The 57,671-nt window shown below is 55.3% G+C and carries 49 protein-coding genes (1 of these 49 running past the window's edge); 39 read left to right on the plus strand and 10 right to left on the minus strand.

Features of this window, described 5'->3' with window-relative positions; translation table 11 throughout:
- Window positions 1-109: 109 nt before the first annotated feature.
- The 4 genes from H7U36_RS07335 to H7U36_RS07350 all read right to left on the minus strand — a co-directional run bounded on the left by H7U36_RS07335 (window position 110) and on the right by H7U36_RS07350 (window position 2,927).
- Window positions 110-874 (minus strand): hypothetical protein, encoded by a 765-nt coding sequence (locus tag H7U36_RS07335; protein ID WP_191493901.1) that lies wholly within the window; start codon window positions 872-874, stop codon window positions 110-112.
- 211 nt (window positions 875-1,085) lie between these two features.
- The gene (locus H7U36_RS07340; protein WP_191428540.1) at window positions 1,086-2,123 is read right to left on the minus strand and encodes an ABC transporter substrate-binding protein; all 1,038 of its coding nucleotides are present in this window, start codon (window positions 2,121-2,123) and stop codon (window positions 1,086-1,088) included.
- A 54-nt stretch (window positions 2,124-2,177) separates the two neighbouring features.
- The gene (locus H7U36_RS07345; RefSeq protein WP_191428541.1) at window positions 2,178-2,654 is read right to left on the minus strand and encodes a hypothetical protein; all 477 of its coding nucleotides are present in this window, start codon (window positions 2,652-2,654) and stop codon (window positions 2,178-2,180) included.
- A 54-nt stretch (window positions 2,655-2,708) separates the two neighbouring features.
- Window positions 2,709-2,927, minus strand: a complete 219-nt coding sequence (locus H7U36_RS07350; protein ID WP_191493902.1) for a hypothetical protein — start codon at window positions 2,925-2,927, stop codon at window positions 2,709-2,711.
- A gap of 131 nt (window positions 2,928-3,058) precedes the next feature.
- On the opposite strand from H7U36_RS07350, the gene H7U36_RS07355 reads away from it, so the two are divergent.
- Window positions 3,059-3,784 (plus strand): phosphatase, encoded by a 726-nt coding sequence (locus tag H7U36_RS07355; RefSeq protein WP_191428543.1) that lies wholly within the window; start codon window positions 3,059-3,061, stop codon window positions 3,782-3,784.
- Window positions 3,785-3,904: 120 nt separating this feature from the next.
- Window positions 3,905-4,201, plus strand: coding sequence for a YerC/YecD family TrpR-related protein (locus H7U36_RS07360; protein ID WP_033126950.1), 297 nt, complete (start codon window positions 3,905-3,907; stop codon window positions 4,199-4,201).
- Between the two features lie 57 nt (window positions 4,202-4,258).
- On the opposite strand, the gene H7U36_RS07365 is transcribed toward H7U36_RS07360, so the two are convergent.
- The gene (locus tag H7U36_RS07365) at window positions 4,259-4,861 is read right to left on the minus strand and encodes a DUF1836 domain-containing protein (RefSeq protein WP_033126951.1); all 603 of its coding nucleotides are present in this window, start codon (window positions 4,859-4,861) and stop codon (window positions 4,259-4,261) included.
- Window positions 4,862-5,041: 180 nt separating this feature from the next.
- Between H7U36_RS07365 and H7U36_RS07370 the strand changes: the two genes are divergently transcribed.
- Both H7U36_RS07370 and H7U36_RS07375 read left to right on the plus strand, forming a co-directional pair.
- Complete coding sequence (locus H7U36_RS07370; protein ID WP_191493903.1) at window positions 5,042-5,962, plus strand: NYN domain-containing protein; 921 nt, start codon at window positions 5,042-5,044, stop codon at window positions 5,960-5,962.
- Window positions 5,959-6,879 carry an AEC family transporter gene (locus tag H7U36_RS07375; protein ID WP_191493904.1) on the plus strand — a complete coding sequence of 307 codons (921 nt, stop codon included), beginning with the start codon at window positions 5,959-5,961 and terminating at the stop codon, window positions 6,877-6,879. The genes H7U36_RS07370 and H7U36_RS07375 overlap by 4 nt, the downstream gene beginning before the upstream one ends.
- Window positions 6,880-6,934: 55 nt before the next feature.
- Here H7U36_RS07375 and H7U36_RS07380 read toward each other — a convergent pair whose 3' ends face one another.
- The gene (locus H7U36_RS07380; protein WP_191493905.1) at window positions 6,935-7,570 is read right to left on the minus strand and encodes an HAD family hydrolase; all 636 of its coding nucleotides are present in this window, start codon (window positions 7,568-7,570) and stop codon (window positions 6,935-6,937) included.
- 266 nt (window positions 7,571-7,836) lie between these two features.
- Between H7U36_RS07380 and H7U36_RS07385 the strand changes: the two genes are divergently transcribed.
- The 5 genes from H7U36_RS07385 (at window position 7,837) to H7U36_RS07405 (ending at window position 11,536) form a co-directional block, all read left to right on the plus strand.
- Window positions 7,837-8,469 (plus strand): cell wall hydrolase, encoded by a 633-nt coding sequence (locus tag H7U36_RS07385; RefSeq protein ID WP_033126954.1) that lies wholly within the window; start codon window positions 7,837-7,839, stop codon window positions 8,467-8,469.
- A 189-nt stretch (window positions 8,470-8,658) separates the two neighbouring features.
- Complete coding sequence (eno, locus tag H7U36_RS07390) at window positions 8,659-9,954, plus strand: phosphopyruvate hydratase (protein ID WP_191428545.1); 1,296 nt, start codon at window positions 8,659-8,661, stop codon at window positions 9,952-9,954.
- 207 nt (window positions 9,955-10,161) lie between these two features.
- The gene (locus H7U36_RS07395) at window positions 10,162-10,665 is read left to right on the plus strand and encodes a DUF2975 domain-containing protein (RefSeq protein WP_205155936.1); all 504 of its coding nucleotides are present in this window, start codon (window positions 10,162-10,164) and stop codon (window positions 10,663-10,665) included.
- An 18-nt stretch (window positions 10,666-10,683) separates the two neighbouring features.
- Window positions 10,684-11,304: a DUF2975 domain-containing protein gene (locus H7U36_RS07400; RefSeq protein ID WP_205155937.1), complete on the plus strand. Its 621-nt coding sequence runs from the start codon at window positions 10,684-10,686 to the stop codon at window positions 11,302-11,304.
- A 10-nt stretch (window positions 11,305-11,314) separates the two neighbouring features.
- A complete protein-coding gene (locus tag H7U36_RS07405; protein ID WP_033126958.1) occupies window positions 11,315-11,536 on the plus strand; it encodes a helix-turn-helix domain-containing protein in 222 nt (73 codons plus the stop codon).
- 51 nt (window positions 11,537-11,587) lie between these two features.
- Here H7U36_RS07405 and H7U36_RS15405 read toward each other — a convergent pair whose 3' ends face one another.
- Window positions 11,588-12,949, minus strand: a complete 1,362-nt coding sequence (locus tag H7U36_RS15405) for a phosphorylase family protein (protein WP_330637058.1) — start codon at window positions 12,947-12,949, stop codon at window positions 11,588-11,590.
- 136 nt (window positions 12,950-13,085) lie between these two features.
- Window positions 13,086-13,469 (minus strand): hypothetical protein, encoded by a 384-nt coding sequence (locus H7U36_RS07415; protein ID WP_191428548.1) that lies wholly within the window; start codon window positions 13,467-13,469, stop codon window positions 13,086-13,088.
- Window positions 13,470-13,730: 261 nt separating this feature from the next.
- On the opposite strand from H7U36_RS07415, the gene H7U36_RS07420 reads away from it, so the two are divergent.
- From H7U36_RS07420 to H7U36_RS07480, 13 genes are all read left to right on the plus strand, one after another.
- Entirely contained in the window at window positions 13,731-14,876 is a 1,146-nt protein-coding gene (locus H7U36_RS07420; protein WP_205155938.1) for a glycosyltransferase family 4 protein, read from the plus strand.
- Entirely contained in the window at window positions 14,873-15,718 is an 846-nt protein-coding gene (locus H7U36_RS07425) for a glycosyltransferase family 2 protein (RefSeq protein ID WP_205155939.1), read from the plus strand. Before H7U36_RS07420 ends, H7U36_RS07425 begins: the two co-directional genes overlap by 4 nt.
- Before the next feature lie 25 nt (window positions 15,719-15,743).
- Window positions 15,744-17,066 (plus strand): hypothetical protein, encoded by a 1,323-nt coding sequence (locus tag H7U36_RS07430; RefSeq protein ID WP_205155940.1) that lies wholly within the window; start codon window positions 15,744-15,746, stop codon window positions 17,064-17,066.
- A complete protein-coding gene (locus H7U36_RS07435; RefSeq protein WP_205155941.1) occupies window positions 17,063-17,821 on the plus strand; it encodes an ABC transporter permease in 759 nt (252 codons plus the stop codon). The genes H7U36_RS07430 and H7U36_RS07435 overlap by 4 nt, the downstream gene beginning before the upstream one ends.
- Before the next feature lie 15 nt (window positions 17,822-17,836).
- Window positions 17,837-18,613, plus strand: a complete 777-nt coding sequence (locus H7U36_RS07440; RefSeq protein ID WP_243426725.1) for an ABC transporter ATP-binding protein — start codon at window positions 17,837-17,839, stop codon at window positions 18,611-18,613.
- A gap of 5 nt (window positions 18,614-18,618) precedes the next feature.
- Window positions 18,619-20,679 (plus strand): HAD family hydrolase, encoded by a 2,061-nt coding sequence (locus H7U36_RS07445; RefSeq protein ID WP_205155942.1) that lies wholly within the window; start codon window positions 18,619-18,621, stop codon window positions 20,677-20,679.
- Between the two features lie 15 nt (window positions 20,680-20,694).
- Window positions 20,695-22,077 (plus strand): exopolysaccharide biosynthesis polyprenyl glycosylphosphotransferase, encoded by a 1,383-nt coding sequence (locus tag H7U36_RS07450; RefSeq protein WP_171031558.1) that lies wholly within the window; start codon window positions 20,695-20,697, stop codon window positions 22,075-22,077.
- On the plus strand, window positions 22,055-23,632 hold the full coding sequence (locus tag H7U36_RS07455) for an aldolase catalytic domain-containing protein (RefSeq protein WP_033126964.1): 1,578 nt from the start codon (window positions 22,055-22,057) through the stop codon (window positions 23,630-23,632). The genes H7U36_RS07450 and H7U36_RS07455 overlap by 23 nt, the downstream gene beginning before the upstream one ends.
- Window positions 23,633-24,148: a KdsC family phosphatase gene (locus tag H7U36_RS07460; RefSeq protein ID WP_242842878.1), complete on the plus strand. Its 516-nt coding sequence runs from the start codon at window positions 23,633-23,635 to the stop codon at window positions 24,146-24,148.
- Complete coding sequence (locus tag H7U36_RS07465) at window positions 24,129-26,843, plus strand: HAD family hydrolase (protein WP_205155943.1); 2,715 nt, start codon at window positions 24,129-24,131, stop codon at window positions 26,841-26,843. The genes H7U36_RS07460 and H7U36_RS07465 overlap by 20 nt, the downstream gene beginning before the upstream one ends.
- Window positions 26,825-28,408, plus strand: coding sequence for a polysialyltransferase family glycosyltransferase (locus tag H7U36_RS15190; RefSeq protein ID WP_205155944.1), 1,584 nt, complete (start codon window positions 26,825-26,827; stop codon window positions 28,406-28,408). Before H7U36_RS07465 ends, H7U36_RS15190 begins: the two co-directional genes overlap by 19 nt.
- Window positions 28,405-29,139: a 3-deoxy-manno-octulosonate cytidylyltransferase gene (locus H7U36_RS07475; protein WP_205155945.1), complete on the plus strand. Its 735-nt coding sequence runs from the start codon at window positions 28,405-28,407 to the stop codon at window positions 29,137-29,139. Before H7U36_RS15190 ends, H7U36_RS07475 begins: the two co-directional genes overlap by 4 nt.
- 137 nt (window positions 29,140-29,276) lie before the next feature.
- Window positions 29,277-32,825 (plus strand): ABC transporter ATP-binding protein/permease, encoded by a 3,549-nt coding sequence (locus tag H7U36_RS07480; RefSeq protein WP_205155946.1) that lies wholly within the window; start codon window positions 29,277-29,279, stop codon window positions 32,823-32,825.
- A gap of 100 nt (window positions 32,826-32,925) precedes the next feature.
- On the opposite strand, the gene H7U36_RS07485 is transcribed toward H7U36_RS07480, so the two are convergent.
- Complete coding sequence (locus tag H7U36_RS07485) at window positions 32,926-33,285, minus strand: metal-dependent transcriptional regulator (protein ID WP_138304487.1); 360 nt, start codon at window positions 33,283-33,285, stop codon at window positions 32,926-32,928.
- A gap of 278 nt (window positions 33,286-33,563) precedes the next feature.
- On the opposite strand from H7U36_RS07485, the gene H7U36_RS07490 reads away from it, so the two are divergent.
- The 9 genes from H7U36_RS07490 to rlmD all read left to right on the plus strand — a co-directional run bounded on the left by H7U36_RS07490 (window position 33,564) and on the right by rlmD (window position 43,522).
- Window positions 33,564-33,776 (plus strand): FeoA family protein, encoded by a 213-nt coding sequence (locus H7U36_RS07490; protein ID WP_033126801.1) that lies wholly within the window; start codon window positions 33,564-33,566, stop codon window positions 33,774-33,776.
- Window positions 33,777-33,858: 82 nt separating this feature from the next.
- A complete protein-coding gene (feoB, locus tag H7U36_RS07495) occupies window positions 33,859-35,859 on the plus strand; it encodes a ferrous iron transport protein B (RefSeq protein ID WP_033126802.1) in 2,001 nt (666 codons plus the stop codon).
- 78 nt (window positions 35,860-35,937) lie between these two features.
- Entirely contained in the window at window positions 35,938-36,312 is a 375-nt protein-coding gene (locus H7U36_RS07500; protein ID WP_033126803.1) for a FeoB-associated Cys-rich membrane protein, read from the plus strand.
- Window positions 36,313-36,386: 74 nt separating this feature from the next.
- The gene (locus H7U36_RS07505) at window positions 36,387-36,638 is read left to right on the plus strand and encodes a transcriptional repressor (protein ID WP_033126825.1); all 252 of its coding nucleotides are present in this window, start codon (window positions 36,387-36,389) and stop codon (window positions 36,636-36,638) included.
- 198 nt (window positions 36,639-36,836) lie between these two features.
- On the plus strand, window positions 36,837-37,133 hold the full coding sequence (locus H7U36_RS07510) for a DUF6110 family protein (protein ID WP_033126804.1): 297 nt from the start codon (window positions 36,837-36,839) through the stop codon (window positions 37,131-37,133).
- A 95-nt stretch (window positions 37,134-37,228) separates the two neighbouring features.
- The gene (locus H7U36_RS07515) at window positions 37,229-39,301 is read left to right on the plus strand and encodes a heavy metal translocating P-type ATPase (protein ID WP_205148211.1); all 2,073 of its coding nucleotides are present in this window, start codon (window positions 37,229-37,231) and stop codon (window positions 39,299-39,301) included.
- 89 nt (window positions 39,302-39,390) lie between these two features.
- Window positions 39,391-41,628 (plus strand): DNA helicase PcrA, encoded by a 2,238-nt coding sequence (gene pcrA, locus H7U36_RS07520; RefSeq protein WP_191493881.1) that lies wholly within the window; start codon window positions 39,391-39,393, stop codon window positions 41,626-41,628.
- Between the two features lie 135 nt (window positions 41,629-41,763).
- Window positions 41,764-42,009, plus strand: a complete 246-nt coding sequence (locus H7U36_RS07525; protein ID WP_033126807.1) for a hypothetical protein — start codon at window positions 41,764-41,766, stop codon at window positions 42,007-42,009.
- 130 nt (window positions 42,010-42,139) lie between these two features.
- Window positions 42,140-43,522 (plus strand): 23S rRNA (uracil(1939)-C(5))-methyltransferase RlmD, encoded by a 1,383-nt coding sequence (rlmD, locus tag H7U36_RS07530; protein ID WP_205155947.1) that lies wholly within the window; start codon window positions 42,140-42,142, stop codon window positions 43,520-43,522.
- Window positions 43,523-43,558: 36 nt separating this feature from the next.
- Here rlmD and H7U36_RS07535 read toward each other — a convergent pair whose 3' ends face one another.
- Window positions 43,559-44,233, minus strand: coding sequence for an alpha/beta hydrolase (locus tag H7U36_RS07535; RefSeq protein WP_205155948.1), 675 nt, complete (start codon window positions 44,231-44,233; stop codon window positions 43,559-43,561).
- A 593-nt stretch (window positions 44,234-44,826) separates the two neighbouring features.
- Here H7U36_RS07535 and H7U36_RS07540 point away from each other — a divergent pair.
- The 8 genes from H7U36_RS07540 to recD2 form a co-directional block, all read left to right on the plus strand.
- Window positions 44,827-46,515, plus strand: a complete 1,689-nt coding sequence (locus H7U36_RS07540) for a carbon starvation CstA family protein (RefSeq protein WP_191493879.1) — start codon at window positions 44,827-44,829, stop codon at window positions 46,513-46,515.
- Window positions 46,516-46,677: 162 nt separating this feature from the next.
- Entirely contained in the window at window positions 46,678-47,667 is a 990-nt protein-coding gene (locus H7U36_RS07545; protein WP_205155949.1) for an InlB B-repeat-containing protein, read from the plus strand.
- A gap of 446 nt (window positions 47,668-48,113) precedes the next feature.
- A complete protein-coding gene (locus H7U36_RS07550) occupies window positions 48,114-48,629 on the plus strand; it encodes a hypothetical protein (protein WP_147581212.1) in 516 nt (171 codons plus the stop codon).
- 60 nt (window positions 48,630-48,689) lie between these two features.
- Window positions 48,690-50,195 (plus strand): RNA-binding domain-containing protein, encoded by a 1,506-nt coding sequence (locus H7U36_RS07555; protein WP_205155950.1) that lies wholly within the window; start codon window positions 48,690-48,692, stop codon window positions 50,193-50,195.
- Window positions 50,196-50,222: 27 nt separating this feature from the next.
- Window positions 50,223-52,214 carry an excinuclease ABC subunit UvrB gene (gene uvrB / locus H7U36_RS07560; protein WP_207750583.1) on the plus strand — a complete coding sequence of 664 codons (1,992 nt, stop codon included), beginning with the start codon at window positions 50,223-50,225 and terminating at the stop codon, window positions 52,212-52,214.
- A 56-nt stretch (window positions 52,215-52,270) separates the two neighbouring features.
- Entirely contained in the window at window positions 52,271-55,111 is a 2,841-nt protein-coding gene (gene uvrA, locus H7U36_RS07565) for an excinuclease ABC subunit UvrA (protein WP_205155951.1), read from the plus strand.
- Window positions 55,112-55,333: 222 nt separating this feature from the next.
- Window positions 55,334-56,323 carry a rod shape-determining protein gene (gene mreB / locus H7U36_RS07570; RefSeq protein WP_033126815.1) on the plus strand — a complete coding sequence of 330 codons (990 nt, stop codon included), beginning with the start codon at window positions 55,334-55,336 and terminating at the stop codon, window positions 56,321-56,323.
- Between the two features lie 64 nt (window positions 56,324-56,387).
- Window positions 56,388-57,671, plus strand: the 5' portion of a protein-coding gene (gene recD2, locus H7U36_RS07575) for an SF1B family DNA helicase RecD2 (protein WP_205155952.1). The gene runs 942 nt beyond the window's last position; the window shows 1,284 of its 2,226 coding nt (coding positions 1-1,284); it begins with the start codon at window positions 56,388-56,390; its stop codon lies beyond the right edge, outside the window.

Raw genomic sequence — 57,671 nt, forward strand, 5'->3', positions numbered from 1 at the left:
AAATATGGGAGTTGGCATTTTGGCAAAAAGAGTGGTGCTGGAGCTAGGGCTCCAGCACCACCTTTGTCTACAGTCTGAGCTGACGCATATTATGCGTCAGCTCTACGGGCTATCGGGAGAAAAGCTTCCGGAGTATGCAGCTTATGACGCCCGCGATGCACAGGGGCACCAGTGTGCCGGAGAGAGAGCCGTAGATGTCCACAGCTCCCGAAAGTCCTCTAAGAGGCGCAGGGGATCCGGGGATAAGGCCTGCCAGTACATAGGCCAGGACGGAGCCGGCACCCACCAGAATGAAGGAGAACATGCCTCTGCCTGTGTCGCTCTGGAAGCTGCGTCTGCCATCTCTTGCCACCCGGGGGCCGGTCAGGGCCCAGAGGAAAGAGATGATTTCAAAGAGCAGGAGGAAGAGGGCAAAGGCGGCGTAGGCTGCCATCGTATAATTCTTCTCACCCACGGCCGCGGCCGGGTTGCCGTAGGTGAAGAGCCCCTCCAGAAAGTGGGAGCCCAGGATCAATGTGATCACTGCGATCAGCACAAGGGAGGCTGTCTTACAGACCATCTGTATCAGACGGGCCGCAGCCCGGGCCCCTGTCTGGGCTGTCTTTTTGACGGGGGAGAGGACGCTGTGCCTGCTCCTGGAGCGGGACCTGCTCCTTCCGTCCTCCTGGCCGTCCCTGCCGGAGCGCTCTCTTTTGTCTTTTCCGGAGCCGGAGCGCCTGCTCTTCCGGCTTGCGGAAGAGCCCCGGCTGCGATCGCCGTACTCCTCATCTTCGTCATCATTGTCATCATCGTTTATATTGATTTCGGGCAGATCCTCCTCGTAGACTACCTCGAAGTCGTCGCCAAAAAAGTCACTGTATGATTTGCCGTTCATATGTATACCTCCTTATAACAGGACTATTCTATAATGTATGAGGGCGGGATGCAAGCAAAGACACAGAAGCTTTATAAAGTCCTAAGATTTTCTTCAGAAACGTAGAAAAGGGCAGGGGCATCAAAAGGATGCCTCCTGCCCGGCCGCCCTGCGCCAAAGCGGCGCGAAAGGAACGGCGATATATATGATCAGCCTGCAAGCAGGATGGTCACTATCTGGCTGCCTCCTGGGCGAACCTTGTGGTTACAAGGTCCTCGTAGGGGGCTCGCTTTTCCAGCTCGCCTGCATCCTCCAGGATATCCTGGAGAAGGTCAAAGCTGTCCTCGGAGAAGACCAGATTGTCAGCCCAGGTGTCCTGGTCATAGTAGCGGGTCACAATGGTGGTGATGGTATCCAGGTCTGTCTCCTCAAACTGAGGCGCGATGATACCTGCGATCTCCTCCGGAGTGTGGCCCTGCACATAGTCCATGCCCTTCTGGAGGGCGTTGGTAAAGCCCTGGATCACATCCGGGTTCTCCTCTATATAGCTCTTCTTCGCGGAGAAGGCGGTGTAGGGGACATAGCCGCTGTCTGTGCCAAGGGAGGCTACCACATAGCCCTTTCCCTCCTGCTCCAGGCTGGTGGCTCCCGGTTCGAACTCGACCGTGAAATCTCCCTGACCGCCGGCAAAGGCCGCCGCGGTGGAGCCGAAATCAATGCTCTGGTCGATGGTCAGGTCGCTCTGCGGATCTATGCCGTTCTGGCGCAGGATATACTCAAACACCATCTCCGGCATGCCGCCCTTTCTTCCCCCGAGAACAAGGTGACCCTTCAGGTCCTCCCATGAGAAATCCTCCACAGGCTCCCGGGCCACCAGGAAGTTGCCGGCCCGCTGGGTCAGCTGGGCGAAGTTGACCACATAGTCGCCCGCTCCCTCGTTGTAGGTGTAGATGGAGGCCTCTGACCCCATGAAGCCGATATCTGCCTCACCGGAGAGGACGGCGGTCATGGTCTTGTCGGCTCCAAAGCCGTTGACCAGCTCTACCTGTATGCCTTCCTCCTCAAAGTATCCCTCCTCGATGGCCACGTACATGGGCGCATAGAAGATGGAGTGTGCCACCTCGTTCAGCACTACCTTTGTGGACTTTTTTTCGCTGCCGCCGGCCTGGCCGGAGGCAGCGGTGCCATCGTCTTTACCGGATGAACAGCCGGCCAGGGCTGCAAGAGCCAGGACGGCGGCAAGCAGTACAGTAAACAGACGCTTTTTCATAAAATCCTCCTTAAAAATTCTGGTGGTTTAGTATATGCGGAAGGAGGAAAAGTGCTAACACACGACAATGATCCGCCTGGGTGTGGTCTGGGGCGGTATGCTCATAGTGGCGGCGGAGTAGTAGACGATGAGGAGCTGTCCGTCCAGGCTGCAGTTAAACCTCTGCCCGTTGGATGTCATGATCTGGGTGGAGGGTCCCACATTCAGCTTCAGCGACTGGTCCACAGCCAACAGGTCTCCGTCAAACCAGCCGGCGTAGATCGTCTCGTTGGCATTCTTCCGGCCGATGATGACGGCCTGGTACTCCGGCGGATACACGAGAGGGATCGCCAGATCGCTGTCGTAGAAGGCGGTTACCAGCATGCCGGCCCGCAGATGAACCTCCTGGATGACGTAGGTGGAGGGGCTGACGATAAAGTTGGATACCCCGCTGTTGTTCACGATTGAGACCTGCAGGGAGCAGCAGTCTCCGGAGAGAGGCGTGATGCGCTGGATCACACCGCTCACCGGGACAAGTGTCTGATTTGCCATAATAATACAGTCCTTTTTTCCTTACTATATGCGGAAAAAGGAGGATGTGTTTCCCTATTTTTTCTTTGGGGGAAATTTAGGTGGGAGATACTGGTAGGCGTACAGGTCCTGGTAGGACTCCCGCTCCGCCTCCGAGACGGGCTCGGAAGGGATCAGTCCGGTGCAGTCGCCGGCCGAGGCGGCGCCCGATATATAGTCGCAGGAGTCGATGATTGACTGGTTGTCCAGGTCCTCCCTCTTCTGTGATACGGCCTTCTTTTCTTTTCTGCTCATGTGACTGGGACCTCCTTTATTTGCTAAATAAAAATGGATACGTTATAATGATTACCGGACAGAAGAAATTTATACCTGATCCGAACGGAGAAAAACAGACATAAGCGAGAGCAGATGATAAGGAGGAAGAGATGGAAATTAAGATTGATACCCACACCCACACCATTGCCAGCGGCCATGCTTACAACACGATCCGGGAGATGGCTTCCATGGCTGAAAGTAAAGGGCTGGAGGGACTTGCTATCACGGAGCACGCGCCCAAGATGCCCGGAACCTGCGGCCTGTACTATTTCCAGAACCTGAAGGTGGTTCCCAGGAAGCTGGGAAATCTCAGGCTGCTCTTCGGTGTGGAACTGAACATACTGGATGAGAATGGCACGGTGGATCTGCCGGAGGAGACGATCCGGTCTCTTGACATAGCGGTGGCCAGTATCCATCCGCCCTGCTATGGAAAGACAAGCGGCAGGGAGGAGAATACAAGAGCCTACGTCAATGCCATGAGGAAGGACTATATCGACATTATCGGCCACCCCGACGATGGACGGTACGGACCGGACTATGACATCCTTGCCAGGACAGCCAGGGAGACAGGGACGCTCCTGGAGATCAACAATTCCTCCCTCCGGCCGGGCGGCTTCCGGGAAAACACCTATGGAAACGCTCTGGAAATGCTGCGCTGCTGCAAGAAATACGGCACAATGGTGACACTTGGCAGCGATGCCCACGTGGATGTGGACATCGTGAACACAGAGTACTCGGAAAGGCTTCTCGCTGAGGCAGACTTCCCGGAGGAGCTGGTGGCCAATACATCCTTTGACAGGCTGATGTCCGTGCTGAAGCGCAGGGCCCGCAAATAGCGGATAAAATATAGGGCAAAATACCCGAAGGGAAAATATTCCGGCCTCCCTATGGACTTTATGAATTTAGTGTGCTAAAATATACGCATAATGAATTTCGTTTCGGAGGAGAGAATAAATATGAGCAAAAAAATCAGAACCGAGGCGGTGGACTATCTGTTTAGCGCTATACTGAGTCTGAAAGATAAAGAAGAGTGTTATATATTTTTTGAAGATATCTGTACCATCAACGAGCTGCTCTCCCTGTCCCAGAGATTTGAGGTTGCCAAGATGCTGCGGGACCACAAGACTTACCTGGAGATCGCGGACAAGACCGGGGCCTCCACTGCCACTATCAGCAGGGTGAACCGCTCTCTCAACTACGGGAACGATGGGTACGACATGGTGTTTGAGAGGATCAACAAAAAAGAAGAATAGATAAAAAAGAAGATTGCCCGAGGCAATCTTCTTTTGCGTAGGTGCACTGATAATATGCTATTTCTTCTCCTCAGAGCCGGGGAGCTGATCGATCAGCTTTTCCATGAGGAGTTTTTTTACATAGACATCAAAGGCAAGGCTGCAGATGAAAGAGAAGAGCTGCAGCGACTCCTGATCCTCCTCTGGCGCGTCCTGGAAGGTCTCGGCAGATGTATTGTACATTTTCGCGATATCCTTTGCCAGCTGGTCGATCCTGGATTTCTCCAGACTGCATACCTCCTCGTAAACGGATGTGATGTCAAAGTCCTCCCCATTGTGAAAATATTTCTCCGTGAGAGGCACAAGGAGCGTCTCGATATCTTTGATGGAGAGGATATTTTTAAAATAGTAGATAAAGATCAGGACCAGCACATGCTCCTTTGAGTATTTCTTCTTCACCGGAGGGGGAAGAAGATTGTTCTTTGCGTAGTTGTTGATCATGGTCTTTGTCAGGATCTTGTCCTCGCCGTGCCGGCGGGTGGAGCCAAGCTGGCTCTCCATAAAGGTTGTGACCTGATCCATGTACAGGTCAATATTCGGAATATCCTGGGGCTTCACGTAGTCGATGCGGGAGAGGCTCTGCAGGATACTGTTCAGCATATCTTTTGTATCAATTGTCATAGTTTCACCACCTCAATATACCCATTATATAGTATTCAAAACCAGATGACAAGAGCGGCTTGAAGTGTTTTTGCCGAAAACGTTTTTCATTATATTTTACTATGTATGACCGGAAAATTCTGCTATAATAAATAAGAATGTGTTATTCAGAACGGAAAGATTTAATGGGAGGTAACAGGCGTGGAGGACAGATTTGCGCTGCTCATCGATGCGGACAATGTATCATCCAGGTACATTGAGCCCATCCTGGATGAGCTTTCAAAATATGGGAAAGTGACATACAAAAGGATTTACGGGGACTGGACCAGCACCAACAATTCAGGGTGGAAGGATGAGCTTCTCAACAACTCTATCACACCCATCCAGCAGTTCAGCTATACCCACGGGAAAAACGCCACGGACTCAGCCATGATCATTGATGCCATGGACATGCTGTATACGAGTGAGCTGGAGGGCTTCTGCCTTGTGTCCAGCGACAGCGACTTTACTAAGCTGGCCAGCCGTCTGAGGGAGAGCGGTAAGACTGTGATCGGGATGGGCGAAAACAAGACGCCGGCTCCCTTCCGCAAGGCCTGCGACATTTTCACTGTGCTGGAGCTCCTCATGGAGGAGAATATGGGAGACAGCGACGTGGTGGACAGAAGCCAGATCGAGGAGGCGGTCATCCGGATCATCACAGAGAACCAGAACGATGACAGAAAGACAGGCCTGGGCGAGGTGGGAAGCCGTCTCGTGAAGCTGTACCCGGATTTTGACGTCCGCCGCTATGGATACAGCCTTCTGTCCCGGTTCCTGGAATCCTGCCCTAAGCTGAAGCTGATACAGTCCGGCTCCCAGATCACAGTGACGCTCTTTGAGGACAAGAGCAGGAGAGAGCAGATTGAGGAGTTTATCTTAAAGCAGATCAAGGACAGCGGGAAACACGGCATTTTCCTGAGCGTCCTGGGGAACCGGATACGGAATAAATTCGGGGACTTTAAGGTGCGGGATTACGGGTATTCCCAGTTCAAACAGTACATCCAGAGCTTCCACGGCGTCCATGTGCTGGATGACGGAGAGCATAACAGAGTGATATACAGCAAAAAGGATGAGCATAAATGAAGATAGACGGGCTTTTTGACCTCCAGGTCATGATGTTTCTTCTCATGGCTGTGGGGGTCGTCCTGAGAAAAATGAATATTATCACAAAAGAGGGCAAGGGCATGATGACGGACCTTGTCATCGATCTGATCCTCCCCTGCAATATCATATCCGCCTTCTACATGCCCATGGACAAGTCGGTGTTTGTGGCGGAGCTGGAAATCCTTGTCATCTCCATACTGATACAGATTTTCTGTACCTTTGTGAGCGCTGTGTTTTACCGGAGGGTGCCAAGAGAGAAAAAGATGGTCCTCCAGTACGCCACGGTCTGCTCCAATGCAGGCTTTCTCGGAAATCCGGTGGCGGAGGGACTCTACGGCTCCATCGGCCTTCTGTACGCCTCCGTCTATCTGATCCCCCAGCGGATCGTCATGTGGTCAGCGGGGATATCTTATTTTACAGAGAGCCCCAGCAGGAAAGAGGTTGTAAAAAAGGTGCTGACACACCCCTGTATCGTAGCGGTGGAAATTGGCATCGTGCTGATGGTGACCCAGGTAAAGCTGCCTGGGTTCTTAAGCTCTGCTATTGACAATGTGGGGGGCTGCACCACGGCCATTACCATGATCCTTATCGGCACCATCCTGACAGATGCGGACATGCGCCATATTTTGACAAAGACCACGGCCCTTTATTCCTTTATCCGTTTGATCTTTATCCCGGCGGCGGTGTTTGCGGGGTGCTGGCTGGCGGGTATTGACTCCATTGTGGCCGGCGTCTCTGTGACTCTTGCGGCCATGCCCGCCGGCACGACCACAGCCATCCTGGCTATGAAGTACCACGGAGACGAGGAGTTTGCCACCCAGTGCGTGGTACTTACCACCCTCCTGTCCGTGGTCGCCATTCCTGCGTGGAGCCTGATCATACACAGCGCCCTGTAAGCAGCTTCAGAGCTGATGCTTAGCAGGGCGCTGTGATTAGCTGTGAACGGGGGCCTTATCCGGTCACCTTCGTCAGTTCCCGGATGGAGGAGATGGAGGCAAAGCAGTCTCCTTCGTCCACCTGGCCAAATCCGTAAGAGGCATAGATGAACGGTATCCCAGCCCATTTGGCGGCTTTCTGGTCCCCGGCGGTATCCCCTACATAGCAGGTGCTGCCGGGGATGTTTCTGTCCATGACGAGCCTGATGTTCTCCCCCTTTGTCTTTTTTGTGTTGCCAAAGCATTCAATGTCTGTGACATATTTCCCCAAGCCGGTCTTTCTTAAGAAAAGCTCGATATAGCCGCTCTGGCAGTTGCTGACGATAAAGAGCCTGTGGGTCCCTGCGAGGGCGGCGACGGTCTCCCGGACGTCCGGGTAGAGGGGTGGGATATCCAGCCTCTCCAGAAATTCGTCCTCCCAGCGGCAGCAGGCCTCCATGAGCACATCTCTTTCTGACACAGGCAGGTGGGGGAATAGATCCTCGGCGATCACGTCCATTGTCTTTCCGAACTCATTTTTCAGCTGCTCCCCCGTGATGCCAGCAGAGGGATAGCCCAGTGTCTCCACCGCGTAATTCCATGAGTCAGCCACAGTTTTGGTGGTATCCCACAAAGTTCCGTCCACATCGAAAATAATATTCTCAAATTTCATAATGATTTCCTTTCTGAAAAGCAAAAATTCCTATTCCAGTCTATCATAACTCCTATATTTTTGGGAAAAATATTGTGCAGTTTTACGGTGAAAACCGGTAAATTCTCCGGATGGGAAATAAAAAAGTTGACAGCCCAGGTGGTTTATAGTAGAATAGCCGGCGTAACATTTTTGTAATATTCGTAATACATGTGCAATAAAGTGCATATAAATACATATAAATATAAAACAAATGTAAGAATATTGCAGGAAATCAGGAGGAGTATATGAAGTTAATAAGGACGAGAAACCTATTCTGTGCCGCGGCTGTCATGACGGCCTGCACCTTCTGCACAGCCGGATTTACCAGCTATGCTATGTCGCCTGACCAGGGGAGAGACGGCGGCGTTCTCACAGCAGAGGACAGTGTGCTGACGGATGAGATGGCCCAGACTCTGTCACAGTCGGCAGTGCAGATCGCCGCGGAGAACAGGACACAGAGAGAAGAGGAGCTGAAGGCCCAGGCGGAAGCTGCCAGACAGGCGGAGGAGGCCAGGAAGGCGGCAGAGGAAGCCGAGAGGCAGGCCAGAGAGGCGGATCAGAGACTGCTGGCAGCCCTGATCTTCTGCGAGGCCGGCAACCAGCCCTACGAGGGCCAGGTGGCCGTGGGGGCCGTAGTCATGAACCGGGTGAACAGCGGCGCCTATCCGGGCTCTATCCGCGAGGTGATCTACCAGTCCGGACAGTTTGGGCCTGCCATGACCGGATGGCTGGATCAGGTCCTGGCAAATGGCAGCTATACCCAGACTGCCCTGCAGGCCGCGGCGGACGCCCTGGCAGGCAGTGATCCGGTGGAGGGGTGTCTCTCCTTTGGAAATGGAAATTACGGTATCCGTATTGGCGACCACTATTTTCACTGAATAATGAGACATATAAAATAATTGAGAAAAGTTCTCAAATAAGAGATTGATTATCCATCATTCTTCTGGTACGATACATATGGTTAGCTATTACTAACTGTGTGTGAATAAATCATGGACAACTCCTTTTGCCCTTTTCCTTGGCAGGCAGGGCAAAAGGGAGGCCCATGGGAAAGGACAGAAGGAACGATGGATTTTTTAGAAATTGAAAAAGTAACAGGCCGGGAGATCATTGACTCGAGAGGCAATCCCACTGTGGAGGCCCAGGTGTATCTGGCGGACGGCACTACCGCGAGGGGATCCGCTCCCAGCGGCGCGTCCACGGGAGAGTTTGAGGCGCTGGAGCTGCGGGACGGGGACAAGACAAGGTTTGGCGGAAAGGGCGTCTCCAGAGCAGTGGAAAATATCAACACAGTGATCAACAACGCGCTGAAGGGAATGGACGCCTCCGACATTTACGCTGTGGACAGGGCCATGATCGAGGCGGACGGCACAAAGGACAAGTCAAAGCTGGGAGCCAACGCTATCCTGGCAGTCTCCATTGCCTGCGCCAGGGCGGCGGCCTGCGCTCTGGAGCTTCCCCTTTATAAGTTCCTGGGCGGGGCAGGAGGCAACCGTCTCCCTGTGCCTATGATGAATATTTTGAACGGCGGCGCTCACGCGGCCAACACAGTGGACGTGCAGGAGTTTATGATCATGCCTGCCGGAGCCCCCAGCTTCCGGGAGGGGCTGCGCTGGTGCACCGAGGTGTTCCACGCCCTGGCAGCGCTCCTGAAGGAGAACGGCCTGGCTACCTCTGTGGGGGATGAGGGTGGATTTGCCCCTGACCTGGCAAGCGACGAGGAGGCCATTGAGTATATCCTCCGGGCAGTGGGCAAGGCCGGGTACGAGCCGGGAAAGGACTTTGTCCTGGCCATGGACGCGGCGTCCAGCGAGTGGAAGAGCGGCACAAAGGGCGAGTATGTTCTCCCCAAATGCGGAAAGAAATTTACATCCGCCGAGCTGGTAGCCCACTGGAAGAGCCTGTGTGACAAATACCCCATCTACTCCATCGAGGACGGCCTTGACGAGGAAGACTGGGAAGGCTGGCAGATGATGACAGAGGAATTGGGCGGACGGGTGCAGCTTGTGGGCGACGACCTTTTTGTGACAAACACAGAGCGCTTGAAAAAAGGAATTGACCTTGGATGCGGCAATTCCATCCTCATCAAGCTGAACCAGATCGGCTCTGTGTCCGAGACGCTGGAGGCCATCAAGATGGCCCACAAGGCTGGCTACACGGCCATCTCATCCCACCGCTCCGGCGAGACGGAGGACACCACTATCGCAGACTTGGCAGTGGCCATGAACACATGCCAGATCAAGACAGGGGCTCCCAGCAGGAGCGAGCGGGTGGCCAAGTACAACCAGCTCCTGCGGATCGAGGAGGAGCTGGGAGACGCGGCCGTCTACCCGGGCTTTGGGGCTTTCAACATCAAAAGATAAATAAGTGAAGATATTTTCTCCTTTCAGGCAGGTCAGCCCGCGGGATTTTCCCCGGGCGGCCTGCTTTTTAATGATTATCATTAAAAATATATTGCAAAACATAAAATGTACTGGTATGCTGAAAGCAGATAGGAAGGCAGGTAATAAAAAGAGCGAGGCGGATAAAACCGCGGAGAAGGACAGAAGACAGGAGAGGAGGAAATGTGTATGGATGAAAAGATCAGGGTGGACTGCAGCGGTGAGAAGGAAGTTGGCGGAAGGAGAAGATTTCGGGTGCTTCTTGTATTGACGCTGGTTTATGTGGCAGCATTGTCGCTTTCCGCGTTTATGGATCTGCCCAAATTATTTATCAGAAATGAGTGGAGTGAGCTGGGAGTGAATGTCTTTTTGTGGAGGCTGGCTATATCCCTGTTTTCATGGGTCTGGTCAGTTGTACTGGTCTGTATCCTTATGCGTATGCATAGGGGCAGAAGACTGCTCGGGAGAGAGATGCCCTGGGGAATGTATATAACTGGAACGGGACTTATGCTGGCCTCCTTTCTTTTTCCTTTTGTGGATGGGTATACAATCGAGATGGGACTTTTTATCCAGTTTAGAGATTTTTTTACAATTGACGGCGTCCCCTTTGTGATCGGACTTCTCTGCCTGATACTGGGATATATCCTGCGGATAGGGCTGGCCTGTCAAAACGAGGTGGAGGAGACGATATAGATACAGGAGGAACTGGATATGAACTTTACAGGAGAAAGAGAAACACCGGGGAATGTAGTGAAGAGAAGATGCAGTGAGATCGGGATGGTCTTTCGCATCCTGTTCTGGATCTCCCTTCTTTTCCTGGCGGCAAAAGTCATATGGGCCATTTACATAGGGACCATGCCCGGGTCTTCGTTCCGTCTGACTTTGATGGACGCGGAAGGCCTGACCTACGGGGTGGCGTTCTATGGGGCGGGGCAGAGGATTGAATTCCAGGAGGGAGTCCTAAGCTATGCCGCCCAGAGCTCCCCCAAGCTCTGCTTTATGGCGGGTATGGCGGTGTATGTGCTGCTTGGCGCTGTCACCACCTGGATCCTCTGGCTGGTGAGGCGTATTTTCCGGAACGTGGAGAAAAAAGAGACGCCCTTTGAGAAGGAAAACAGCAGGGCAGTGCGGGGGATCGGTCTGCTTGTGGTTGTTTATTCTCTTATTTACACCCTTGTCCTGCCGCTGCTGTGCTTGGCTCTGGGGCTGGGGAGGGCACAGGTCTCTCTGGTGGACGGGAAAATGGTGCTGGTGGGCTGCCTGATCATCAGCCTGTCCTATATTTTTGAGTACGGCTCTGCGCTTCAGAAGGAAGCGGATGAGACATTGTGAGGTGAGAGATATGTCCATTATACTTCGGCTTGACAGGGTGATGGCGGATCGGAAAATGTCTCTGAATGAGCTGTCCGAGCGTGTGGGGATCTCCAATGTGAACCTGTCCAACTTAAAGACAGGGAAGGTGAAGGCCATCCGGTTCTCTACGTTGGATGCCATCTGTGATGTGCTGGACTGCCAGCCTGGCGATATACTGGAGTACCAGAGGGAGGAGCCAGGCGGCCAGTAAAAGAGAGTATGGCGGGATTAAAAAGCTGCCAGGGTTAAAGGGACGGCAGGGTCACGACCTCTCAGAGGCGAGGCGGCCGGCGCAGGCAAGAGCGATGCGGAAGAATTTCCCGCAGCTCTTGACGCCGTATTCCGGCAAGTCCTTCATTTGCCAGCTATCCCCCTCAAAGCTGTCCAGGCCATAGAAGAAGGGGTAGAGCTCTGCCCCGCGGAAGATGGCTACAGCCAGGGCTGCCGCATACTCCATTTCCACCGCCAGACATCCCTGTGCCCGCCTCTGCGCGACCTGGGAGTCAAGCTCCCGGTAAATGGCGTCTGTGGTCCAGATTTTTCCGGTAACGCCGGGTATTTCCAGCTCTGCCAGGATTTCTTCCATAAAAGAAAGTATGTGCTCCGGCGTGGTCAGCTCCGGGGAGGGCGGACAGTAGTGGAAACTGGTACCCTCGTCCCGCAGAGCAGAGGAGGGGAGGATGATCCGGCCTTTTGTTTTTGCTTCATCCAGAATTCCGCAGCTCCCAAAAAAGATGATTTTCTTTGCGCCCATGGCGATAACCTCCTCAAGCCCCACGGCGCAGGCGGGGGCGCCCACGCGGGAGAGGAAAAGGGCCGCTTTTTTTCCGCCGGCAGATATCTCATACACGGGCAGATCCCCGTTGGCAGTTTTCAGGGATGCGATCATCCGGGCTGGATTATTGCTGACAAACTGTGCGATCATGTCCTGTGAGAAGGTGGTGATGCACACTTCAGGAAAGCCGGGAATCCTGGAGATGACGTCGGTGGGACTGATGAGAGCTGTCCCGTCCTTTCCTTTTTGGTCTCCATCCTGATCTCTGACCAGAATTTTTCGGATTTCCCCTGTGATGCGGGAGGGGAGAGACCGGCTGGCTGGCCCGATCTGACTGTACATCCGGACGCCCTGATAGGAAAAGAGGATCAGATCACACACAGCAGGGATGTGGACCTGCCGGAATTCACCCCGATCCACGCCGTACTGTATCAGCTCCGTCCACATGGCCACAGAGCGCTGATACTGGAGGGAGATGGGATTTTGATTTTTCCCGGAGGCGGCCGTTTCCCTGCTGCTGAAATATTCATAGATGGCCAGAGAGAGGCACGAGGAGCTGTCTGCCATCTCCGCTTCATAGCGGTCCAGAACATCGTCCAGTATGGCAGCGGCGCTTTTTCCCGCTTGGATCTTCGCGCGGAATTCATTTTCCTGCTGCTTCATAAGATCCTCTATGATTTCCTGGAAGATCTGTCTGGTGCTGCTGTAGTGGCAGTAGAGACCGCCCCGGCTCAGTCCGGTTATCCCGCAGATATCCTTCATGGTCACTCCCTTAAATCCCTTCTGTGAGAAGAGGACAAGGGACTTTTTTTTGATCATTTCCCGGGTCTGGGCGCCGCGCATGTTCATATAGGTTCCTCCCTGATCATTGTAAGTCAAATTATGGGTGATTTCTGTACACAAATTTTCCGACACGTATGTCTGTAAAATAATTATACGACACACATGTCGGAAAAACAAGTGGAAAGAACAATAATGGGAATAGTTACGAGATCTTGGCCTTCAGATATTCGACATCCGTTTTTAACGTAGAAACGACATCCACCAGCAGAGCGATCGTGCTTTGCTCTGATCGTACAACGACTTTATTTTCCAGATTTCTGATGCGGGTGCTGAGCTCTGCGTAGTGCTCTTCAGACCGTTCCTGGATGCGGTCTACCTCTGTGAGTATCATGTTTTCCGTCTCTCTAAGATCATCTTTGGTGGCCATCTTTGTTTCCAGAGCTTCCAGATTGCCCTCCAGAGCCCTGAGCTCGTCCTTGGTAGCCATCTTTGTTTCCAAAGCTTCCAGATTGCCCTCCAGAGCCCTGAATTCGTCCTTAGTCAGCATATGCTCCGCTATGTACCGAAGCAGCTCATCGTTTGACATATGTGTTCACCTCCTGCCTGTCAAAAAGCGCTTTGTCAGCGAGAAACTCAGAAGTTTACGTAAAAATCTGTAAACTAAGTATAGCACGGATGGCGGGAAAATGCCAGTGGTATCCCCTTAAAAATCACATCATTTTTTTGCTGCTTTTTGATTTCCAGCTTTCATATGTTTTTCCAGAAAAACCATAAGGAATATCCATGGGCAGGATGTTAGACTGATAGCGCAGCAGGAAAGAGACACAGGGGTAAGGAGAGATGGGCTGTGAGACAGAAGAATGTACTGATTGTGACGACGGTGAGCGGCTTTTTGTGGCAGTTTGAAAGGAATACAGTGGACATTCTGCGAAAGGCAGGAGCCAGGATCCACTATGCGTCCGGCTTCGGGAGTAAGGACTATGATTTTGATGAGGAGTATTTCACGGAAAATGAGATCCAGGTGCACCCTGTTTCTATCCGGAAGTCCCCTTTTCATATAAAGGAAAATTGCCGGGCGCTGGTGGAGCTGATCCGCATCATACGCAGGGAGGAGATCCATGTGGTGCACTGCCACAATCCTGTGGGAGGTGTGCTTGGACGGCTGGCTGCCTGGCTTTCCGCAAGAGAGGTGAAGGTGATCTACACGGCCCACGGCTTTCATTTCTACAAAGGTGGGCCTCTGAAAAGCTGGTTTCTCTTTTACCCTGTGGAGAGAGCGCTGGCCAGGATGACAGATGTGCTGGTGACTATCAACAGGGAGGACAGAAGCTGTGCCGGCCGGTTTATCTTAAAGAAGGGCGGCCAGGTGGCGTTCATGCCGGGAACGGGGACAGATACAGACAGGTTCTGCCCGGACAGGAGCAGACGGCAGGAGGCGAGACAGGTCATGGGTGTGAAGGAGGGGGAGTACTGCCTTGTGACAGCGGCCCGCCTGGATCGGGAAAAGAACTGTCAGACTGTCCTGCGAGCCATGGAGGAGCTGGGAGATATCCCCTGCCGGTATGTGATCTGCGGGGAGGGACCCTGGCGGCCCTTCCTGGAAAGAGAGGTCAGGCGGCGGGGGCTGGAAGACAGGGTGAGGCTCATGGGCTTTCGGGCAGATATGGATTTCCTTCTGCAGGGCGCCGACTTGTTTCTTTTCCCCTCTCTCAGGGAGGGGCTGGGAATGGCGGCTCTGGAGGCTATGGCCTGCGGCCTTCCGGTAGTGGCAGCAGACAGCCGGGGGACGAGAGAGTATATCCGCCAGGGGGAGAACGGCTTCCTGTGCAGCGGACGGCAGCCCCGGGAGTTTGCGGAGGCGGTCAGAGAGCTGTGGCAGAGGGAGGATCTGCGAAGCGACATGGGCAGGGAAGCAAGAAGGATGAGCCTTCGGTTCTCCCGGCAGAGGGCAGGAGAAAAAATGGAAGAAATTTACAGGAGTGTCGGAGTATGAAAAAAAGACCCGCAGTCAGCGTCATCATGAGCGTGTATAATCCAAACCCCTTCAGCCAGCTTGAGGAGGCGGTGGACTCTGTGCTGGAGCAGACCTTTTCCGATTTTGAGCTCCTCCTGTACAATGACGGCTCCTGCGAGGCTGTGTCGGAGAGGATCCGGCAGCTGGCCAAGAGGGATCCGAGGATCCTTTATCTGGAAGGGGATGAGAACAGAGGTATTGCCAGCGGGCTGAACTGTTGCATCGGGAAGGCCCGGGGGAAATATATCGCCCGGATGGACGGAGATGACCTTCTTCTTCCCCAGCGGTTTGAGCGGCAGGTCCGGTTTCTTGAGGAACACCAGGAGTACGGCTTTGTGGGCACCGGAGCCTGGCTCTTTGACGAGGACGGCATCTGGGGAGAGAGACTGATGAGGGAGAAGCCCAAGAGGGAGGATTTCCTTTGCTTTTCCCCCTACATCCACCCCTCTGTCATGTTTCGCAGGAGCATTTTTGAAAAGTGCGGATTCTATGATGAGTCAGAGAGAGTCAGGAGATGTGAGGACTATGAGCTTTTTGTGAGGCTGCATATTTTGGGCTGCCGTGGGTATAATCTCCAGGAGAGGCTGATCTGCTACCGGGAGGGAGCGGACAGCTGGAAGAAGAGAAAATTCTGTTACCGCCTGGACGAAATGCGTTTTCGCAGCCAGGGCTTTCAGGCTTTGGGGCTCACAGGGGGCAAGGCCTGGATCTGCCGTTTCCGTCCCCTGGCCGCAGGGATGATTCCCCGGTCAGCGGGAAGATGGCTGAAGAGGCGGCAGGCCGCGCTTTCATACGGCGGCCTGCAGACCGACCCGGACTAGCTGGCCGGGGGAGATAAGGGGACAGGTGACAGAGGAAGGAGCGGATATGGACGGAAGTCTTGTCACAGAGGAGGAGCGCCTCGAGACTGTGCGGGATCGTGCCCGGGAGGTGCTGGCGCCTGCCATGGTTGAATTTGTAAAGTGGATCTTAAGATCCGCCGGAGAGAGAAATATCCGGCGGATCTATTTTCTTGCCAGGGACGGCTGGCCTATGTACCGGGCTGCCAGGATTTTGGGAAGGGATGTGGAGCCTGCTGTTGATTGCCGGTATTTCTGCTGCTCCAGGTATGCGCTTCGGATCCCCTGCTTTCACCTCATGGACAAAAGAGAGATAGCGGATCAGGTCTGCGTGGGAGGAGTGGATGTCACACTGCGGAAAATCCTGAAAAGAGGGGGGCTGGATGAGAAGGAGGCAGAGAGGACGGCGGAGGTGATGGGCATGCGTGAGGAGCTGGACCGGGTCCTCCCCTACCGGGAGATTCTCCGGCTGCGGGAGAGCCTCCTGGAGGGGGAGCTGTTCTGGCGGTATGTGTACAGCCACGCGGCAAAAGCCTATGACACCGCAGCCTCCTGGATCGCCCAGGAGGGATTTCTGGAGCCGGTCCGGTGCGCTGTGGCGGACAGCGGGTGGACAGGGAGTATGCAGCTGACGCTGAAGCGGCTTTTGGAGTCCATGAACTACAGAGGGAAGCTGGAGGGCTTTTACTACGGGCTGTACCACATTCCGGAACAGGCAGATCCCCGGGATTACCATGCATATTATTTCGGCCCGGATGGAAAGATAAGAAGAAAGGTGTATTTCTCCAACAGTCTCTTTGAGTGCGTGTTCAGCCAGCCCGAGGGCATGTGCGTCGGATACGGGAGGACAAAGGAGGGGATGGCTCCCGTGCGGGAGAAAGGCCGGCCTGAAAACCGGGCCCTCCTCACCTGTGTGACTGAGGCGGTGGAGGAGCAGGCGGGAGAGGAGAGAAAGGAGCTGGCAGAGCGGACGCTGGACTGGCATATCCAGGATCCGGGGACAGCCCAGAGAAACCTGGCCCGGCTCATGGGAAGCCCTACCCGGGAGGAGGCGGAGGCCTTCGGGGGCATGGCCTTCTCCGACGACGTGCTGGATGCGGATCAGACCCTGGCGGCGCCCTTAAGCGAAGAGCAGATCCGGGAAAACAGGTTTCTGGCACGGGGCCTTTCCAGGGTCGGACTTCGCAGGGATCCGGTCCATGAGAGCGCCTGGATGGAGGGCTCCATTCTCCTCTGCGGGAGACATGTGAGGCGCCATCTCTGGCATAACCGCCTGTACAAATACGCTCTGTATTACAGAAAACAGATGGGAGAGAGAAGGAAGCGATGAAGGGACAGCCATACTTTGCGCTGAGGCAGCTGGTGACAAGGGAAATGAAAAGAAAATACAGCCGTTCCAGGCTGGGCATCCTGTGGAGTGTGCTGAGTCCGCTCCTCTCCATGGCTGTTCTGTCCCTGGTCTTTTCCACCATGTTCCGAAAGTCTATCGAGAACTATCCGGTATACTATCTGACCGGGTTTGTGATCTGGAGCTTTTTCACTGCGGCCACCAACACGGCTATGACAGCCCTGGCGGACAACCAGGCCCTGATCCTCCAGATCCGGCTGCCCAGGTCTGTCTTCCCCCTCTCCAGGGTGGTGACAGCCTTTGTGAATTTTCTCTACTCCCTGGCAGCCTATGGCGTCATGCTCCTTTTGTTCCGCATTCCGGTGAGGGGGAGCGCGCTTGTCTTTCCGGTGCTGGTCTTTTTTCTCTTCCTTTTCTCCCTGGGCATGGGGTATATCCTGTCCGTCCTCTATGTGTTTTTCGGGGATATCCGCCACCTGTACGGAGTGGCCCTGACGCTGTGGATGTATCTGTCCGCCCTGTTTTACCCTCTGGAGCTTCTGCCTGGGACTATGCAGGCGGTGATCTGGCAGAACCCGGTGTACAACTTCATCGCCGGGGCCAGGGACTGCATCCTCTACGGCAGGATCCCCCCGGCTGGCGTCCTCCTTCGGACGGCAGTGTGGGGAGCCGGCATGTACGGGATCGGGAGGCTTGTGTTCCGCAGGAGTCAGAGCAAGGTGATACAGAAACTGTAAGGCAGGTGAGAGGTCATGGAGAAGAGAACAGAGGAAAAGCCGATCATCTCGGTGCAGCATGTGAGCATGCATTTTAAGGTGCCCCTGGAGGGAGCCTCCAGCCTGAAGGAGTATGTCATAGGAGGTCTGCGTGGGAAAAACAAGACCCGGATTTTACGCGCCCTGGACGACATCAGCTTTGAGGTCAGGCGGGGAGAGATACTGGGCATTATCGGGACAAACGGGTCCGGAAAGAGCACCCTTTTGAAAATCATTTCCGGCGCCCTCCTTCCTACGGAGGGGCGGGTGGTGGCGGACCAGGACAGCATCCAGCTCCTCACTTTGGGAACCGGGTTTGACCGGGAGCTGACAGCCAGGGAGAATGTCTATTTAAGCGGCGCTCTTCTGGGCTACAGCAGGGAATTTATCCGGCGCAAATACAGGCGGATCGTGGAATTTGCGGAGCTGGAGGGCTTTATGGAGCAGAAGGTGAAGAATTTTTCCTCCGGCATGGTCTCCAGACTGGGATTTGCCATCGCCACAGCCAGGGAGACGCCTGGCATTCTCATACTGGACGAGGTGCTCAGCGTGGGAGATATGTTTTTCCGGGAAAAAAGCGCCGGCCGGATCCAGGAGATGATCCACAGCGGGGCTACGGTCCTGATCGTGTCCCACTCGGTGGACACGATACGGAAAAACTGCACCCGGGCCCTGTGGCTCGAGAGAGGCCGTCAGCGGATGGAAGGCCCCCCCGGGGAGGTGTGTGCGGCCTACACAAAGTGGGGCAGGCAGGAAAAAGAAGGGAAGGGGTAAGAAGGATGAAGGAGCATACGAGACAGGAAAATGTAAAACGGAAGGTGTACAGCCTCCTGGCCGGCAGGGTGCCGGGGATCGCCGGGAGATACCAGCGCTTTCGGAAAGACCATCCGGGGATGGCCGGCAAAGTGGGGGCGGCGGCAGGCCTCCTGTGGTGGAACGCTCTCTACTATGGAGGGCGAAAGGAGAGCCTCAGGTTTCCGGACGGATACGGCTTTTATGAGAGGAGGAGGCTGAGGCTGCCGGAGTCGGGTGCCACTGGTCTTCCCTCCTGGAAGGAGACGGCAGAGCTGCTGCTCTCCTTTGACCTGGTATCCTTTGACGTCTTCGACACCCTGCTCCTTCGCCCCTTTCGGGAGCCTGCGGATCTTTTCTATCTGCTGGGAATGAGGCTGTCCATTCCGGATTTCCGGCATCTTCGGATAGAGGCGGAGCATCTGGCAAGGCAGGAGGATGTGAGGCGGGGCGGCAGCGGTGAGGTGACCCTGGAAAAGATCTGGAGGATCCTCTCCGCCATGACAGGGGCGGACGCGGAAGAGGGACAGAGGGCGGAGATGGAGCTGGAGAGGCAGTACTGTCAGGCCAATCCTTATTTCATCCCCATCCTGGAGCGGCTGAGAGGAGAGGGAAAGCGGCTCCTCCTTGTGAGCGACATGTACCTGGAGTCTGACTTTATCCGGCAGCTCCTGAAGGAGAAGGGGCTGGGGGACTTTGACGGCTGCTTTGTGTCCTGCCAGCAGGGACGGTCCAAGTGGAGGGGAGACCTGTACCAGGAGGTAAGAGGGAGCATTGAGAGAAAATGGACGGACGGGGGAGACTGCCGGGCAGTCCACGTGGGGGATAATCTCCACGCGGATGTGCGCATGGCAGAGAGGGCCGGCTTTGCGGCCTTTTGGTACCCGGGCCCCCAGGAGGCCGGACGGCCCTGCCGTGCTAGGGACATGTCCGCCGTCACAGGCAGCATGTATGCGGGCCTTGTCAACATCCGGCTTCACAGCGGACTTAAGAGATACACCTCCTTCTACGAGTACGGCTACGTGTACGGCGGTCTCCTGGCCCTTGGCTACTGTCGGTTCATACACAGGTTTGTCAGGGACAGGGGAATCCGCCGGCTCTGGTTTCTCTCCCGGGACGGGGAGGTGCTGAAGAAGGTGTACGACCAGCTCTATCCGGGGGAGGATACCTGCTATGTGCTCTGGTCCAGGAGCGCGGCCGCCAGGCTTCTGTCTGGCGTCAATCAGCACGATTTTTTTCAGAGGTTTCTCTTCCAGAAGGCGGACCAGGGGTATTCCATCCGTCAGATCTTTGCCAGTATGGAGCTGGACTTTCTCCTGGAGGAGGCCTGCCGGAAGCAGGGCTGGGGACGGGAGGAGCGGCTAAGCGCCGCCAGGGCCGAAGCGTGCCGTGATTTTCTCCTCTCTAAGTGGGAGGAGGTGCAGGCGTCCTACGAGAGAGAGCGGGAGGCGGCCGGGAAATACCTGGCGGGTCTTTCCTCCGGCGCGGCGGCCATGGCGGCGGTGGACGTGGGGTGGGCCGGAAGCGGGGCCGCCTCCCTGGATGTGCTCCTGCGCCAGGTTCTGGGGCTGCCCTGCCGGGTCTACGGTACCCTGGCGGGCACGGCCACTGTGTACAGCGCCTCCCCGGACACGGCGGAAGGCTTTTTCTTCTCCGGACAGATGGACAGCTACCTCTTCTCCCAGAGCAAGAACAGGGATCTCTGGAAATTCCACAACCTGGGGGAAAAGCATAACCTCTACATGGAGCTTCTGTTTACCTCCCCCTCCCCGGGGCTCAGAGGCTTTGCCCTGGGGGAGGAGGGGGAGGTGGTGTTCCGGTACGGGAGGGAGGAAAAGCATGCGGATGAGATCCGGCGGATCCAGAAGGGAATTTTGGATTTTGTCCGGGATTACATGCGCTGCTTCCCGGAATTCCTGGAGGGGGAGACGGGCTGGATCTCCGGACGGGACGCCTACGCCCCGCTGCTTTTGTTCCTGAGGGACAGGAGGATAAGGCGAAAATTTGAGGCCTCCTTCTGCTGGGACACGGACGTGAATGTGGAGTAGAAAGAAATGGCAGGTATGAAGAAAAGAAGGAAGGGATACACTATATTCAGGGCGTTGAAGACGGGCGGTCATCTCCTGGTCCTTGGGGGCAGCTTTCTTGGAGCCTTTCGGGTGCTGGAAGATCTGGGGCATGGGCGGCCTCTTCCCCTGGCGGTCCTGTACCTTGTCCTTCTGGAGGGGTTCTGGCTTATTCTGGAGGCAGGAGATGTGGAACAGCGAAGATTTCTGGATCTCATGTACAGTCAGTTCTTCGGGGCCGCGGCGGCCAGCCTTTTCTTCGGGGCGCTGATGTGCGCGGTGAGCTCCCTTTCCATGTGGCAGATACTGGGGGAGTTCTTCCTGCTCCTCGTCCTGCAGTCCGGGGCGGGCATGGCATGGGCGGCCCTCTGCTTTGGCCTGTACCTGCGGGGACAATCCCACAAGCGGGCGCTTTTCATCTACGGGGAGAGGGAGGAACCGGAGGAGATCACAGAGAAAAACAACCGGATCAACGGCTATTTTCACATTGCGGCCAGTGTCCCCTGCCGGGAGGCGGCCAAAAGGCCGGGGGAGGTGCTGGGCGGATACCAGGCGGTGTACCTGGGAGACCTGCCCCCGGGGGACAAGGGGGCCATCCTGGAGCAGTGCATGATCATGGGAAAGGACTGCTACAGCATCCCCGGGCTCATAGATGTCTATACCCAGAACGCCCGTATTCTGCGGCTCCAGGACAAGGTACTGTTCCAGTACCACAAAGGAGGGCTGACGGCGGGGCAGAAAAAGGCAAAGAGAGCCCTGGATATAGGGGTGGCTCTGGCTCTCCTTGCGCTGTCGGCGCCTCTGATGCTGGTCATCGCTCTGTGCGTCCGGCTGGAGGACGGGGGGCCTGTGCTCTACAGGCAGATCAGGTACACTGAAGGGGGCAGGCCCTTCCGGATGCTCAAATTCCGGAGCATGCATGTGGATGCGGAGCGGGAGGGGGCCAGGCTTGCCAGCAGGAATGACAGCCGGATCACCCGGGTGGGGCGGATCATAAGGAACCTGCATTTTGACGAGCTGCCCCAGCTTGTCAATGTGCTGAAGGGGGACATGTCCATGGTGGGGCCCAGGCCGGAGCGCCGGGAGTTTATTGAAGAATACTCCCGCGTTATCCCAGAGTTCTCCCAGCGCATGAAGGTGAAGGGCGGCCTCACCGGGTACGCCCAGATCTATGGCAAGTACAACACCGGGCCGGAGGACAAGATCAAGTACGATCTCATCTATATATACAACTACTCCCTCAGGCTGGATGTGCGCCTCCTTTTCCTCACGGTCCGGATTTTATTCCAGAAGGAGAGCGCAGAGGGGGTGGAGGAGGGGCGCAGGAGCGCTGTGAGGGAAAGAAAGGAGAGACAGGATGGAGACGATCAGACTTCTTGACTGTACCCTCAGAGACGGGGGGTACATCAATGACTGGGACTTTAAGCGGAAGAACATACGAAGGATCATGGCGGGGCTGGAGGAGGCCGGGACAGACCTCATTGAGGCGGGTTTCCTGCGGGACTGCGCCTACCGGGAGGACCGCACCCTCTTCAACTCGGTGCGGGAGCTTAAGCAGATCCTGCCTGAGGGCGGCGGACGGGGCGGCTACGTCCTCATGGCCCTCCACGATAAGTACGATGTCCGCAAGCTGGAGGAAAATGACGGTACTGTGGAGGCCATCCGGGTCACCTTTCACGACTACGATGTGGACGAGGGGCTGGAATTTGGCAGAAGGGTCATGGAGAAAGGATACCGCCTCTTTGTCAACCCCATCAACATCATGGGCTACAGCGACAGCAGTCTCCTGCGGCTCCTGGAGAAGGTGAGGGAGCTTCGGCCCTACGGCTTCTCCATCGTGGACACCTTTGGCTCCATGACCAAAAAAGAGCTGGTGCGGATCAGCTCCCTGTGCGAGAACAACCTGGACAGGGGAACCGTGCTGGGACTTCATCTCCACGAGAATATGGCCCAGTCCTTTCTGCTGGCCCAGACCTTTCTGGAGATCAAGAGCCAGGAGAGATCCTGCGTGCTGGACGCCTCCCTGAACGGGATGGGGCGGGTGCCGGGCAACCTGTGCATGGAGCTGATCATGGACTATCTGAACCGAAGCTACGGGAAGCGCTACGACCTGGATCCGGTGCTGGATGTCATCGAGACCTGCATCACGCCCATCAGGGAGAAGGAGCCCTGGGGATACATGGCGGAATATTTTCTGTCCGCCAAACTGAACCTCCACAGAAACTACGCGGAGTACCTGCTCTCCAGGGGCAATCTGACAGCCCGGGACATGCACCGCATCCTGCAGCTCATACCAGAGGAGAAAAAGAGTGTCTATGACGAGCGGTTTGTGGAGAAGCTGTACCGGGTCTACGAGGACCGCACGGTCCAGGATCAGGCCGCTATCCGGAGCCTGGGGGAGGTATTTGCCGGGAGGACCGCAGTCCTTTTGGCGCCGGGAAAGTCCCTGGAGTACCAGTGGGACAGGGTGCGGGACTATATCCGTGAGAAGGATGCCATCCCTGTGTCAGCCAATTTCTACTTTGAGGAACAGCAGGGAGGCTACGCCTTCTTCAGCAACGCCAAGAGGTACGACAGCTACCGGGCTTTCCGGAACCCGCGGGAGCACGTGATCCTCACCTCCAACATTACCAGAGGGGTGGGAGAGGAGGACGATGTGGTCAGCTACGGACGGCTGGCACAGGACGGCCGTCCCACGGAGAACTGCGGGGTGCTGCTTTTGCGCCTGATGCGGCTTCTGGGGGCAAAGGAGGCGGCCCTGGCCGGCTTTGACGGCTACAGTACGGGGCAGGACAATTACATGAAGGGATATTTCGGGGAATACCACAGCGCCAGGAGCGCGGACAATGAAGAGATCGCGGAGGAGATCCGGGAAGTGGGGAGAAGTCTTCCTGTCACCTTCCTCACTCCCTCTCTGTACGAGGAGGCGGTGTAGATGCAGCAGGTGATGGAAAATCTGGAGAAAATACGGTATCTCATACTGGACGTGGACGGCACCATGACGGACGGGGGTGTCTATCTGGACAGCAGGGGAGCGGAGATGAAGAAGTTCAGCATCAAGGACGGGGCGGGGATCCTCCTGGCCAGGAGGGCAGGCATCGAGTCCGTCATCCTCACAGGGAGAGAGAGCCAGTGTGTCCGGAAGCGGGCCGAGGAGCTTGCCATCCCTCTCGTCTTCCAGGGAGTGAAGGACAAGAGGGCGTTCCTTCTGGAATTTCTTGAGACCAATGAGATCCTCCCCCAGGAGGCGGCCTATATGGGGGACGACCTGAACGACCTGGAGGCCATGCAGTGCGTGGGCCTTGCCGTCTGCCCTCAGGACGCGGCCAAGCAGGTGAAGGCCTACTGTCCCATCGTTCTCTCCGCCAGAGGCGGTGAGGGGGCTGTGCGGGAATTTGTGGAAATGATACTGGAAAAGCGAGGGATACAGTATGAAGGACTGGCTCTATGACAGGATCGTCCGCCATAACGAGAGGATCCAGAGGGAGTATGAGCGGTATGTGCGGGGACATATGGGAGAGCACAGGAAGAAAAGGTGGAAGCATTGGATCGTCCTTCTCCTGCTGGCAGTGAAATACAGGGACAGCCAGAAGGACCGGGTCCACAGCCTTGTCCTTGTGAAGCTGAAGGAGGGGACCGCGAAGCTGCGCATGGAGTGGGTGCCGGGGGCGGTCTGGTACAATGTGTATATGTCCCGGGACGGGCTGAACTACCGCTTTGTGGAGAAGGTGAAGAGGCACGTGTGCAAGGTGCGGGGGCTGGAGGAGGACAAAATGTACTTTTTCCGGTTCAAGGTCTCCCTGGACGGCAGCAGCTACAGCGAGTTCTCCGAGGCGCTGACTGTCACGGCTGTCAAAAACAAGGAGCACTACCTGATGGAGCAGATCTCTGTAAGAGAGGCGGAGGGAGGCTGCGGAAGGGCCGATGACAGGGAGTTCCCCGGAGCGGAGACCGGGTCGGGGAAGGACAGGAGAGAAAAAAAGGGGGACGGCAGCTATGCTTTTTCGGCCTCCCCGGGGGAGTCCGGAGGTTTGCTGCTTGTCTGGGAGAAGATCCCGGGGGCCCTCCACTACAATCTGTATCGGTCCCGGGAGGGCGGCAGCTGGCGTTTTGCGGTGCAGACCGAGGAGGACCGATATCTGGACAGCCAGGTGAAGGGCGGAGACGCCTATGTATATAAGCTCAAGTACACCTTTGACGGGAAAAGGTACCACGAGTTCCCGGAGCAGGCGGCCGGGCGGGCGCCGCTGGAAAAATACCGGAACGCCAACAGCGGGCGCCTCTGGGAGAGAGGGGCTGAGTCGGAGGCAGTGGGGCGGCCTCTGCCGATCCATCTGGCCAAGAGCATGCTGGCCTTTGACGTGGTTTCCTTTGACGTCTTTGACACACTCATCCTGCGCCCCTTTTCCGAGCCCTCAGACCTCTTTATCCTGGTGGGTGAGGAGCTGGGTATCATGGACTTCTGCGAGATACGAAAGAAGGCGGAGGAGGACGCCCGCAGAAGGAGCGAGTTCCTGCGGGGCAGCCGGGAGGTGACCTTGTACGACATCTACGAGATGGTGGAGGAGGAGACCGGCGTGGAGGCGGTGTCGGGGGCCAGGACAGAGTTTCTCACAGAGAGAAAGCTCTGCTTTGCCAACCCCTATATGCTGGAGGTGTTCCGCATGGTGAAGGCCAGGGGAAAGACGGTGGTGGCCGTGTCGGACATGTATCTGCCCCGGGAGCTGATGGAGGAGCTGCTGCGGTCCTGCGGATACGAGGGATTTGACGACATCCTCGTCTCCTGTGACTACAGCTGCACCAAGAGAAAGGGCGGCCTGTTCGACATCCTGAGAAAGAAATACAGGGGCGCGATCTTTCATGTGGGAGACCATCCAAGATCCGATGTGGAGGCCGCCCGGGAGAGGGGCATCGAGGCGAGGCAGTACAGGAATGTGAACGAGGCCGGAAGGCCCTTCCGGGCAAAGGATATGTCCCGCCTGGCGGGCAGCGCCTACCGGGGCGTCGTCAACGCGAAGCTCCACAACGGCAGAGACCGGTACACACCCTGGTACGAGGTGGGCTATGTGTACACAGGGCTGTACTGTATGGGATTTTGCCGCTGGATCATGGAGCAGGCCAGGGCACGCGGGCTGGAGAAGATCCTGTTTCTGGCAAGAGAGGGGGATCTGTACCAGAAGGTGTTTTGCCAGATGTACCCGGATTTCCCCACAGCCTATGTGCTCTGGTCCAGAATTCCCGTGGTGAAGACTACTGTGAACTGGAACAGGCATCCCTTTCTTCTCCAGATCATCCACCACAAGGCCGGGGCTCTCTACAAGTCCAGGCTGGGAATCCTTTTTGATAGAGTGGGTATCGGGGCTCTGAAAAAATATTTTCCCGCCTACAGGCTGCGGGAGGAGGAGTACCTAACCAGTGAGAACGAGAAGGCGGTGCGGCGACTGGTGACGGAGCACTGGGATGAGCTGGCCTCCTGCTACAGCGCGGACCAGGCCTGCATAGAGTCCTACCTGAGACGGCAGGTGGGGGACGCCCGCAGAGCCGCCGTGGTGGACGTGGGCTGGTCCGGCAACAATGTGCTCCAGGTCAGGCATCTGATCGAGGAGGAGTATGGCATGGACTGCAAGATCCACTGTCTTCTGGCGGCCGCGAGGGATGTCAACGACACCTACATGGCAGGCATGATGCAGCGGGGGCAGGTGCAGACCTACCTCTTTTCCCCCATGCACAACAAGGGGCTCCACGATGCCCACCAGGAGGAAAATGAGAGGCTTAACTCCTTCTTCTTTGAGATACTGACCCAGTCCGCCACCCCCACCTTCCTCGGCTTTGACAGCCAGGGCCGGTTCCTCTACGACATTCCGGAGGTGGAGAACTACGCAAGAGACGGACAGATCCATGAGGGTGCGCTGGATTTTGTGAGGGACTACACGGAGATATTCAGGGACTTCCCCTATATGATGGATATCTCCGGGCATGACGCCTACATGCCCTTCCAGTATTTTTCCAGAAACCTTCTCTGGATGAGACAATATTTTGGAGACTATATTTTCGGGAGAGACCTTTTTGCCACCCAGGACAAGGCAGTGATGGAGTCCGTGCGGGAGGTGATGGAAAAGGCCGGATTATGGGAGGAGAGACAATGATACTGTACCAGGCTCTGTCGGCCTACCAGATACTGGAGTGTATGGTCCACCGGCAGATGTATTACAGAGACAGAAAATGTGTCCTCATACTGGGGGACTACATCAAAGAGAGGATGCCCCGGTATTTTGAGCTGGAGACGAGGAGGTTCTTCAATGAAGTGTACCTGTTCCGGTTCGGGGGCTACAGAGGGTCGGAGGAGGAGATCATCCGCCAGGTGGGAGAGGAGCTGGCAAGGAGCATTCCCTACAGGCCACAGGACTTTGAGAGGATACTCATCGCCGGGATCCACACCTACCTGCAGGTCTATCTCCTGTCAGAGGGCATCTCCTTTGAGATGTTCGAGGACGGCAGCGGGGCTCTGAGCCGTCCCTGGGTCCTGGCGCAGATTCACCAAAAGAGCGCGCCGGGGCGGTACGCCCTCATAGAGAAATACGGACTTTACGACCACACCAGTCCCCTGATCACAAAGAAGTACTGCGACATGGCTGCCCAGGAGCCGGGCTTTTTGGATCCCAGAGCGGAGGATTTTCAGGTCATGGAGGAATTCCACAGACTGCCCGGGCGGCAGCAGGAGGAGATCCGGTGCATTTTCCAGGTTCCGAGGCTTTCGGGGCGGGAGGATGAGGTGCTCCTTCTCACCCAGCAGTTTGCCAGTCTGGGCCAGCTTACCTTTGACGGCCAGATCGACATTTACCGGCATCTGTTTGACTACTATCTGGAGGGCCGACGGGTGCGCATCAAGCCCCATCCGGACGATATCCTCTACTACTCCCTCCTCTTTCCCGAGGCGGAGCTCATAGAGGGGAACTTTCCCTCGGAGCTTCTGCCCCTGGCCTTTGACCGGCTTCCGGGCACGGTCTGCACGGTCAGCTCCACAGGGGTGAACCAGATCCGGCGGTTTTTTGACAGACAGATCCTTTTTAATCCGGAGTATGAGGAGAGCTATCAGCACGATGCCCTTTACTGTATGGCTCTCTGTCTGGCGCTACATTTAGGGATGGAGGGGATCCTGACAGAGGGGGTCAACCTGGCGCAGCTGCGGAATATGGCCAGGTGTATGGGAGAGCCCTGGGACGCCCTGGACATCCGGGAGTACCGGGAGGCGGAGACCTGCGCCTTTCTCCTGCTGCGGGGAGACCAGGTTCCGCGGGACATGCCGGGAGAGCGCCCTCTCGGGGAGGAGGCCCTCGGGCCAGTTCTCTGGCTCAATGAAAAGGGAAGGTACAGGATGTATGATCCAGGCAGCAGAGAGCGCTTTTTTCAGCTTCAGCCTATCGTGATCCGGGAGGGGGAGGCGCGGCATACGATGTACTTTTATTCAGAGAGAAGCGAGGTGAACAGGATGGCAGAGGAGTTCAGGGAAAAGAGAGAGCTTCCCCACCAGGGAAAGACCATCTCCGTGGAAGGGATGACGGAGGAGGAGCTGCGGATTTGCATGCTGGAGGGAATTCTGGCAGCCACAGAGCGGCGGCTGCTGGAGTATATAGAGACGGAGAAGGAGCTGAGAGAGGAGATCCGAAGCCTGAAGGAAGCGGGCGACAGAAGAGGAGGGAGAACCGAGTGAGGACAGCAGGCATCATACCGGCCCGGTACGGGTCCACAAGACTGCCCGGGAAGCCCCTGCTTGAGATCCAGGGCAGACCCATGGTGTGGTGGGTCTGCGAGAGGGCCAGGAGGGCCCGGCGGCTGGACCAGGTGTGGGTGGCCACGGACGACAGGCGGATCGAGGAGGTCTGCAGAGACCTTCAGATCCCGGTGGTCATGACGGGGCGGGAGCACCGGACGGCGGCGGAGAGACTGCAGGAGGCATCGGAGCAGGTGAGGGCGGACTTCTACGTGCAGATCAACGGGGATGAACCCCTCATCGACCCGGCCAACATCGACGCCGCCGTGCCGGACGAGGTTCCCCTGGACGTGGAGTTCGGCACCAACATCATCGCCCGGGTGAAGGACCCGGCCCAGCTCTGTCACTCCTCCAACATCAAGGTGGTCTTTGACGGCAGCTTCCGGGCCCTCTACATGTCCAGGACGCCGGTGCCATACCCCTTCTGTGATGTGTCTTTTTCCTATTATAAGCATGTGGGGATCATCGGCTACAACCGAAAAATGCTGGACTTTTATAAGTCCTCCGCCCCGGGGCGGCTGGAGCTGATCGAGGGAATTGACACCTTACGTTTTCTGGACTACGGAAAAGAGCTTCGGCTGATCCCGGTGGAGCGGGCGGACAGCCTTTCCGTGGACACGGAGGCGGACCTTCGCTGGGTCAGGGAGAGGATGAGCGAAAAACGGTTATAAAAATTTAATACCAGGCTCTGTTGACTATAAAAGCGCCGCCCGCTATACTGGAAACTGGATTGTTTTTCGCGGGCGGTGATCTTTTGTGCAAAGGTCACCGCGCGGACATTTACAGGAAAAAGGAGACGGGATCACACATGCTTCAGATCAAGGACATCTGTAAGGAATACAGGACAGGAAGCCTGGTGCAGAAGGCGCTGGACCATGTAAGCCTGAACCTGCGGGATAACGAATTTGTGGCCATCCTGGGGCCCAGCGGCTCCGGAAAGACCACGCTTCTCAACATCATAGGGGGACTGGACCGGTATGACAGCGGCGACCTGATCATTAATGGCGTGTCCACGAAGAAATATAAGGACAGAGACTGGGACTCCTACCGGAATCACACCATTGGCTTTGTGTTCCAGAGCTACAATCTCATCGGACATCAGACCATCCTGGCCAACGTGGAGCTGGCTCTCACCATATCCGGCATCGGCAAGGCGGAGCGCCGGCAGAGAGCGGCGGACGCCCTGGCCATGGTGGGGCTGGGAGAACAGCTCCACAAGAAGCCAAACCAGCTCTCGGGCGGGCAGATGCAGAGGGTGGCCATCGCCAGGGCTCTGGTGAACAACCCGGATATCCTGCTGGCGGATGAGCCCACCGGCGCTCTGGACAGCGACACCAGCGTGCAGGTCATGGATCTTCTGCGGGAGGTGGCCCGGGACCGCCTGGTGGTCATGGTGACCCACAACCCGGAGCTGGCCCAGGAGTACGCCACCCGCATCGTGCGCCTGCGGGACGGGAAGATCCGGGAGGACTCGGATCCTTTTGAGGTGGATGAGAGGGAGCTGGAGGAGCCGGAGCACAGAAACCTGGGCAAGACGTCCATGTCCTTCCTCACAGCCCTCTCCCTCAGCTTCAACAACCTGCGGACCAAGAAGGCCCGGACCATCCTCACCTCCTTTGCGGGCTCCATCGGCATCATCGGCATTGCCCTTATCCTGGCCCTCTCCACGGGAGTCAACGACTATATCCAGAATATGGAGGAGGAGACCCTGTCAGAGTATCCCCTGGAGATCCAGAGCACAGGCTTTGACCTGTCCTCCATGATGATGACCGGCTCCGGCAGCGGCGGCAGCTCCGGGGAGGTGAATGTCATCCAGATGGTGACAGACATGTTTTCCAAGATGGACTCCAACGACCTGAAGTCCCTGAAGGAGTACTTTGACAGCGGGAAGAGCGGCATCGAGGACTACACGAACGCAGTGGAGTACAGCTACAATGTGACGCCCCAGATCTACCGCGTAAACGACGACCAGGTGCGCCAGGTGAACCCGGACCACTCCTTTGACGCCCTGGGGTTCGGCTCCTCCTCCAGCTCCAGCAGCCTCATGTCCTCCATGATGAGCACGGACGTCTTTTACGAGATGCCGGCAAACGCCTCCCTCTACGAGGGGCAGTACGACGTGAAGGCGGGCAGATGGCCCGAGAAGTACAATGAGTGCGTGGTGGTCCTGACCCAGGGAGGCAGCATCAGCGACATGATGCTCTACACGCTGGGACTGCGGGATCCCCTGGAGCTGGATGAGATGATACAGCAGTTTTTGAATGAGGAAAACATTGACACGCCGGAGGATATCGGCACCTACTCCTACGATGACATCATCGGCACCACCTTCAAGCTGGTGGACAGCGCGGATTACTACACCTACGACAGCCAGTACCAGGTGTGGACGGACCGGTCCGACGACCAGTCCTACGTCCGTGAGCTGGTGGAAAACGGGGAGGACCTGACTGTGGTGGGCATCGTGCAGCCCTCACAGGACGGCAACGCCATGATGCTCCAGTCCGGCATCGGCTATCCGGCCTCCCTGACAGAGCACCTGGTGGAGGAGGCTGGGGACAGCCAGATCGTACAGCAGCAGATCGCGGATCCGAATGTGAACGTGTTCTCCGGTGAGCCCTTCGGGGAGGAGAGCAGCCAGGGGTTGGATATGGACTCCCTCTTTACCATTGACGCGGAGGCCCTGCAGAACGCCTTCTCCTTTGACTCCTCCGCTATGACAGCCGGGCTGTCCGGCTCCCTTGACCTGACAGGCGGCTCAAGCGGAGGCGGCGGGACTCTGGACCTGTCCGGCATGATCGACCTGGATGCGGTGGAGACCCAGCTGCCCGCCATGGAGGGCTTTGACCTGTCCTCCCTGGGCCAGGCCATGGATCTGACCGTCACGCCGGAGCAGCTGGGCAGCCTGGCCCAGGGCCTGCTGGAGGGCTACCAGGCCTATGCGTCCCAGAACCCGGCCACAGACTATACAAAGCTGGGGGAGGCCTTTGTGTCCTACCTGAACACGGAGGAGGCCAGGGAAATCCTGGAGGACAATATCCGGGACATCATCCAGTCCGGCGGCGGGACCACCGTCACCACAGACCAGCTCCGGGAGCTGCTCTCCAGGATACTGGCAGGCTATCAGTCCTATGCCCAGGCAAATGGCTGGACAGACGGGGAGAAATTTGACGAGTACCTGACGGCCTACCTGCAGACAGGGGAGGCCCAGGCCATCCTGGAACAGTGGGCGGGGGAGACCTTCCCCTCCGGCGTAGACATCAATATCACCCAGGAGCAGCTCCAGAAGCTGGCCAGCGAGCTGGCGGCCGGCTACCAGACCTACGCGGCAAATAACAATCTGCCGGACCCCTCAAAGATCGGGGAGAGCTTCCTCACCTATCTGGGGACGGAAGGAGCCAAGGGGCAGCTGACGGCGGCCCTGGCGGGCATGCTGGATACAGAGGCCCTGGAGCAGCAGCTTACAGGGGCGGTGGAGAGCTACATGTCCTCTGTCATGGAGAGCGGCACAGCTCAGGCCCTGGAGGGGCAGATCACCTCGGCTGTCCAGACCATGATGGGACAGATCACCTCCGGCATGGAGAGCGCCATGCAGAGGGCGGCAGCCCAGATCGGGGAGAACATACAGAACGCCCTCTCCATCGATCCGGAGGCCTTTCAGAGCGCCTTTGAGATGAACATGGATGAGACCCAGCTGGCGGAGCTGCTCATGTCCTTCCAGTCCGCGGGGACGGCCTCCTACGAGGGCAATCTGCGGACCCTGGGCTACGCGGATTTCGACGAGCCGGCGGGAATCAGTATCTACCCGAAGGACTTTGAGAGTAAGGACCAGGTGGTGCGGATATTGGATGACTACAACAGCCGCATGGAGAAGGAGGGGCAGGACGAGAAGGTGATCACCTACTCCGACATGGTGGGCACCCTGATGAGCTCTGTCACGGACATTGTCAATGTGATCAGTTATGTGCTTATCGCCTTTGTGGCCATCTCCCTCATTGTCTCCTCCATCATGATCGGGGTCATCACCTACATCAGCGTGCTGGAGAGAAAGAAAGAGATCGGCATCCTCCGGGCGATCGGCGCTTCCAGGAGAAACATCTCCCAGGTGTTCAACGCGGAGACCTTTATCATCGGGGGATGCGCCGGCCTGATCGGCATCGGACTCAGCCTGCTTCTTCTGATCCCGGGCAACATGCTGATCCACTATGTGGCCGGGTCCGAGGACGTCAGCGCCGTGCTGTCGCCTCTGCCGGCTGTCATCCTCATCGGGCTGAGCATTCTTCTCACCCTACTGGGGGGTCTGATCCCCTCCAGGAAGGCGGCAAAGAGCGACCCGGTGACGGCTCTCCGGGTGGAGTAGGCGTTGGCGGGGACGGATACCCGGAATTTAGCAGATATACGGAATTAAAAAAGGATATACCTGCCTTTGGAAGCAGGTATATCCTTTTTTCGTTTAAGATTTATTTGATATGCCTTTTGATAGCCTCAAAGCTCTCGGCGCTGATCACGTGCTCCATGCGGCAGGCGTCAGCCACAGCTACATTCGGGTCCACGCCCAGACGGATCAGCCAGGAGGAGATAAGCTGGTGCCGCTCGTAGATACAGTCGGCTATCCTGCGGCCGGACTCGGTCAATGTGATATAGCCTTCCGGGGATACCTGGATGTGACCGCTCTCCCTGAGCTTTTTCATGGCAACGCTGACGCTGGACTTCTTGAAATCCAGCTCATTGGCGATGTCCACAGAGCGGACAACGGGATGCTGCTTGCTCAGGATCAGGATCGTCTCCAGATAATTTTCGGAGGACTCGTTTGTGTTTATGCTCATCAGTTTCACCTCGGTTCTCTTTCCTCCCCCTCCGTCGCACTGCGAGAGAGAAGCCTGTTTCCTGTAGTATAACATAAAAAAGGGGGCGGAGTAAACCGGGAATTGAGGACCGGATTTTTTGACCGCAAAATGATGAAAATTTATTTTTAAGAAAAGAATTGACAAACCCAAACTGTTAGTTTAAACTATCAGTTGTTAGATGAGGCAAAAATGAGTTAGTCATAAATGCCTTGCGAAAAAATAAAATGATCATATAGAGGAGGCAGGTTCAGATGACCTTACTGGAAGCCGAAGAGGGCAGGGAATATATTGTGAAGGGGATCGCCACCGACGACGATGAGCTGGAAGCCTTTCTGTTTTCCCTTGGCTGCTACAGCGGCGAGCCCATCACTGTAGTCTCCCGGATGCGGGGCGGATGCGTCGTCTCCATCAAGGATGGCAGATACAATATTGATACTGATTTAGCGAAAGCTATTTCAATATAAAAATGAGCAGTTGCCTACAATTGCTCTGCACAAGAGTTAGTTTATTCTAATTGAATAAGAGATGAAGGAGGAGAAATGTGCTATGAGAATTGCTTTTGCAGGAAATCCTAACAGCGGAAAGACAACCATGTACAATGCGCTGACAGGCAGAAACGAGCGCGTTGGAAACTGGGCCGGTGTTACGGTGGAGCGAAAGGAGAGCCTGATCAGGAAGGCTTATTACGACGGATCAGAGGAGCTGGTCGCGGTGGACCTGCCGGGGGCCTATTCCATGTCGCCATTTACTTCAGAGGAGAGCATCACGAGCGGGTATGTGAAAAATGAGCACCCCGATGCGATCGTCAATATTGTGGATGCCACAAACTTAAGCCGAAGCCTGTTTTTCACGACTCAGCTGCTGGAGCTTGGCGTTCCGGTGGTGGTGGCTCTCAACAAGAGTGACCTCACGGAAAAGAAGGGGACCAGGATCGATGAAAAGCTTCTCTCCGAGAAGCTGGGATGCCCGGTCATCAAGACCGTGTCCACATCCTCCGGCCACGAGGGCCTGAAGGAGGTCGTGACCCAGGCTGCCGCCCTGAGCGGAGCGGGACAGAAAGCGCCCTATGTGGAGGCGGACATTGACCTGAAGGACAAAGCCCAGGTGGAGGCCGAGGACAGGAAGCGATTTGACTTCGTCAATGGCATTGTGAAGCAGGTGGAGCAGAGGAAGGTCTTCACGAAAGACAAGAACTTCCAGGATAAGATCGACAGTGTGATCACCCACAAGATCGTGGGCATCCCGATCTTCGCGCTGATCATTTTCCTTGTATTTTACATATCACAGACCACCCTTGGAACCTGGATCGCAGACTGGCTGGTAGCCTGGATCGAGACATTCCAGGGCTGGGTCGGCGGACTGATGGAAAACGCCAACCCGCTGCTGTACGCGATCCTTGTTGACGGTATCATCGGCGGCGTCGGCGCGGTCGTGGGCTTCCTGCCTCTTGTTATGGTGATGTACTTCCTCATCGCCCTTCTGGAGGACTGCGGTTACATGGCCAGGGCCACGGTTGTGCTTGACCCTATTTTCAAGAGAGTGGGACTTTCCGGTAAATCGGTTATCCCCATGGTCATCGGCACCGGATGCGCCATCCCCGGAGTTATGGCATCCAGAACCATCCGCAACGAGAGAGAGCGCAGGACGACAGCCATGCTCACGCCCTTCATGCCCTGCGGCGCGAAGATACCGGTCATCGCCCTGTTCGCTGGCGCCTTCTTTGCGGACGCCTGGTGGGTGTCAGCTACCATGTACCTGGTAGGCATAGTGCTTGTCCTTCTTGGGGCGCTGCTGGTGAAGAGGATCACCGGTCAGAAATACCGGAAATCCTTCTTTATCATCGAGCTTCCGGAGTATAAGCTCCCCAGCTTAAAGAGGGCATGCGTGTCCATGCTGGAGCGGGGAAAAGCCTACATCATCAAAGCCGGAACCATCATTCTGGTGTGCAACACAGTGGTACAGATCATGCAGAGCTTCAACTGGCAGTTCCAGCTCGTGGAGGAGGGAGCGGAGAGCACCTCTATCCTTGCCAGCATCGCTCACCCCATCTCCATCCTGTTCATTCCTCTTGGATTTGGTGTATGGCAGCTGGCAGCCGCAGCCGTTACAGGATTTATCGCAAAGGAGAATGTTGTGGGAACGCTGGCGGTTGTGTACGGAGTTACCAACCTGATCGACACAGATGAGCTGGCTCTGGTGGGCAGCGGAAACGAAGTGGCGACCATCATGGGACTGACCAAGGTGGCAGCCCTGGCCTATCTGATGTTCAACCTCTATACACCGCCCTGCTTCGCGGCTCTGGGAGCTATGAACTCGGAGATGAAGAGCGGCAAGTGGCTGTTTGGCGGCATCTGTCTCCAGCTGGCCACAGGCTACACGGTGGCCTTTGCGGTGTACCAGATCGGAACGCTCATCACCACGGGATCTCTTGGAACAGCCTTTGTTCCGGGTCTCATCGCGATCCTGGTGTTCGCGGCCATCATCATATGGAGAATTCGCAAGTCCGATCAGGAGTTTGCGACAGAATACAGCCTGCACACCGCATAGACGGCTACGGGCCCGGGAAAGTGGCAGTGGACGAAGTGACGCACTTTGTCCACTGCTTGCATTGAAGGAGGACAGAATATGGCAGATATCATTGCATTGATCATCATTGCGGCGATCGTCGCGGCGGCGGTCGCGTACATAGTGAAGGCGAAAAGGAGCGGCGTAAAGTGTGTCGGATGCCCTGCCGGAGGGAGCTGCCCCAGCGGCGGCAGAGCCCCGAAGAAGAAGCTGGACGGCCCTGTGATCGGAAGAAAAACTCTGAAGATCTCAGGGATGCACTGCCAGCACTGTGCTCTGGCCGTGACGCAGGCTCTGAACGGGATCGACGGAGTCAGAGCTGAGGTGGATCCTGTGAAGGGCAGGGCCAAAATTGCCTTAGACAGGCAGGTCAGCGAGGAAATACTGAAAAAAGCGGTGGAAAAAGCCGGCTATCATGTGACCGGTATATCGTAAGGAAGGGGACTATATTTCCATAGAGGCATAGCTGGCTGCGGCAGCCGAGGGCCGCGGCAATGGGAGGAGACGGCGTGGACAAAGAAAAGGAACGTATCATAGCCAAGCTGAAGGCCAATGGCTGCAGGATCACAAAGCAGCGCATGGAGCTTTTGGATATCATTCTGGAGAACAAGTGCTCCAGCTGCAAGGAGATCTTCTACCGGGCGTCCAGGGAGGACGACTCCATCGGCATCGCCACCGTATACAGGATGGTAAATGCCCTGGAAGAGATCGGTGTGATCAGCAGAAGGATCGTCTATGAGCCGGAGGATGCGGATAAATGATAAGATTTATCGGTAACACTTCTTAGAATTGACTAACTGCATGTGCGAAAACTATCATAGTTTATATCAACTCAGTATATGAGAGCAAGCAAGGGAGTGATGAAGATGAAATCCCACAAATTCTGGGCATGGATGATGGCATTTTGCTGTCTCATGCTGTTCTATACTGGTTATAAACATAAATAAGGAGGCAGAAGCATGTTCGAGATTTCTAAATGTTTAAAATGCGGAAAAGGTCTTGGTATTTTCGCGGGAGGAGTTCTGTTTGGCACAGCCGGTGTTAAGCTCCTGTCAAGCAAGGATGCGAAAAATGTATACACAAAGTGTACAGCGGCTGTTCTGAGAGCCAAGGAGTGCGTCATGACCACAGTGACCACTGTGCAGGAGAACGCGGAGGACATCCTGGCCGAGGCAAAGCAGATCAACGAGGATCGGGAGAGAGAGGACGCGGCCTGCGTGCAGGAGGATGCAGACGCTGTGTCTGAGAAAAATTAGAGCGCAGGACGAAAGGTCTGAAATAGAGAGGAGAAGGCGGAGCCACACCGACAGAAGGCTCCGCCTTCTCCTTATGAAAAATGGAGGGATCAAAGTTGAAATACAGGATCAGACATGAGATAAGAGGGCGGATCCGCCTGCATGTGGAGCAAAAAGGAATGACCTGCCGGGAGGCGGACACGCTTCTCTACTTTCTGGAGACACTTCCCGGCGTGGACACTGCAAAGGTCTACGAGCAGACAGGGGACGCCGTGGTCTGCTACAGCGGGGAAAGAGAGGACATTCTCCAGGCTCTGCGAACCTTCAGATATGAGTATGTACAGGTGCCGGAGCAGGTGCTGGACAATTCTGGAAGAGAGCTGAACAGGGCTTACCGGGAAAAGCTGATCGGGAGGACACTGTTCCATTTCGGGAAAAAGCTTCTCCCCTTTCCGGTGCGGGCCGCCTACACGGGCTACAAATCCGTCCGGTACATGGCAAGGGGACTGAAAAGCCTCACCAGGGGAAGGCTGGAGGTGGAGGTGCTGGACGCAGCGGCCATCACAGTCTCCATCCTGCGGGCGGACTTTGACACGGCGGGCTCTGTCATGTATCTGCTGGGCGTGGGCGAGATACTGGAGGAGTGGACCCACAAAAAGTCGGTGGGGGACCTGGCCCGGAGTATGTCCCTGAACATCCGGAAGGTGTGGCTGAAGACAGGGGATCAGGAGATGCTGGTCCCAGCCTCGGACGTCCGGGCCGGGGACGAGGTGGTGGTGCATATGGGAAATGTGATCCCCTTTGACGGCGTTGTCACCTCCGGGGAGGCCATGGTCAACCAGGCGTCCCTCACCGGCGAGTCCCTGCCTGTAAAGAAGGAAAAGGACGGCTACGTGTACGCGGGCACTGTGCTGGAGGAGGGGGAGCTGACCGTGCAGGTGAAGCAGACCTCCGGCTCCACCAGATTTGAGAAGATCGTAACCATGATCGAGGACTCCCAGAAGCTCAAATCCGGCCTTGAGAGCAAGGCGGAGGGTCTGGCGGACCGGCTTGTGCCCTACACCCTGGCAGGGACCATCCTCACCTGGCTGGTCACGAGAAATGCCACCAAGGCCCTGGCCGTCCTCATGGTGGACTTCTCCTGCGCCCTGAAGCTGGCCATGCCCATCTCCGTCCTGTCCGCCATCCGGGAGGCGGGAGCCCACGGCATCACGGTCAAGGGAGGCCGTTTTATGGAGGCGGTGGCAGAGGCGGACACCATTGTGTTTGACAAGACAGGCACCCTGACAAAGGCAAGGCCCACGGTGAAGGAGGTTGTGACCTTCAACGGGAGGCCGCCCCAGGAGATGCTGCGGATCGCCGCCTGCCTGGAGGAGCATTTCCCCCACTCCATGGCAAAGGCGGTGGTGAATGCGGCCAGAAAGCAGGGGCTTGACCACGAGGAGATGCACTCCAAGGTGAACTACATTGTGGCCCACGGCATTTCCTCCTACATAGAGGACAAAAAGGTGGTCATCGGCAGCTATCACTTTGTCTTTGAGGACGAGAAGTGTCGGATCCGCCCGGAGTTCCAGGAGAGATTTCAGCAGCTCTCAGATGAGTACTCCCACCTCTACCTGGCCATTGACAATGTGCTGGCCGCGGTAATCTGCATCGAGGATCCCCTGCGGGAGGAGGCGCCTGAGGTGATCCGGGGTCTGCGCAGGGCCGGATTTACGAAGATCGTCATGATGACAGGGGACAGCGAGAAGACTGCCGCCGCCATCGCCAGGGGAGTGGGCGTGGACGAGTACTATTCCGAGGTGCTGCCGGAGGACAAGGCCCGCTTTGTGGAGGCGGAAAAAAGGAAGGGACGCAGGGTGGTCATGACCGGGGACGGCATCAACGACTCGCCGGCCCTCTCCGCGGCGGACGCAGGCATCGCCGTCAGCGACGGGGCTGAGATAGCCAGGGAGATCGCGGACATCACCATCGCAGGACAGGACCTGGGAGAGATCGTCACGCTGAAGCAGCTGAGCAGCCTGCTCATGAGGCGGATCCAGAAGAACTATCATTCCATCGTGGGGATCAACACAGCTCTCATCTGCCTGGGCGTGGCCGGCGTGATCCAGCCCACCACCTCCGCCCTGCTGCACAACACCTCCACCCTTGTCATCAGCCTGAAGAGTATGCGGGATCTGATGAAGTAAAAGAAGCTGGAAAGCTCATGGAAACTGTGGTATGATATCAGTTACGGACAAAAAGAAACGGGAGTATCACGAAAGCCAAAGGAGTAAACATGAGCATATATGACACACTGAACGAACAGCAGCGGGAGGCTGTATACCACACGGAGGGCCCGCTTCTCATCCTGGCCGGCGCAGGCTCCGGGAAGACCCGGGTCCTGACCCACAGGATCGCCTATCTCATCGAGGAGAAGGGAGTCAATCCCTGGAATATCCTGGCTATTACCTTCACCAACAAGGCGGCCGGGGAGATGCGTGAGAGGGTGGACAATCTCGTGGGCTTTGGCTCGGAGAGCATCTGGGTCAGCACCTTCCACTCCACCTGCGTGCGCATTCTGCGCAGACACATAGACCGGCTGGGCTATGACACCAACTTTACCATCTACGACACGGACGACCAGAAGACGCTGATGAGGGACATCTGCAAATACCTCCAGATCGACACCAAGATCTACCGGGAGAGAAACCTTCTTGCCGCCATCTCCGCCGCCAAGAACGAGATGATCTCGCCCAAGGAGTTCCGGCTCCGGGCAGAGGGGGATTTCTCCCGGCAGAAAATCGCCACTGTGTACGAGGAGTATGAGAAGCAGATGCAGGCCAACAACGCCCTTGATTTTGACGATCTCCTTGTGAAGGCAGTGCAGCTTCTGAAGACCCAGCCGGATGTGCTGGACTACTACCAGGAGCGGTTCCGCTATATCATGGTGGACGAGTACCAGGACACGAACAATGTCCAGTTCCAGTTTGTCAGCACTTTGGCGGCAAAATACAGAAACCTGTGCGTGGTGGGCGACGACGATCAGTCCATCTACAAATTCCGGGGGGCGGACATCCGGAATATCCTGAACTTTGAGAACGTGTTCGAGGACGCGAGGGTCATCAAGCTGGAGCAGAATTACCGTTCCACCAGCACCATCCTGGACGCAGCCAACGCGGTGATCCGCAACAACCGGGGGCGCAAGGACAAGACTCTCTGGACGGACAATGGTCAGGGGGAGAAGATCGAGTTCCGGCAGTTTGACACCGGGTTTGACGAGGCGGAATATATTGTGGGGGACATCCGCGGCCATGTGGACAGCGGGGACTGCTCCTACAATGACAACGCCATCCTCTATCGGACCAACGCCCAGTCCCGTCTCTTTGAGGAGAAGCTGGTGTCGGCAAACATCCCCTACAAGCTGGTGGGAGGCGTCAACTTCTATGCCAGAAGGGAGATCAAGGATCTGCTGGCCTATCTAAAGACCATTGACAATGGAAGGGATGACCTGGCTGTGCGCCGGATCATCAATGTGCCCAAGCGTGGCATCGGCCTCACCAGCGTGAACCGTGTCCAGGAGTACGCCCTCCAGAGGGAGATCAGCTTTTACGAGGCGGTCCTGGGAGCGGATCTGATCCCGGGCATCGGCAGGGGACTTTCCAGGCTGGAGTCCTTCGCCGCCCTCATCGAGCATTTCAAGGAAGAGGCGGGCAGGATGAGCATCCTGGAGCTCCTGGAGGACATTATCGAGACAACCGGATACATAGAGGAGCTGAAGACCGAGGGAGAGATTGAGGCGGAGGCCAGGATCGAGAACATCGACGAGCTGAAAAACAAGGCGGCAGACTATGAGGAAGGCTGCCATGAGCGGGGCGAGACACCCACTCTGGGCGGATTTCTGGAGGAGGTTGCCCTTGTGGCGGACATCGACAGCCTGGACGAGGACAGCGACTATGTGGTTCTCATGACGCTCCACAGCGCCAAGGGGCTGGAGTTCCCCCACGTCTATCTGGCGGGCATGGAGGACGGCCTTTTCCCCAGCTATATGACCGTCACCTCCGACAATCCGGAGGAGCTGGAGGAGGAGAGACGTCTCTGTTATGTGGGCATCACAAGGGCTATGAAGCAGCTCACCCTGACCTGCGCCAGAAGGCGGATGGTGAGGGGAGAGACCCAGTACAACAAGATGTCCCGCTTTTTAAAGGAGATCCCCATGGAGCTCCTCTCCACAGGAATGAAGTTCGAAAAGGAGGAGAAGGAGGAAGAGACTCCAAGACAGTCCTCCTGGCAGCAGGCAAAGCAGGCCTTTCACACAAAGGCTTTCTCCTCTCCCAGACCGGTGCAGCAGTTTAAGGTGGCGGGGGGGAACGGCCCCGGCTACGATGTGGGAGACCGGGTGCGCCACGTGAAATTCGGGGAAGGACTTGTCACTGCCATTGTGGAGGGCGGCCGGGACTATGAGGTGACAGTGGAGTTTGACAAGGCAGGCACAAAAAAGATGTTTGCTGCATTTGCGAAATTGCAGAAAATATAGGATGTTCCGGTCAAGAAGGACAGATTTATCTGAAAATTCCTGCAAAAATAAGTAGTAATATGCCCGGGAAGGTGTTATAATAATGCCAACGAATTATACTTGCAAGACAAGCATAAGAAAGGATGTGTGGAAAGTATGAGCAAGGTAGAGGATATTATTGCGGCTTCAAAGCTGAACGAACTGATCCGCAAGAAAGATGAAGATGACAAGACCTGCAGGACAGTGCTCTGGGTGCTGGCTATCGTAGGAGCGATCGCGGCAGTAGCGGCAATTGCATATGCGGTATATTGTTTCTTTACCCCGGATTATCTGGAGGATTTCGAAGAAGATTTCGATGACGATTTTGACGATGACTTCTTTAATGAAGATGATCAGGTATAAGATCGGAGCAAAAGAAAGAGACAGGACAATCCAATGTTCTGTCTTTCTTTTTGCCCGATACGCCCGGAGAGCGACCGCCGTGCCTGCGCGAAAACGCCAAAGGGAGAAGTACAGGAGGAGTTTGAATTAGATGAAAAAAGGACAGATGCTGGAAGGAACCGTTGAGAGGATCGATTACCCGAATAAGGGCGTGGTGAAGGCGGAGGGCGCGGACCGCCCTGTGGTGGTCAAGAACGCCATTCCCGGACAGAAGGTCAGGGTCTCTGTCAACAAAATGCGCAAGGGCCGGGCGGAAGGAAGAGTGCTGGAGGTGCTGGAGCCCTCGCCTCTGGAAATCCCATCCCCCTGTCCCCATTTCGGGCAGTGCGGGGGATGCGCCTATCAGACCCTGCCCTATGAGGAGCAGCTGCGGCTCAAGGAGTCCCAGGTAAAGGGGCTCCTGGACGAGGCCATACAGAAGGGCGGAGGCCATGATTACCAGTGGGACGGCATCAAGGCCAGTCCGCGGACAGACGCCTACCGGAACAAGATGGAGTTTACCTTCGGGGATGAGTACAAGGAGGGCCCCCTGGCTCTAGGCATGCACAGGAGGGGGAGCTTCCACGACATTGTGAACGTAAACGAATGTCAGATCGTGGACGAGGATTTTCGCGCGGTTCTTGAGGCTACCCTCGCCTTTGCCCGGGAGAGCGGCCTTCCCTACTATCACCGCATGCGCCACCAGGGCTATTTCCGCCATCTCCTCGTGCGCAAGGCGGCCCGCACCGGCCAGATCCTCGTGGATCTGGTGACCACCACCCAGGCAAGCCCGGATCTGGCTCCCTGGGCGGACCGCCTTCTGGAGCTGGAGAGGAGCGGACGGCTGAAAGGGCATATTGCGGGCATCCTCCACACCTCCAATGACAGCCTGGCCGATGTGGTGAAGGACGAGGGAACCGAGCTGCTCTTTGGCCAGGATTATTTCTACGAGGAGATCCTGGGACTGCGCTTCAAGATTACTCCCTTCTCCTTCTTCCAGACCAACTCCCTGGGAGCGGAGGTGCTGTACGAGACCGCCAGAAGCTATATCGGGGAGACAAAGGACAAGGTTATCTTTGACCTATACAGTGGCACAGGCACCATCGCCCAGATTCTGGCGCCTGTGGCAAAGAAGGTGACCGGCGTGGAGATCGTGGAGGAGGCAGTGGAGGCGGCCCGGGAAAACGCCCGGCTGAACAGTCTTGAGAACTGCACCTTCTGGGCAGGGGACGTGCTGAAGGTCATCGACGAGCTGGGGGAGGTGCCGGATCTCATTGTCCTGGATCCGCCCCGGGACGGTGTGCACCCGAAGGCCCTGGAGAAGATCATCGGCTTTGGCGTGGAGAAGATGGTCTACATCGCCTGCAAGCCCACCAGCCTGGCCAGAGACCTGGAGACGCTGCAGGGGAGAGGCTACCATGTGGAGCGGGCCGGATGCATTGATCTCTTTCCGGGAACCGTGCATGTGGAGGCCGTGGCTCTGCTCGCCAGATGACAGACCATGTCCCTGGCAAATCCGTTTACTGCTTATCTATCTGCTCAGCATCCACCCAATCCCGGCAGCGCTGCGCTCTGCGGCGTTTTTGAAGTGGTTGCCGGGATTTAGCCGGAATACGGTATCAATCCCCTGCTCTTTGTAGAAGGAGGCGATTTCCTCTGTGTTTGACCGCACGCATTTCATAGAGCTGTTTCGGGTTCTGTGCTCCCTGTCTCCCAGGGAAAAATACATATGATCCGGCCATCTTACCGGCTGGCGGGAAAAGATGTATTCCCTGATCCCCGGAAACCAAAGGGAGCCGGAGATGCTGGCAATGCGGGAGAATACATCCGTCTGGTAAATGGCGTACACTGCGAACAGTCCGGCGAGAGAATAGCCTGCAAGTCCCCGCCACGGGGGAGTGCCTCTGACTGCCTCCTCTGCTTTAGGAAGGATGCTTTCCAGCAGCAGCCTCAGATAATGATCCGCCCCTCCGATGCAGGGGGCGCTGTTTGCCGAAATGGGCGGAATATCCCAGGGGACCATATCCCGGTTCCAGTCCAGGCTGCTGACTGCCGCCAGTGTGAAATCTGACCCGGCTCCATCCCGCAGAACCTGGAGAACCTGCTCTGCCTCCTCCCCGAAGGTGTTCAGGTAGATGATCGGGCGGTTCGGCTCCGCGCTTGGGAAGACAGTGATTTTTTTATTTGCTGTCGTAAAAGAAAGCATTTGCTTCAGTCGCTCCTTTTTCCTGATTTTTTCCTAAAATTATACTATATCCCGACAAGGAAGCAAAGGGACAGCTTTGTCCATTCATCCGGCCCTCTGTGAAAAGTGGAGAAAAAATCCGCAGCGCAAAAGGGAAATATGTGAAAAACGGAAAAACAGAGTAAAATCTGTTTTTTTTATTGACAATGCCAAAAACAGAGTTATAATAAACGTAAATTATAAAGAGCTGATGCGAAGAACAGGACACGACCTTCCCTGGCTCCCTGCTTTCAGAGAGCCCCCGGCTGGTGCGAGGGGGCAGCACGCCACAGAAAGCCATCACCTGCGAGCAGTCAGGGTGAAATGGAGACAGAGTAACCCGGACCGGCTTTCCACCGATAGAAGGAAACCTGTTTGCCCGGCAGGACTGCCCTCTAAGAGAGGCAGGTGTGTGCCGGATGACGGGAATGAGTGACCGGGAAACCGGTAAGAGAAGTGGTAACGCGGAATATATTTCGTCTTCTGACAGAAGAGATCTGTCGGAGGGCGATTTTTTATTGAGGTTCTTTATGATTTGAAAATATATCTATTACACTTATAAGGAGAGAAGAGAAATGAACACATTGGTAATTGTATTGATCGCCGCCGTGTGTCTTTTTGCGGCGTATGTCCTGTACGGGCGCTGGCTGGCGAAAAAGTGGGGCATTGACCCAAAGGCGAAGACACCTGCGGTTGTTCACAATGACGGGCAGGATTATGTGCCTACAGACGGATGGACTGTATTTGCCCACCAGTTTTCCTCCATCGCGGGGGCGGGCCCTGTGACAGGCGCTATTCAGGCAGCCGCCTTCGGCTGGCTGCCGGTGCTTCTGTGGATCATCCTGGGGGGCATCTTCTTCGGGGCTGTCACAGACTTCGGAGCCCTCTACGCCAGCGTGAAAAACGACGGGAAATCCATGGGACTGCTGATTGAAAAATATATCGGAAGCACAGGCCGCAAGCTGTTCCTCGGCTTCTGCTGGCTGTTCTGCCTGATCGTCATCGCCGCCTTCGCGGACATGGTGGCAGATACCTTTAACGCCTACGTGGTGACGGACGGTGTGCGGACTCTCTCAGAGAACGCCACAGTAAACGGCGCGGCCGGAAGTATTTCCCTGTTCTTTATCCTGTTCGCGGTTGTGTTCGGCGTGCTGCAGCACAAGCTGAAGCTGAGCGGCTGGAAGGAGGTCGTGTTCGGCCTGGTGTGCACAGTGCTGGCCTTTGTCTTTGGTATGAATTTCCCTGTGATCCTGGGAAAAGAAATGTGGGTGTACATTGCCTTTGCCTACATCTTCCTGGCGGCTGTGCTGCCCATGTGGTTTGTTATGCAGCCCAGGGATTACATGTCCACCTTCATGTTCATCGGCATGATCGCCGGCGCTGTCCTGGGGCTTGTGTTTGCCCATCCGACTATGAACCTGCCGGCATTTACAGGCTTCCAGAACGAGAGCCTTGGCACTCTGTTCCCGATCCTGTTCGTGACAGTGGCCTGCGGCGCTGTGTCCGGATTTCACAGTCTTGTTTCATCGGGCACGTCCTCCAAGACAGTTTCCAATGAGAAGGATATGCTGAAGGTAGGCTACGGCGCCATGGTGCTGGAGAGTCTTCTGGCAGTTGTTGCCCTCTGCGTAGCCGGAGCGGCTGCCGGCGCCGACGGAACTGCGGCGGTGGGGACGCCATTCCAGATCTTCTCGTCAGGCGTGGCAGGATTCCTGGAAATGTTCGGCATCCCGGTATATGTGGCTCAGAGCTTTATGACCATGTGCGTGTCCGCACTCGCCTTTACCACACTGGACTCCGTTGCCAGGATCGGGCGTATGTCCTTCCAGGAGCTGTTCAGCGTGGATGACATGGAGCATGCGGAGGGATGGAGAAGAGTTCTCTGCAACAAATATTTCTCCACCCTGATCACACTGGTATTTGGCTACATACTGACCCAGGTTGGATACTCCAACATCTGGCCTCTGTTCGGAAGCGCCAACCAGCTCCTGAGCGCCCTTGTGCTGATCACCCTGTGCGTGTTCCTGAAGGTGACAGGAAGAGAGCTGCGGACCCTGGTTCCGCCCTTTGTGATCATGCTGGTTGTCACCTTCACAGCCCTTGTGCAGAGATTTATCTCCCTTGTCAGGGCGTTTATGGATGGAACAGGCGTCTTCATGGTGGAGGGACTGCAGCTTATCGTGGCTGTCCTCCTCATGATCCTGGGAGTCACTATCGTGTACACCTCCGGGAAAGAGCTGATCCAGAAGAAAGCAGAAAAATAAACAGGATCTATTATCTTATTATGTGATCAGGAGACGCGGGGCAGCGGGGCTGTCCCGCGTCTTTCTTAAAAAATTCATCCAAATGTGTCGGTATGCCACTTCCTCTTCCGGCGTCTGTCCTTTATAATTTTAATAGAGAAAAATTGAATGGAGGCGGAAGCTATGGATGAAATCATTAGACTATCCGGATATATGTGGGACGGAGAGCAGGATAGAGAGGCAGTAGTGGAAAAGCTGTGCAAGGTGCTGGTCCTTGTTATATTTGGTGTCTGCCTGTGGACAGCGGCAGAAAGCCTGAGCAGCTCCAGAGCAGATGAACGTGGATACAGCGCGGAGAGTAGTTTTGTGCGGAATCAAGCTGTAGAGGACGAAAAACAGGGAATGATTCCGTTGGCATTTTCCGTTTCTGACAGCCTTGATTTTTCTGTTCCGGCTCCCATCCCGGCACCTGCCGTGGATCAGAAAGTGCAGGAGAATATGGAAAATTTAGGGACTCAGGCTGTCCCCTCAGATGTCCCGGCAGGAAGTGGTTCTGCCGTATCTGCGATCCCTGTGGAGAGTGACCAGGCAGAGGGCAGTCTGGCAGAAGAGCCGGAGGAAGTCCTGCCGGCCATGCTGACGATCCACCTGTATGGAAACGGAGGCAGTCCGGCTGTGGCGACTGTCGCGGAGCAGGCGGATGCGGTTTCCTCTGAGAACTGGAATATTCCCCAGAGGCCTGGCAAGGTGTTTGACGGCTGGTATCTGGATGAGGCGTGTACCAGGCCCTTTGAAGCGGTGGAAGAGGGGACGACAGTCCTGGAATTGTACGCGGGCTGGAGTGAGCTGGAAGGCTTTGTGTCTGATGATGAGGGCCATATACTTTCCTGTACTTCAGGGGGTGTCATTGTGGATGGACTTCTGGCGCTGCCGGGCGTTTCCGCATGTACCGGTATTGAGGCGGGAGCTCTTGCGGGTGTGACCGGCCAGATCATGGAAATCTATATTCCCGCCAATATCCTGTACATTGCCCCGGGAGCATTTGACAGCCTGCCGAACCTGATGTATATCGAAGTGGAAGCCGGAAATCCGAATTATTACAGTGAAAACGGGATCCTTTACACTGCGGGAGGAGAGATTGCCGGACGCCCGGTGTGGTATACGGGAGAGTAGGAGAAGTACATAATAATATAGCTATGGAAAAAAGTACAGATGTATAATCGAACATTTGTACTTTTTTTGCGTCTCTTCCTATATACTTTTATCACTATATTTGCTATAATGTCCGAAAAGACGAATTGTCGGGGAAGTATATACGTAATGTTTTTTAAGACATATTAGAATAAACCCATCAGCGACCAGTCTCAGGTGATCGCCGAAATTAAATAAACCGACGCTGATCATTGGGCACAATAAGACTCTGGCGGCACAGTTCTACGGCGAGTTCAGGGAATTCTTTCTGAACAACGCCGTATAGTACTTTGTCTCCCGGTATGCCGGGGGCGGGAAAGTGGTATATCTGGTGTTTTTTTCGTGCTGTTTCGTCCGGATTTTGCGGATAGAACGATGCTAAATGGACTGGCTGATACCAGGCGGACAAAATGATTTTGTGACTTTTTGTGAGGCAGATTCGCAGTAAAGTATATCAAGCGAACTTTTTGCTGGGGACGATTAATGATGGAGAAAAAGTGGTTAGATTTATATCTTCAAGAAATGTGGTATGTGAAAAAGAGCTTTATGAAGAGTATAGTGCAAAGTTCTCATCTAATTGGAATGCAAAATATATTTTTCGAGATTTAGAAAGACTTAATCCTAAATTTTATCTAATACCTGTAAAAACTGTGGATACAAATATAAAAGAATGGATAACAATAAATGATGATTTTTTATCAAAAGAGGATGCAATAAAAATATATGATAAATGTGGTACTTTAATGCATGTTTCGAATCCTTATGGTTCGCAAACAGATCCTCATTATTATGAAAGAATGATGCCTATATGGTATAAAAAAATTATGAATCTTTTATCGCAACATTTGATACATATGGTTGGGGGTAATCAAATTTATTGCATTGTAATGAACGGAGAAAAGAATCCTCAAGGATATCAATTTGTGCGCGATGATGAAATGTGACTATAATGTATAAGCAGATCTAAAAGTAGTTAATTCTATTTTTATAAAAGGAGTGATTTAATGGCAATCCCTACCAATATAAAAACGTTACTTTCTGGCGATGTTGTTGAGTGGGCGCGAATAGAATTCAAAGAAACATGGGATGCCGAAGCTTCTCTAAAAACAGTCTGTGCCTTTGCCAATGATCTTGATAACTGGGGCGGAGGCTATATTGTTATTGGAGTGGAAGAAAACAATGGACGTCCTGTCTACCCTCTTAAAGGAGTTCCTACAGACAAAATAGATTTTTATCAAAAAAGTATTTTAGCAAAATGTAAATTGATAAGACCAGCATATATGCCGATAGCGGAAGTGGTTGATTATCAGAACAAGAAGTTTATTGTCCTTTGGTGTCCGGGAGGAGACAGCAGACCTTATTCTTCTCCTAAAACAATGGCGAAAGATAATAAAGAGCGTATTCATTATATCCGAAAAATGTCGAATACAGTGGAACCGTCAGATGATGAAGAGAAAGACTTATTTAATCTTGCTAACCGGATACCTTTCGATGATCGCGTGAATCATCAGGCGGATATTTCAGATTTGAACATTACACTTATTCAAAACTATTTAAAAGAAGTAAAAAGCTCTTTGTATGAAAAGTCGAAGACAGGGGACTTTATTGAAGTATGTAATGATATGAACATAATCTGTAATCTTCCGGAATACACAAAGCCGAAGAATGTTGGATTGATGTTTTTTAATATGGAACCTGATAAGTTCTTCCCGTATACCCAGATAGATGTCGTTCAATTTCCAGAGGGATTGGGAGGAAACAATATTATAGAACAGACATTTAAAGGACCAATTCATCAACAGCTTAGAGAAGCGCTGCAGTATATCAGGAATTCCATCATTACGGAAAAAGTCGTAAAGCATTCTGACAGGCCGGAAGCAGATCGGTTTTTTAATTATCCACTGGCAGCGATTGAAGAAGCGCTCTCTAATGCTGTATATCACCGTGGTTATGATGAACGAGAACCGATAGAAGTGAGAGTGGAAAATGACAAGATAGAAATTGTGAGTTTTCCTGGACCTGATCGTTCTGTGACTCTGGAAGGGCTGAAGTCATTTCATGTATCCAATCGTCGGTATAGAAACCGCAGGATCGGTGATTTCCTGAAAGAATTGCATCTGACAGAAGGAAGAAATACCGGATTTAAGAAAATATTAGACGCCTTGGAGGCAAATGGGTCTCCAAAACCGGAATTTGAAACAGATGAAGCGAGAAGTTATTTCATCTCAAGATTCTATATTCATGAAAAATTTCAGAATGTGCCTAAAAAGGAGCCGAAAAAGAGCCAAAAAGGAGCCGAAAAGGAGCTGAAAAAAGGAGTTGAGAGAAAGAAAATAATATTGAAGCTTTTGGAAGAAAATCCAACGATGACTCAAACACAACTTACAGAAAGATTGAAATTAACCAGGAAGCAGATTCAAACGGATGTCAAGGAATTGAGGGGTGAAGGCATTCTGGAACGTAAAGGTTCGAATAGAAAAGGATATTGGATTGTAAATAAAGAGCTTTAATGAATTGCAAAAAGAGGATATATTATCATGGATCACTTTGAATTAGTATCAGAATACAAACCCACCGGCGACCAGCCCCAGGCCATCGAGCAGCTGGTCAGGGGCTTTAAAGAAGGCAACCAGTGCGAGACACTCCTTGGCGTCACCGGCTCCGGTAAGACCTTTACGATGGCCAATGTCATCCAGCAGCTGAATAAACCAACGCTGATCATTGCGCACAACAAGACACTGGCGGCACAGCTCTACGGCGAGTTCAAGGAGTTCTTCCCCAACAATGCGGTGGAGTACTTTGTCTCCTACTACGACTACTACCAGCCCGAGGCCTACGTCCCCTCCTCGGACACCTACATCGCCAAGGACTCCTCCATCAACGAGGAGATCGACAAGCTGCGGCTGTCGGCCACGGCCTCCCTGGTGGAGAGAAGAGATGTCATCGTGGTGGCCAGCGTGTCCTGCATCTACGGTTTGGGCGAGCCCCAGAACTTTGAGAAGATGATGGTCTCCCTGCGGCCGGGCATGGAGAAGGACAGGGACGAGGTGCTGCGGCAGCTCATCGATATCCAATATGAGAGAAATGAGATCGACTTCAAGAGAGGCACCTTCCGGGTGCGGGGTGATGTGCTGGAGATCATCCCGGCCAACGAAGCTGAGACGGCCGTGCGGGTGGAGTTTTTCGGAGATGAGATCGACAGGATCACCCAGATTGATGTGCTCACAGGGGAGATCAAGGGAGAGCTGGAGCATGTGGCTATCTTCCCTGCCTCCCACTACGTGGTGCCGGCGGAGCAGATCCGGCGGGCTGCGGACGCCATTGAAAAGGAGCTGGAAGAGCGGGTCCAGTATTTCAAGAGCGAGGACAAGCTGCTGGAGGCGCAGCGCATCGCTGAGAGGACCAACTTTGACATAGAGATGCTCAAGGAGACAGGCTTCTGCTCCGGCATTGAGAACTACTCAAGGCATCTGTCCGGGCTTGCGCCGGGGCAGCCGCCCTACACGCTGATGGACTTCTTTAAGGATGATTTCCTCATCATCATTGACGAGTCCCACAAGACGATTCCCCAGATCGGGGCCATGTACCACGGGGACCAGTCCAGGAAGAGGACTCTGGTGGACTACGGCTTCCGCCTGCCCTCGGCGCTGGACAACAGGCCCCTAAGCTTCCAGGAATTTGAGGAGCGGATCGACCAGATCATGTTTGTGTCAGCCACGCCGGGAGACTACGAGGCGGAGCATGAGCTCCTGCGGGCGGAGCAGGTGATCCGGCCTACCGGCCTTCTGGATCCGGAGGTGGAAGTGCGCCCTGTGGAGGGCCAGATCGACGACCTGGTGGCTGAGGTCAAAAAAGAGATTGAGAAGAAGAACAAGATTCTGATCACCACCCTGACTAAGCGGATGGCGGAGGATCTGACAGACTACATGAAGGAGCTGGGTATACGGGTGCGGTATCTCCACTCGGACATCGACACGCTGGAGAGGACGGAGATCGTCCGGGATATGCGTCTGGACGTCTTTGACGTGCTGGTGGGCATCAACCTGTTGCGTGAGGGCCTGGATATACCGGAGATCACCCTGGTGGCCATCCTGGATGCGGACAAGGAGGGCTTCCTCCGGTCTGAGACGTCCCTGATACAGACCATCGGGCGGGCGGCTAGAAATGCGGAGGGCCATGTCATCATGTATGCGGACACCATCACAGACTCCATGCGGCAGGCTATGGACGAGACCCAGAGAAGGAGGGAAATCCAGATGGCCTACAATGAAGAGCACGGTATTACGCCCACCACGATCAAAAAGTCCGTCCGGGATCTGATCAGCATTTCGAAGAAGGTGGCTGCGGAGGAGATGCGGATGGAGAAGGATCCCGAGTCCATGAGCAGGAAAGAGCTGGAAAAGCTGATCAAAGAGCTGGAAAAGCAGATGCGCAGAGCGGCGGCAGACCTGAACTTCGAGGCCGCGGCCAAGCTGCGTGACAAGATGACAGAGCTGAAAAAGCAGCTGCAGGATATAGACGCGGATTAAAAGCATGCATAAAATGCGCCCTGTCGGCAGAGCATAAGATAAGGAGACAAAGAAATATGGCAGCAAAAAGCGGCACAAAATACATTAAGATCAGAGGGGCCAATGAGCACAATCTGAAAAATATAGACCTGGACATCCCCAGAGACGAGCTGGTGGTCCTGACTGGCCTGTCCGGCTCGGGAAAATCATCCCTGGCCTTTGACACCATCTACGCGGAGGGGCAGAGAAGGTATATGGAGTCTCTGTCCTCCTACGCGAGGCAGTTCCTGGGACAGATGGAAAAGCCCAACGTGGAGAGCATCGAGGGACTTCCCCCGGCCATCTCCATTGACCAGAAATCCACTAACCGGAACCCCAGGTCCACGGTGGGTACGGTGACGGAGATCTACGATTATTTCCGTCTCCTCTACGCCAGGATTGGAATTCCCCACTGCCCCAGATGCGGCCGGGAGATCCGGAAGCAGACAGTGGACCAGATGGTGGATCAGATCATGGCACTCCCGGAGCGGACGAAGATCCAGCTCCTGGCCCCGGTGGTGCGGGGGCGCAAGGGAACCCACGCCAAGATGTTTGAGCGGGCAAAGAGGAGTGGCTACGTGCGCGTCCGGGTGGACGGGAATATGTACGAGCTCTCAGAGGAGATCACGCTGGACAAGAACATCAAACACAATATTGAGATCATTGTGGACCGTCTTGTGGTAAAGCCGGGCATCGAGCAGCGCCTGACAGACTCTGTGGAGAGTGTGCTCCACCTGGCGGAGGGACTTCTCTTGGTGGATGTGATCGGCGGGGAGCCCATGAATTTCAGCCAGAGCTTTGCCTGCCCTGACTGCGGTATCAGCATTGACGAGATCGAGCCCAGGAGCTTTTCTTTCAACAACCCCTTTGGGGCCTGCCCGGAGTGCTACGGATTGGGCTACAAGATGGAGTTTGACGAGGATCTGATGATTCCCGACAAATCTCTGAGCATCGACGAGGGAGCTATTGTGGTGCTGGGATGGCAGTCCTGCACGGACAAGGGAAGCTACACAAGGGCCATCCTGGAGGCGCTGGCTAAGGAGTACAAATTTTCCCTGAGCACGCCCTTTAAGGACTATCCGAAGAAAATCCACGACATCCTGATTTACGGGACAGGCGGCAAAGAGGTGAAGGTGCACTATCGCGGCCAGAGAGGAGAGGGAATTTACGATGTGGCCTTTGAGGGGCTGATCAAGAGTGTGGAGCGCAGATACCGGGAGACTGGCTCTGAGACGACCAAAGCGGAGTATGAGACCTTTATGCGCATCACCCCCTGTCACGAGTGCGGGGGACAGAGGCTGAAGAAGTCCTCCCTGGCGGTGACAGTGGGAGATATGAATATAGCCCAGATCACGGCCCTCTCTGTGGAAAAGCTGCAAGAATTCCTGCAAAACCTGGAGCTGACACACCAGCAGACGCTGATCGGCGGGCAGATTTTGAAGGAAATCCGGGCAAGGATCCAGTTCCTCATGGATGTGGGGCTGGACTACCTGACTCTGGCAAGAGCCACCGGCTCCCTCTCCGGTGGGGAGGCCCAGAGAATCCGCCTGGCCACTCAGATCGGCTCCGGGCTGGTGGGCGTGGCCTACATCCTGGACGAGCCCAGCATCGGGCTCCACCAGAGGGATAACGACAAGCTGCTCGGTACCCTGAAGCACCTGCGGGACCTGGGCAATTCCGTCATTGTGGTGGAGCACGACGAGGACACTATGCGGGAAGCAGACCATATCGTGGATATCGGTCCCGGTGCAGGGGAGCACGGCGGCGAAGTGGTGGCCCAGGGCACGGCAAAGGAGATTATGAAGAATAAAAACTCCATTACCGGTGCATATTTAAGTGGTAGAATGAAAATTCCGGTTCCCGCGGAGAGAAAGAAGCCTACCGGATGGATCAAGGTAGTGGGAGCCCAGGAGAACAACCTGAAAAATATAGATGTGGACATCCCTCTTGGAGTCATGACCTGCGTTACCGGTGTGTCCGGCTCCGGCAAGAGCTCCCTTGTCAATGAGATCGTGTACAAGCGGCTGGCAAGAGAGCTGAACCGGGCCAGGACGATTCCGGGAAAGCACAGGGATATCCTGGGGATGGAGCAGCTGGACAAGGTGATCGATATCGACCAGTCCCCCATCGGGCGCACGCCCAGATCCAATCCGGCCACCTACACAGGCGTGTTTGACCTGATCCGAGACCTCTTTGCGGCCACCCCGGACGCCAAGGCCCGGGGCTACAAGAAGGGCCGGTTCAGCTTCAACGTGAAGGGCGGCCGGTGCGAGGCCTGCAGCGGCGACGGTATCCTGAAGATCGAGATGCATTTCCTGCCGGACGTGTACGTGCCCTGCGAGGTCTGCGGCGGGAAGCGCTATAACAGGGAGACCCTGGAGGTCCGCTACAAGGGAAAGAATATCTATGATGTGCTGAATATGACAGTGGAGGAGGCGCTGGAGTTCTTTGAGCCGGTGCCCAGCATCCGCAGGAAGATGGAGACACTCTACGATGTGGGACTGTCCTATATCCGGCTGGGACAGCCCTCCACCACCCTCTCCGGCGGGGAGGCCCAGCGGATCAAGCTGGCCACAGAGCTGAGCAAGAGGAGTACAGGGAAGACCATTTACATCCTGGACGAGCCAACCACAGGGCTTCATTTTGCCGATGTGCACAAGCTGACAGAGATCCTGCGCAGACTTGCCTCCGACGGGAACACGGTCCTTGTCATTGAGCACAATCTGGACGTGATCAAGACCGCGGACTACATCATTGACATCGGCCCTGAGGGGGGAGACCGGGGCGGCACGGTGGTGGCCTGCGGGACGCCGGAGGAGATCGCGGCAAACCCTGCCTCCTACACAGGAAAATACATTGACATGATGCTGAGAAAATAGCCGGCCCCGTCCAGGCGGCCTGTCACGGCGGCGCCGCAGGCGGAGCCATAGGAAGGGCATAAGAAAGTTTTAAGAAAAAATACTTTCCATTTTCAGGAAAGTTTATTATAATGTTATGTGCATGCAGGAGCATGTGTAATCCGCGAAAATACGGTAAATCTGACGAAAGATGACAAATTATATAAATGACATAAACAGCTCATGTGAAAGGAGACATTGCGCATGTCAGTAGATATCGGAATTGATTTGGGTACAGCAAGCGTCCTTGTGTACATCAAAGGGAAGGGCGTCATTTTAAAGGAGCCCTCTGTGGTGGCCTTTGACCGGGACACCAACGCCATCAAGGCCATCGGCGAGGAGGCGAGGCTCATGCTGGGAAGGACCCCTGGGAATATTGTGGCCGTGCGCCCTCTGCGCCAGGGTGTCATTTCTGACTATACAGTGACAGAGAAGATGATCAAATATTTCGTGCAGAAGGCCATGGGCCGGCGCACCTTCAAGAAGCCGAGGATCAGCATCTGCGTTCCAAGCGGTGTGACGGAGGTGGAGAGGAAGGCCGTGGAGGAGGCCACCTACGCGGCCGGCGCCAGGGAGGTGCTGCTCATCGAGGAGCCTGTGGCGGCGGCTATCGGAGCAGGCATTGACATCTCCAAGCCCTGCGGGAATATGATCGTGGATATCGGCGGCGGTACATCGGATATAGCGGTGATCTCCCTTGGAGGGACAGTGGTTAACACGTCCATCAAGATCGCGGGAGATGACTTTGACGAGGCCATTGTCCGCTATATGAGAAAGAAGCACAATCTGCTTATCGGAGAGAGGACAGCGGAGGACATCAAGATCAAGATCGGCACCACCTACCCCCTTGTGGAGGAGGAGTCCATGGAGGTGCGGGGGCGCAACCTTGTGACCGGACTTCCGAAGACAGTCACAGTCACATCCTCCGAGACGGAGGAGGCGCTCAGGGAGACCACCAGCCAGATCGTGGAGGCTGTGATCGGCGTTCTGGAGAGGACACCTCCGGAGCTTTCCGCGGATATCCTGGATCGTGGAATCGTGCTCACCGGCGGCGGCGCCATGTTGCGTGGCCTGGAGGAGCTCATTGAGGAGCGGACAGGTATCAACACAATGACAGCCGAGGATCCTATGAAGGTGGTTGCCATCGGAACGGGACAGTTTGTGGAGTTCATGAGCAGCCGGAAAGAAATTTAGAGACAGTCTGCCGTCGGAATGATTTCCGGCGGCAATTTTACATTGCAAAGAGGATAGATCTTACATGGAAGAAGTAAAAGGCTATGTGGAGCACATTGTATTTCGCAATAAAGACAACGGCTACACAGTGTTTAATCTGAATAACGAGGACGGGGAGCTGACCTGTGTGGGGACCTTTCACTATATCAGCGAGGGAGAGCTGCTAAAGCTGACAGGGGAGTACGTGACCCACTCCCTCTACGGCGTGCAGCTCCAGGTCCAGACTTCGGAGGTATGCGAGCCGGAGGATCTTGTCTCCATAGAGCGATATCTGGGCTCGGGGGCTATCAAGGGCCTGGGAGCAGCCCTGGCAGGGCGCATTGTCCGCCGGTTTAAGGAGGACACCTTCCGCATCATCGAGGAGGAGCCGGAGAGGCTGGCGGAGATCAAGGGGATCAGCGAACGGAAGGCCCGGGAGATCGGGGAGCAGATCGAGGAGAAGAAGGATGTGCGGCGGGCTATGATTTACCTGCAGAAATATGGCATCAGCACTACCCTGGCTGCAAAGATCTACGACTACTACGGGAACAGGATGTACCAGGTTATGGAGGAAAATCCCTACCAGATGGCGGATGACATCAGCGGGGTGGGATTTAAGACAGCGGACGAGATTGCCCGGAGGATCGGCATTCAAGCCGACTCCGACTACCGGATACGGAGCGGCATTTTCTACACCCTCATCCAGAGTGTGGGAGAGGGGCATATTTATCTTCTGGAGGAGTCGCTCCTTCGAAGGACAGGGAATCTGCTGGGAGTGGAGATCCGGCACATTGAAAAATATCTCATGGACCTTGCCATGGAGAGAAAGGTGGTCCTCAAGGAAGGAGAGGACGGAAAAAGGGTCTACGCGTCCAACTACTATTACATGGAGCTGAACACGGCGAAAATGCTCCACGACCTGAACATTGCCGCAAAGGTGGACAGAGACGATGTGCGAAGAAGGCTGGCTGCCACTCAGAAGCACATGGACATGCCCCTGGACGAGAGGCAGCGCCAGGCGGTGGAGGAGGCAGTGGGAAGAGGCGTTATGATCCTCACCGGAGGACCGGGAACCGGAAAGACCACCACCATCAACGCCATGATCCGGTATTTTGACAGCGAACAGTTGGACATCCGGCTGGCGGCTCCCACAGGGCGGGCGGCCAAGAGGATGACAGAGGCCACCGGCTGGGATGCTCAGACCATCCACCGGCTGCTGGAGGTGAACGGGAATCCGGAGGAAGAGGGGACTGGCACCGGTTTCCAGAGAAATATGGAAAATCCTCTGGAGGCGGACGTCATCATCATTGACGAGGTGTCCATGGTGGAT

The sequence above is a fragment of the Faecalicatena fissicatena genome, assembly GCF_016900595.1.
GTDB lineage: Bacteria > Bacillota > Clostridia > Lachnospirales > Lachnospiraceae > Claveliimonas > Claveliimonas intestinigallinarum.

Bases quoted from the DNA above. Each gene is read 5' to 3' on its own strand.
- H7U36_RS07535 (WP_205155948.1), bottom strand. From the start codon at position 44,233: ATGCTTTCTTTTACGACAGCAAATAAAAAAATCACTGTCTTCCCAAGC.
- H7U36_RS07490 (WP_033126801.1), top strand. From the start codon at position 33,564: ATGACCTTACTGGAAGCCGAAGAGGGCAGGGAATATATTGTGAAGGGG.
- H7U36_RS15405 (WP_330637058.1), bottom strand. From the start codon at position 12,949: ATGAACATGCGCGGCGCCCAGACCCGGGAAATGATCAAAAAAAAGTCC.
- H7U36_RS07480 (WP_205155946.1), top strand. From the start codon at position 29,277: ATGCTTCAGATCAAGGACATCTGTAAGGAATACAGGACAGGAAGCCTG.
- H7U36_RS07500 (WP_033126803.1), top strand. From the start codon at position 35,938: ATGGCAGATATCATTGCATTGATCATCATTGCGGCGATCGTCGCGGCG.
- H7U36_RS07540 (WP_191493879.1), top strand. From the start codon at position 44,827: ATGAACACATTGGTAATTGTATTGATCGCCGCCGTGTGTCTTTTTGCG.
- eno (WP_191428545.1), top strand. From the start codon at position 8,659: ATGGATTTTTTAGAAATTGAAAAAGTAACAGGCCGGGAGATCATTGAC.
- mreB (WP_033126815.1), top strand. From the start codon at position 55,334: ATGTCAGTAGATATCGGAATTGATTTGGGTACAGCAAGCGTCCTTGTG.
- H7U36_RS07455 (WP_033126964.1), top strand. From the start codon at position 22,055: ATGGAGACGATCAGACTTCTTGACTGTACCCTCAGAGACGGGGGGTAC.
- H7U36_RS07350 (WP_191493902.1), bottom strand. From the start codon at position 2,927: ATGAGCAGAAAAGAAAAGAAGGCCGTATCACAGAAGAGGGAGGACCTG.
- H7U36_RS07340 (WP_191428540.1), bottom strand. From the start codon at position 2,123: ATGAAAAAGCGTCTGTTTACTGTACTGCTTGCCGCCGTCCTGGCTCTT.
- H7U36_RS07355 (WP_191428543.1), top strand. From the start codon at position 3,059: ATGGAAATTAAGATTGATACCCACACCCACACCATTGCCAGCGGCCAT.
- feoB (WP_033126802.1), top strand. From the start codon at position 33,859: ATGAGAATTGCTTTTGCAGGAAATCCTAACAGCGGAAAGACAACCATG.
- H7U36_RS07335 (WP_191493901.1), bottom strand. From the start codon at position 874: ATGAACGGCAAATCATACAGTGACTTTTTTGGCGACGACTTCGAGGTA.
- H7U36_RS07360 (WP_033126950.1), top strand. From the start codon at position 3,905: ATGAGCAAAAAAATCAGAACCGAGGCGGTGGACTATCTGTTTAGCGCT.
- uvrB (WP_207750583.1), top strand. From the start codon at position 50,223: ATGGATCACTTTGAATTAGTATCAGAATACAAACCCACCGGCGACCAG.
- H7U36_RS15190 (WP_205155944.1), top strand. From the start codon at position 26,825: ATGGGAGGAGAGACAATGATACTGTACCAGGCTCTGTCGGCCTACCAG.
- uvrA (WP_205155951.1), top strand. From the start codon at position 52,271: ATGGCAGCAAAAAGCGGCACAAAATACATTAAGATCAGAGGGGCCAAT.
- H7U36_RS07400 (WP_205155937.1), top strand. From the start codon at position 10,684: ATGAACTTTACAGGAGAAAGAGAAACACCGGGGAATGTAGTGAAGAGA.
- H7U36_RS07460 (WP_242842878.1), top strand. From the start codon at position 23,633: ATGCAGCAGGTGATGGAAAATCTGGAGAAAATACGGTATCTCATACTG.
- H7U36_RS07435 (WP_205155941.1), top strand. From the start codon at position 17,063: ATGAAGGGACAGCCATACTTTGCGCTGAGGCAGCTGGTGACAAGGGAA.
- H7U36_RS07445 (WP_205155942.1), top strand. From the start codon at position 18,619: ATGAAGGAGCATACGAGACAGGAAAATGTAAAACGGAAGGTGTACAGC.
- H7U36_RS07375 (WP_191493904.1), top strand. From the start codon at position 5,959: ATGAAGATAGACGGGCTTTTTGACCTCCAGGTCATGATGTTTCTTCTC.
- H7U36_RS07385 (WP_033126954.1), top strand. From the start codon at position 7,837: ATGAAGTTAATAAGGACGAGAAACCTATTCTGTGCCGCGGCTGTCATG.
- H7U36_RS07510 (WP_033126804.1), top strand. From the start codon at position 36,837: ATGTTCGAGATTTCTAAATGTTTAAAATGCGGAAAAGGTCTTGGTATT.
- H7U36_RS07380 (WP_191493905.1), bottom strand. From the start codon at position 7,570: ATGAAATTTGAGAATATTATTTTCGATGTGGACGGAACTTTGTGGGAT.
- H7U36_RS07365 (WP_033126951.1), bottom strand. From the start codon at position 4,861: ATGACAATTGATACAAAAGATATGCTGAACAGTATCCTGCAGAGCCTC.
- H7U36_RS07405 (WP_033126958.1), top strand. From the start codon at position 11,315: ATGTCCATTATACTTCGGCTTGACAGGGTGATGGCGGATCGGAAAATG.
- H7U36_RS07555 (WP_205155950.1), top strand. From the start codon at position 48,690: ATGGCAATCCCTACCAATATAAAAACGTTACTTTCTGGCGATGTTGTT.
- H7U36_RS07450 (WP_171031558.1), top strand. From the start codon at position 20,695: ATGAAGAAAAGAAGGAAGGGATACACTATATTCAGGGCGTTGAAGACG.
- H7U36_RS07545 (WP_205155949.1), top strand. From the start codon at position 46,678: ATGGATGAAATCATTAGACTATCCGGATATATGTGGGACGGAGAGCAG.
- H7U36_RS07395 (WP_205155936.1), top strand. From the start codon at position 10,162: ATGGATGAAAAGATCAGGGTGGACTGCAGCGGTGAGAAGGAAGTTGGC.
- rlmD (WP_205155947.1), top strand. From the start codon at position 42,140: ATGAAAAAAGGACAGATGCTGGAAGGAACCGTTGAGAGGATCGATTAC.
- pcrA (WP_191493881.1), top strand. From the start codon at position 39,391: ATGAGCATATATGACACACTGAACGAACAGCAGCGGGAGGCTGTATAC.
- H7U36_RS07465 (WP_205155943.1), top strand. From the start codon at position 24,129: ATGAAGGACTGGCTCTATGACAGGATCGTCCGCCATAACGAGAGGATC.
- H7U36_RS07415 (WP_191428548.1), bottom strand. From the start codon at position 13,469: ATGTCAAACGATGAGCTGCTTCGGTACATAGCGGAGCATATGCTGACT.
- H7U36_RS07440 (WP_243426725.1), top strand. From the start codon at position 17,837: ATGGAGAAGAGAACAGAGGAAAAGCCGATCATCTCGGTGCAGCATGTG.
- H7U36_RS07525 (WP_033126807.1), top strand. From the start codon at position 41,764: ATGAGCAAGGTAGAGGATATTATTGCGGCTTCAAAGCTGAACGAACTG.
- H7U36_RS07425 (WP_205155939.1), top strand. From the start codon at position 14,873: ATGAAAAAAAGACCCGCAGTCAGCGTCATCATGAGCGTGTATAATCCA.
- H7U36_RS07345 (WP_191428541.1), bottom strand. From the start codon at position 2,654: ATGGCAAATCAGACACTTGTCCCGGTGAGCGGTGTGATCCAGCGCATC.